The sequence below is a fragment of the Caulobacter radicis genome, from assembly GCF_003094615.1.
Classification (GTDB): domain Bacteria; phylum Pseudomonadota; class Alphaproteobacteria; order Caulobacterales; family Caulobacteraceae; genus Caulobacter; species Caulobacter radicis.
Window position 1 is genome coordinate 57,020 of the sequence record NZ_QDKO01000023.1, and the last position, 57,149, is coordinate 114,168.

The 57,149-nt window shown below is 71.3% G+C and carries 47 protein-coding genes (2 of these 47 running past the window's edge); 12 read left to right on the forward strand and 35 right to left on the reverse strand.

The window, feature by feature from the left end:
* The 4 genes from DDF62_RS14555 to DDF62_RS14570 all read left to right on the forward strand — a co-directional run.
* Positions 1–1,164: the 3' end of a TonB-dependent receptor plug domain-containing protein gene (locus DDF62_RS14555; protein ID WP_116489762.1), read on the forward strand. Its footprint begins 1,470 nt before the window's first position; only the last 1,164 of its 2,634 coding nucleotides appear in the window; its start codon lies beyond the left edge, outside the window; the stop codon is at positions 1,162–1,164.
* Between the two features lie 26 nt (positions 1,165–1,190).
* Positions 1,191–3,797, forward strand: a complete 2,607-nt coding sequence (locus DDF62_RS14560; RefSeq protein ID WP_116489763.1) for a M14 family zinc carboxypeptidase — start codon at positions 1,191–1,193, stop codon at positions 3,795–3,797.
* 254 nt (positions 3,798–4,051) lie between these two features.
* Positions 4,052–4,660: a TMEM175 family protein gene (locus tag DDF62_RS14565; protein ID WP_208866873.1), complete on the forward strand. Its 609-nt coding sequence runs from the start codon at positions 4,052–4,054 to the stop codon at positions 4,658–4,660.
* Between the two features lie 30 nt (positions 4,661–4,690).
* On the forward strand, positions 4,691–5,431 hold the full coding sequence (locus DDF62_RS14570) for an SDR family oxidoreductase (protein ID WP_116489764.1): 741 nt from the start codon (positions 4,691–4,693) through the stop codon (positions 5,429–5,431).
* A 66-nt stretch (positions 5,432–5,497) separates the two neighbouring features.
* On the opposite strand, the gene DDF62_RS14575 is transcribed toward DDF62_RS14570, so the two are convergent.
* Together DDF62_RS14575 and DDF62_RS14580 are read right to left on the reverse strand one after the other, a co-directional pair.
* Positions 5,498–5,917: a hypothetical protein gene (locus DDF62_RS14575; RefSeq protein WP_116489765.1), complete on the reverse strand. Its 420-nt coding sequence runs from the start codon at positions 5,915–5,917 to the stop codon at positions 5,498–5,500.
* A 148-nt stretch (positions 5,918–6,065) separates the two neighbouring features.
* Positions 6,066–6,533: a carboxymuconolactone decarboxylase family protein gene (locus DDF62_RS14580; RefSeq protein ID WP_116489766.1), complete on the reverse strand. Its 468-nt coding sequence runs from the start codon at positions 6,531–6,533 to the stop codon at positions 6,066–6,068.
* A gap of 386 nt (positions 6,534–6,919) precedes the next feature.
* On the opposite strand from DDF62_RS14580, the gene DDF62_RS14585 reads away from it, so the two are divergent.
* Positions 6,920–7,687 carry an SDR family oxidoreductase gene (locus DDF62_RS14585; RefSeq protein WP_116489767.1) on the forward strand — a complete coding sequence of 256 codons (768 nt, stop codon included), beginning with the start codon at positions 6,920–6,922 and terminating at the stop codon, positions 7,685–7,687.
* An 84-nt stretch (positions 7,688–7,771) separates the two neighbouring features.
* The gene (locus DDF62_RS14590) at positions 7,772–9,295 is read left to right on the forward strand and encodes an FAD-dependent oxidoreductase (RefSeq protein ID WP_116489768.1); all 1,524 of its coding nucleotides are present in this window, start codon (positions 7,772–7,774) and stop codon (positions 9,293–9,295) included.
* A gap of 64 nt (positions 9,296–9,359) precedes the next feature.
* Here DDF62_RS14590 and DDF62_RS14595 read toward each other — a convergent pair whose 3' ends face one another.
* The 7 genes from DDF62_RS14595 to DDF62_RS14625 all read right to left on the reverse strand — a co-directional run bounded on the left by DDF62_RS14595 (position 9,360) and on the right by DDF62_RS14625 (position 14,105).
* Positions 9,360–10,118, reverse strand: a complete 759-nt coding sequence (locus tag DDF62_RS14595; protein ID WP_116489769.1) for an SDR family oxidoreductase — start codon at positions 10,116–10,118, stop codon at positions 9,360–9,362.
* A 5-nt stretch (positions 10,119–10,123) separates the two neighbouring features.
* Positions 10,124–10,909: an SDR family oxidoreductase gene (locus DDF62_RS14600; RefSeq protein WP_116489770.1), complete on the reverse strand. Its 786-nt coding sequence runs from the start codon at positions 10,907–10,909 to the stop codon at positions 10,124–10,126.
* Positions 10,910–11,030: 121 nt separating this feature from the next.
* Positions 11,031–11,621 (reverse strand): glutathione S-transferase N-terminal domain-containing protein, encoded by a 591-nt coding sequence (locus DDF62_RS14605; RefSeq protein WP_116489771.1) that lies wholly within the window; start codon positions 11,619–11,621, stop codon positions 11,031–11,033.
* Positions 11,622–11,754: 133 nt separating this feature from the next.
* The gene (locus tag DDF62_RS14610; RefSeq protein ID WP_165828727.1) at positions 11,755–12,126 is read right to left on the reverse strand and encodes a response regulator transcription factor; all 372 of its coding nucleotides are present in this window, start codon (positions 12,124–12,126) and stop codon (positions 11,755–11,757) included.
* A gap of 83 nt (positions 12,127–12,209) precedes the next feature.
* Positions 12,210–12,965 carry a response regulator transcription factor gene (locus tag DDF62_RS14615; protein ID WP_244286823.1) on the reverse strand — a complete coding sequence of 252 codons (756 nt, stop codon included), beginning with the start codon at positions 12,963–12,965 and terminating at the stop codon, positions 12,210–12,212.
* Positions 12,958–13,575, reverse strand: coding sequence for an RrF2 family transcriptional regulator (locus DDF62_RS14620; RefSeq protein ID WP_244286824.1), 618 nt, complete (start codon positions 13,573–13,575; stop codon positions 12,958–12,960). The genes DDF62_RS14615 and DDF62_RS14620 overlap by 8 nt, the downstream gene beginning before the upstream one ends.
* Positions 13,576–13,697: 122 nt before the next feature.
* Positions 13,698–14,105 (reverse strand): DUF427 domain-containing protein, encoded by a 408-nt coding sequence (locus DDF62_RS14625; RefSeq protein WP_116489773.1) that lies wholly within the window; start codon positions 14,103–14,105, stop codon positions 13,698–13,700.
* A 439-nt stretch (positions 14,106–14,544) separates the two neighbouring features.
* Here DDF62_RS14625 and DDF62_RS14630 point away from each other — a divergent pair, with 439 nt between their 5' ends.
* Complete coding sequence (locus DDF62_RS14630; RefSeq protein WP_116489774.1) at positions 14,545–15,558, forward strand: alpha/beta hydrolase; 1,014 nt, start codon at positions 14,545–14,547, stop codon at positions 15,556–15,558.
* 262 nt (positions 15,559–15,820) lie between these two features.
* Positions 15,821–17,803, forward strand: coding sequence for an ATP-binding protein (locus DDF62_RS14635; RefSeq protein ID WP_116489775.1), 1,983 nt, complete (start codon positions 15,821–15,823; stop codon positions 17,801–17,803).
* On the opposite strand, the gene DDF62_RS14640 is transcribed toward DDF62_RS14635, so the two are convergent.
* On the reverse strand, positions 17,800–18,327 hold the full coding sequence (locus DDF62_RS14640; RefSeq protein ID WP_116489776.1) for a helix-turn-helix domain-containing protein: 528 nt from the start codon (positions 18,325–18,327) through the stop codon (positions 17,800–17,802). The two genes, DDF62_RS14635 and DDF62_RS14640, sit on opposite strands and share 4 nt — an antisense overlap.
* 180 nt (positions 18,328–18,507) lie before the next feature.
* Positions 18,508–19,410, reverse strand: a complete 903-nt coding sequence (locus tag DDF62_RS14645) for a LysR family transcriptional regulator (protein WP_208866874.1) — start codon at positions 19,408–19,410, stop codon at positions 18,508–18,510.
* A gap of 108 nt (positions 19,411–19,518) precedes the next feature.
* Between DDF62_RS14645 and DDF62_RS14650 the strand changes: the two genes are divergently transcribed.
* The 4 genes from DDF62_RS14650 (at position 19,519) to DDF62_RS14665 (ending at position 22,684) form a co-directional block, all read left to right on the forward strand.
* Positions 19,519–20,268: an SDR family NAD(P)-dependent oxidoreductase gene (locus tag DDF62_RS14650; RefSeq protein ID WP_116489778.1), complete on the forward strand. Its 750-nt coding sequence runs from the start codon at positions 19,519–19,521 to the stop codon at positions 20,266–20,268.
* A gap of 29 nt (positions 20,269–20,297) precedes the next feature.
* A complete protein-coding gene (locus DDF62_RS14655) occupies positions 20,298–20,762 on the forward strand; it encodes a hypothetical protein (RefSeq protein ID WP_116489779.1) in 465 nt (154 codons plus the stop codon).
* Positions 20,763–20,858: 96 nt separating this feature from the next.
* Positions 20,859–21,647 (forward strand): alpha/beta fold hydrolase, encoded by a 789-nt coding sequence (locus tag DDF62_RS14660; RefSeq protein ID WP_116489780.1) that lies wholly within the window; start codon positions 20,859–20,861, stop codon positions 21,645–21,647.
* Positions 21,648–21,793: 146 nt separating this feature from the next.
* Positions 21,794–22,684 carry a hypothetical protein gene (locus tag DDF62_RS14665; RefSeq protein ID WP_116489781.1) on the forward strand — a complete coding sequence of 297 codons (891 nt, stop codon included), beginning with the start codon at positions 21,794–21,796 and terminating at the stop codon, positions 22,682–22,684.
* Here the strand turns inward: DDF62_RS14665 and DDF62_RS14670 are convergent.
* From DDF62_RS14670 to DDF62_RS14785, 24 genes are all read right to left on the reverse strand, one after another.
* Positions 22,681–23,316 carry a response regulator gene (locus DDF62_RS14670; protein ID WP_116489782.1) on the reverse strand — a complete coding sequence of 212 codons (636 nt, stop codon included), beginning with the start codon at positions 23,314–23,316 and terminating at the stop codon, positions 22,681–22,683. The two genes, DDF62_RS14665 and DDF62_RS14670, sit on opposite strands and share 4 nt — an antisense overlap.
* Complete coding sequence (locus DDF62_RS14675; RefSeq protein ID WP_425267053.1) at positions 23,309–26,344, reverse strand: ligand-binding sensor domain-containing protein; 3,036 nt, start codon at positions 26,342–26,344, stop codon at positions 23,309–23,311. Before DDF62_RS14675 ends, DDF62_RS14670 begins: the two co-directional genes overlap by 8 nt.
* A 196-nt stretch (positions 26,345–26,540) precedes the next feature.
* The gene (locus DDF62_RS14680; protein ID WP_116489784.1) at positions 26,541–27,686 is read right to left on the reverse strand and encodes an eCIS core domain-containing protein; all 1,146 of its coding nucleotides are present in this window, start codon (positions 27,684–27,686) and stop codon (positions 26,541–26,543) included.
* Complete coding sequence (locus DDF62_RS14685) at positions 27,683–28,564, reverse strand: hypothetical protein (RefSeq protein WP_116489785.1); 882 nt, start codon at positions 28,562–28,564, stop codon at positions 27,683–27,685. Before DDF62_RS14685 ends, DDF62_RS14680 begins: the two co-directional genes overlap by 4 nt.
* On the reverse strand, positions 28,564–30,495 hold the full coding sequence (locus tag DDF62_RS14690; protein WP_133244928.1) for an ATP-binding protein: 1,932 nt from the start codon (positions 30,493–30,495) through the stop codon (positions 28,564–28,566). Before DDF62_RS14690 ends, DDF62_RS14685 begins: the two co-directional genes overlap by 1 nt.
* A complete protein-coding gene (locus DDF62_RS14695) occupies positions 30,492–32,039 on the reverse strand; it encodes a hypothetical protein (RefSeq protein WP_116489787.1) in 1,548 nt (515 codons plus the stop codon). Before DDF62_RS14695 ends, DDF62_RS14690 begins: the two co-directional genes overlap by 4 nt.
* A gap of 10 nt (positions 32,040–32,049) precedes the next feature.
* Positions 32,050–34,908: a hypothetical protein gene (locus DDF62_RS14700; RefSeq protein ID WP_133244929.1), complete on the reverse strand. Its 2,859-nt coding sequence runs from the start codon at positions 34,906–34,908 to the stop codon at positions 32,050–32,052.
* Positions 34,909–34,946: 38 nt separating this feature from the next.
* Positions 34,947–36,158, reverse strand: coding sequence for an Ig-like domain-containing domain (locus tag DDF62_RS25610; protein ID WP_165832253.1), 1,212 nt, complete (start codon positions 36,156–36,158; stop codon positions 34,947–34,949).
* Positions 36,155–38,521, reverse strand: coding sequence for a phage tail protein (locus DDF62_RS14710; RefSeq protein WP_116489789.1), 2,367 nt, complete (start codon positions 38,519–38,521; stop codon positions 36,155–36,157). The genes DDF62_RS25610 and DDF62_RS14710 overlap by 4 nt, the downstream gene beginning before the upstream one ends.
* A 2-nt stretch (positions 38,522–38,523) precedes the next feature.
* The gene (locus DDF62_RS14715) at positions 38,524–40,791 is read right to left on the reverse strand and encodes a putative baseplate assembly protein (RefSeq protein ID WP_116489790.1); all 2,268 of its coding nucleotides are present in this window, start codon (positions 40,789–40,791) and stop codon (positions 38,524–38,526) included.
* A gap of 1 nt (position 40,792) precedes the next feature.
* Entirely contained in the window at positions 40,793–41,191 is a 399-nt protein-coding gene (locus DDF62_RS14720; RefSeq protein WP_116489791.1) for a GPW/gp25 family protein, read from the reverse strand.
* The gene (locus tag DDF62_RS25615; protein WP_165832254.1) at positions 41,188–43,611 is read right to left on the reverse strand and encodes a hypothetical protein; all 2,424 of its coding nucleotides are present in this window, start codon (positions 43,609–43,611) and stop codon (positions 41,188–41,190) included. The genes DDF62_RS14720 and DDF62_RS25615 overlap by 4 nt, the downstream gene beginning before the upstream one ends.
* Positions 43,608–44,309, reverse strand: coding sequence for a phage baseplate assembly protein V (locus DDF62_RS14730; RefSeq protein WP_058346236.1), 702 nt, complete (start codon positions 44,307–44,309; stop codon positions 43,608–43,610). The genes DDF62_RS25615 and DDF62_RS14730 overlap by 4 nt, the downstream gene beginning before the upstream one ends.
* Positions 44,306–45,400, reverse strand: a complete 1,095-nt coding sequence (locus DDF62_RS14735) for a phage late control D family protein (RefSeq protein WP_116489792.1) — start codon at positions 45,398–45,400, stop codon at positions 44,306–44,308. Before DDF62_RS14735 ends, DDF62_RS14730 begins: the two co-directional genes overlap by 4 nt.
* Positions 45,397–45,582 (reverse strand): hypothetical protein, encoded by a 186-nt coding sequence (locus tag DDF62_RS25620; RefSeq protein WP_165832255.1) that lies wholly within the window; start codon positions 45,580–45,582, stop codon positions 45,397–45,399. Before DDF62_RS25620 ends, DDF62_RS14735 begins: the two co-directional genes overlap by 4 nt.
* A gap of 3 nt (positions 45,583–45,585) precedes the next feature.
* Positions 45,586–46,869: a CIS tube protein gene (locus DDF62_RS14745; protein ID WP_116489794.1), complete on the reverse strand. Its 1,284-nt coding sequence runs from the start codon at positions 46,867–46,869 to the stop codon at positions 45,586–45,588.
* The gene (locus tag DDF62_RS14750; RefSeq protein WP_058346232.1) at positions 46,866–47,348 is read right to left on the reverse strand and encodes a phage tail protein; all 483 of its coding nucleotides are present in this window, start codon (positions 47,346–47,348) and stop codon (positions 46,866–46,868) included. The genes DDF62_RS14745 and DDF62_RS14750 overlap by 4 nt, the downstream gene beginning before the upstream one ends.
* Positions 47,345–49,426, reverse strand: a complete 2,082-nt coding sequence (locus DDF62_RS14755; protein ID WP_116489795.1) for a phage tail sheath C-terminal domain-containing protein — start codon at positions 49,424–49,426, stop codon at positions 47,345–47,347. The genes DDF62_RS14750 and DDF62_RS14755 overlap by 4 nt, the downstream gene beginning before the upstream one ends.
* Positions 49,427–49,430: 4 nt before the next feature.
* Positions 49,431–49,886: a phage tail protein gene (locus DDF62_RS14760; RefSeq protein WP_116489796.1), complete on the reverse strand. Its 456-nt coding sequence runs from the start codon at positions 49,884–49,886 to the stop codon at positions 49,431–49,433.
* A gap of 31 nt (positions 49,887–49,917) precedes the next feature.
* Positions 49,918–51,786, reverse strand: coding sequence for a phage tail sheath subtilisin-like domain-containing protein (locus tag DDF62_RS14765; RefSeq protein WP_116489797.1), 1,869 nt, complete (start codon positions 51,784–51,786; stop codon positions 49,918–49,920).
* Between the two features lie 21 nt (positions 51,787–51,807).
* A complete protein-coding gene (locus DDF62_RS14770; RefSeq protein WP_116489798.1) occupies positions 51,808–52,650 on the reverse strand; it encodes a hypothetical protein in 843 nt (280 codons plus the stop codon).
* Positions 52,647–53,213, reverse strand: a complete 567-nt coding sequence (locus DDF62_RS14775) for a Pvc16 family protein (protein WP_116489799.1) — start codon at positions 53,211–53,213, stop codon at positions 52,647–52,649. Before DDF62_RS14775 ends, DDF62_RS14770 begins: the two co-directional genes overlap by 4 nt.
* 150 nt (positions 53,214–53,363) lie before the next feature.
* The gene (locus DDF62_RS14780) at positions 53,364–54,197 is read right to left on the reverse strand and encodes a hypothetical protein (protein WP_116489800.1); all 834 of its coding nucleotides are present in this window, start codon (positions 54,195–54,197) and stop codon (positions 53,364–53,366) included.
* Positions 54,194–57,149, reverse strand: partial view of an eCIS core domain-containing protein gene (locus tag DDF62_RS14785; RefSeq protein WP_208866875.1) — the 3' portion only. The gene runs 2,030 nt beyond the window's last position; 2,956 of the gene's 4,986 nt are visible here — the last part of the coding sequence; the start codon falls outside the window, past its right edge; its stop codon occupies positions 54,194–54,196. Before DDF62_RS14785 ends, DDF62_RS14780 begins: the two co-directional genes overlap by 4 nt.

Sequence of the window (57,149 nt, forward strand, 5' to 3'; positions counted from 1 at the left end):
ATCTCCGGCGAGCTGTTCCAACTGCCGGCTGGTCCGGTCGGCTACGCGGCGGGCGTCGAGTACCGCAACGAGTCCCTGGTCTCGCGCAATCCCTGGCAGATCGACGCGGGCCTGCAGGTCCGCCCGGCCATCGCCGCCGTCGACGGCGAGCGCGAGGTGGTCGCCGGCTATGTCGAGGCCAACGTCCCGATCCTGCCGACCCTGGAGCTGCAGGTCGCCGGCCGCGGCGACCACTACAGCGACTTCGGCAGCGCCTTCTCGCCCAAGGCCGGCGTGCGCTGGCGTCCGAGCGACAAGGTGACCCTGCGGGCCTCGGCCTCGCGCGGCTTCCGCGCCCCGTCGCTGTCGGAGAACTCGGCCTCGACCAACATCTCCTACGGCACGGTGGTCGACCCCTACGATCCGGACCTGCCCGGCTCGCGCCAGAGCCCGACCTTCTTCACGGTCGGCAACACCGACCTGGACCCCGAGCGCACGCGCTCGTTCAACGTCGGCGCGGTGTTCACGCCGCTGCGCGGCAGCCTGATCAGCATCGACTGGTACAAGATCAAGCTCAGCAACCTGGTGGGCACGGGCAACACCACCTCGATCGTCCAGGGCAACAACCCCGCCGACGTGATCCGGGATTCCCGCGGCAAGCTGGTGGCCGTCTACAACCGCTACCAGAACCTCACCGAGCTCACGACCTCGGGCCTGGACATCGAACTGGGCCAGAAGCTGAGCACCGAGACCTACGGCGACTTCACCGTCTCGACCGCCTACACCCACGTCTTCGACTATCGCCGGCCGGTCACCCCGGGCGGCGCCCTGGTCAACTACGCGGGCAACAACCGCGGCCCGGTGCTGCCGGCCGACAAGGCCACCACGCGCCTGGGCTGGAGGATCTCGGACCTCGACGCCAACCTGACCTGGTACCACACCAGCGGCTACGACCTGATCCCGACCGTCGCCGGCCAGAGCCGCGTCGACGCCTACGACCAGGTCGACCTCTATGTCGGATGGTCGGGCTTCAAGAAGGTGACGATCTACGCCAAGGTCGAGAACGTCTTCGACGAGGCGCCGCCGCACGACGCCAACTTCCCCGGCATCCGCGCGCCGTACGACTTCAGCCAGTACGACCTGCGCGGCCGCTACTTCCAAGTCGGCTTCGACTACCGCCTGTAAGCGTCCTCCGATCGAGTAGAAACATCATGTCCATCAAGTCCTGGATCCGGAGCGCCGCCCCCGCGGCGCTCCTCGCTGCCGCCGTGGCCGGCGCGACCCTCTCCGCGGCGCCGGCCGCCCTGGCCGCGCCGATCGGCTACTATTTCCCGCAGGCCGCCACGGCCGACCTCGATCCCGCGATCCCGACGCCGGAGGCTTTCCTCGGCTATTCGATCGGCTCGCAATACACCCGCCATGATCAGGTCGTGGCCTATCTGAAGGAACTCGACCGGCTCTCCGACCGGATCACGGTCGAGGAGATCGGCCGCACCTACGAAGGCCGCCCGCTGCTGGCGGTGATCGTCACCTCGCCGGCCAACCAGGGCCGCCTTGAGGAACTGCGCACGGCCCACGCCGCGCTGGCCGATCCGTCGGCGCCGCAGCCCGACTTGGCCAAGACCCCGGTGGTGGTCGGCCTCTACTACGGCGTCCACGGCAACGAGACCTCCAGCGGCGAGGCCGCGCTGCTGACGGCCTACTATCTCGTCGCCGGTCGCTCGGCCGAGGTGACCGACTGGCTCGACAAGGCCGTGATCCTGATCGATCCGGTCCAGAACCCCGACGGCCGCGACCGCGCCGCCAACTGGCACAATGCCTGGAAGAGCAACCCGCCGGTCTCCGATCCGCTCGACAAGGAGCACGTCGAGGCGTTCCCGATGGGGCGCACCAACCACTACTTCACCGACCTCAACCGCGACTGGCTGGCCATCACCCAGGCCGAGACGCGGGCCAAGCTGAAGGTCTTCCACCGCTGGCTGCCCAACGTGCAGATCGACTTCCACGAGATGGGGACGGGCAGCACCTATTATTTCGAGCCGTCGCCGGCCAGCATGGAAAGCCCGCTGCTGCCCAAGGCCTCGTACGAGTTCAACAAGGTGCTTGCCAGGTACCACGCCAAGTCGCTCGATGACCTGGGCTCGCTCTATTACACGGGCGAGAACTACGACAACTTCTCGGCCGTCTACGGCTCGACCTATCCCGACTTCCATGGCGGCGTCGGGGTGACGGTCGAGCAGGCCAGCTCGCGTGGCCTCGTGCAGGACGCCGCTGGCGGCAAGGTCGAGTTCCCGTTCACGATCCGCAACCAGGTGGCCACGGGCCTGGCCTCGGTGCGCGGCGCGGTGGCCGAGCGCGAGGGGCTGTTCAAGCTGCAGCGCGACACCTTCCGCACGGCGGTGGAGGAGGGGCGGCGCTACAAGTACGGCGCCTTCGTGTTCGGCGACCCGGCTGATCCGGGCCTGTCGCGCCAGACCCTCGACCTTTTGCTCCAGCACGGGATCGAGGTCCACGCCCTGGCCGCCCCGGTGACCGTCGACGGCCAGGCCTATGCGCCGGGCAGCGCCTGGATCGTGCCCTCGGCCCAGCCGCAGTTCCGGCTGGTCCACTCGATCTTCGAGCCGACGCCGCCGACCAAGGGCGGGGTCTACGGCAGCACCTCCTACGCCATTGCGCCAGCCTACAACCTGGCTGTCGGCCGCCTGTCGAAGGCGCCGGCGCTGGGCGCGGCGGTGACCGAGGTTCCGGCGGCGGTCGGCGGCGTGGTCGGCTCCGAGAGCGCCTATGCCTACGCCGTCGACTGGCGCGACCTCAACGCGCCCAAGGTGCTGTCGAGCCTGCTGCAGCGAGGCGTGAAGGTGCGCGCCGCGTTCGATCCGTTCACCGCCGGCGTGCAGGGAGGCCAGACGGCGTTCGGGCGCGGGACCCTGGTGGTGACCACGGCCGGCCAGTCGCTTGCGGCGGCCGAACTGCGGGCGGCGGTCGACAAGGCCTCGCGCGACGCCGGCGTCGTCGCCTACGCCCTGGCCTCGGGCCGCAGCCTGTCGGGCGTCGATCTGGGCAGCGAGAGCGTCCGCCCCCTGCGCACGCCGAGGATCGCGCTGGTCATGGGCGAGGGCGTCAACGCCACCGAGATCGGCTCGACCTGGTTCTCTCTGAGCGAGCGCCTGGGCTTCCCGGCCACCAAGCTCGATCCGGCCCAACTGCGCCGCGCGCCCCTGGGCGGCTACACCAGCATCGTCCTGGCCGGCGGTCGTTACGACGATTGGAGCGAGGACACGGTCGCGGCCCTGCGCCGCTGGGTGCAGTCCGGCGGTTCGCTGGTGACTTACGGCGCGGCCTCGAAATGGGCGGTCGCCAAGGGCCTGGCTGGCCCGCCGCCCAAGGCCGCCGAGCCCGAGGCGGCCAAGGCCGAGGAGCGGCAGGACTTCGCCCAGCGCCGCGACGCCCTGGCCGAGAAGCGCAGCGCCGGCAACGCCCTGTCGGCCGACGCCGACATCACCCATCCGCTGGCCTTCGGCCTGACCCGGCGGGCGCTGTTCGTGAACAAGGAGACCGACGTCACCCTGTCGCCGGTGGCCGACGCCTTCTCGAACGTGGTGCGGATCGACGCCCAGCCGGTGGTCAACGGTTACCTGCCCGAAGCCCTGCGCAAGCAGGCGGCGGGCTCGGTCTGGGCGCAGGTGGCGCGCTCGGGCGAGGGCAACGTGGTGCTGTTCGCCGACGACCCGGCCCACCGCAAGTATTGGCTGGGCACCGAGCGCCTGCTCCTCAACAGCCTGTTCTTCGCCAACCAACTGGCGCCGTCGGCCCGATGAGAGGGGGCGGCCGGGCGATAGCTGCGCGCTCGCCCGGCCGCCTCTGGCAGGCAAGAAGAGCTGACAGCCGGGCCGTGACGAGGACGAGGTAGGGGGCGAGCCTGGGACTTTGGGCCATGCGATCAACGACCAAAGTCTAGGCCGGGGACTACGGTTGGCCGGATGGGCTGCGCGAGCCGCGTCGCGCTATTGCCTACGGTAAGCGTCAGGCGCTCTTTTCGAGCCACGGGACGCGCTTTTCCGCGAGGCCCGGCATGGCGGCACAGATTTCGAAGACGCGCCTGGAAGCGTTCAGCGACGGCGTGATCGCGATCATCATCACCATCATGGTGCTGGAGCTGCAGCCGCCCAAGGGCGGCGACCTGGCGGCCTTGCTGCCGTTGCTGCCGACCTTTCTCGGCTACGCGCTGAGCTTCACCTATGTCGGCATCTACTGGAACAACCACCACCACCTGCTGCGGGCCGCGGGCGGCATCAGCGGTTCGGTGATGTGGGCCAACCTGCACCTGCTGTTCTGGCTGTCGATGATCCCCTTCGCCACGGCCTGGATGGAGCAGAGCCACTTCGCCCGCGTGCCGGTGGTGACCTACGGCGTGCTGCTTCTGATCACCGGCGCGGCCTTTCGTCTGCTGGCCTCGCGCCTGGCGCGGCACGAGGGGCGGGAGTCGGCCCTGGCCGCCGCATTGGGCGGGGACTGGAAGACGAACCTGTCGATCGCCGGCTACGCGGCCGGGGTGCTGGTCGCCATCGCCTCGCCCACGGCCTCGCTGGCCTTCTACGTGGCCGTCGCCGCGCTGTGGCTGCTGCCCGATCGACGCGTCGCCCACCTGGCCGACGGTCGCCACCACGCCGCCGAGAACTGAGCGGCGGCGCTTCCAGAAACGAGGATCGAGATGGATTTCGAAGGCGAACACCAGGGCAAGGTCGCCCTGGTGCTGGGTGGATCGCGCGGTATCGGCGCGGCCATCGTCGAGCGGCTGGCCATGGACGGAGCCAAGGTGGCCTTCACCTACTTCGCCTCGCCGGACCAGGCGCAGGCGCTTACCGTCAGGCTTGGCGGCCAGAGCTGCGAGGTCGTCGCCATCCAGGCCGACAGCGGCGACGCCGCCCGGGTCGAGGCGGCGATAGACGAGACGCTGGCGCGGTTCGGGCGGCTGGACATCCTGGTGGCCAGCACCGGCGTGCTGCACCGCGGCCCGATCGAGCAGATCTCGCTCGAGGAATTCGATCGGGTGATGGCGGTCAATGTTCGGGGGGCCTTCGCGGCCGTGCGTCACGCCGCGCCCTTGATGACCGATGGCGGGCGGATCGTCACCATCGGCAGCAACATCGTCGCCCGCGTCGGCTTCACGGGAGCGACGCTCTACACCATGGCCAAGGCGGCCGTGGCCGCCCTGGTCAAGGGCGCGGCGCTGGACCTGGCTTCGCGCGGGATCACGGTCAACAACATCCAGCCCGGGCCGACGACGACCGACATGACCTCCGCCCACGTGGAGATGATCCTGCCGCTGATCCCGCTCGGCCGCATGGGCCGGCCTACGGAGGTGGCGGGCCTGGTCTCGTACCTGGCGCGCGACGAGGCGGGCTTCATCACCGGCGCCAGCCTGACGATCGACGGCGGCGTCTCGGTCTAGCGACGACGAAAGGAACCGGCTGGAGCGATCGCTCCAGCCGGTCCGCAACCATTCCGAACGATCGGATCAGCGGCCCAGGATCAGGGCGGCCTTGTGCGTGTTGCGCGCGGCCCAGAGGGTTGCGACCCAGCCCAGGATCGCCGGCAGGGTGACCGCCGGGAAATCGCGCGGGATGACCGAGACGGAGCAGATCCCGACCGCCACCTCCCAGAAGTGGAACAGGGCGTGGCCCGAGAGCCAGATGGCCGGGGCGGCCCACAGGAACAGGCGCAGGTCGGGCCGTTTGGCGCCGCACAGGAAGCTTGCGCCGATCAGCATGAACACCAGGCCGATGTCGCGGATGAAGTGCTGGTTGTACGACCCGGTCGTGGTCACGCCGGGCACGGCGAAGTACCAGCCCTCGGGCGAGATCAGCATGAACAGGCCGTTGGCGATGGCCGCCACGCCGAGGACGACGGCGAGGCCGACGATGATGGATTTCGTCACGGTGGGTCCTCCGAGGAGCAGTGGAAAAGTCACGCCCCGGCCTGCTGGGGGAGCCGGGGCGTGACGGAAGGCGGCCCGGCGTCGCGGGGTAGCAGGGACTGGCCGCCTTCCGGCGTCGAACAAGCGGGGGGAGAGTTCGACGCGTCCTTTAGGCCGCGGAGGCGGCCGGCTGCGCGGCGTGGCCGGTGCGCGCGGCCACCTGCAGGCGGTTCCACGAGTTGATCTGGCCGATCAGCAGCGAGAGGGCGGCGATCTCGGCGTCGCTGAACTGGGCCTTGACCAGGGCGTAGTCGGAATCCGGGGCGCGGGTCGTGGCGATGAAGGTCAGGGACTCGGTCCAGGCCAGGGCGGCGCGCTCGCGGTCGGTGTAGAGCGGGGACTCGCGCCAGGCGTCGAGCATCTGGATGCGCAGGTCGGTCTCGCCATGCTGGCGGGCGTCCACCACGTGCATGTAGATGCAGAAGGCGCAGCCGTTGATCTGCGAGGCGCGCAGGCGGACGAGCTCGGCGAGGCTGTGCTCGAGGCTGGTCGCGTTGATGGCGGTCTCGACGGCCAGCATGGCCTTGGTCACTTCGGGGACCAGCTGGAACGGGGCGAAGCGGGGCGTGGTGGTCATCGTCGTTTCCTTTGTGACGGTGAAGACGACGCCACTGTGCTCGGCGGACCGGGATGTGAGCCATCGTGCGCGAAGGGCGAAGCCCTAGCGCCTTGGTCTAGGGCGGTCGTTCGCCGTCCGGCGGGCGCGGAAGGCGCCAAGCTGTCCGTGGGACGGGGCGAGGTCGCCCGACGGCTGGGCGCCGTACGCCTTTGGTCCAGGTTCGACCCGCCCAGCGTATCGATCGGGGTCGCATGGCCTCTCCCTCGGACCAGACGGGCCAGTCCTTGGTCCATGCGCTGGACCAGGCCGTACGCCGTCGCGGCCCGCGTCGCATACCCTCGTACCGATGGCGGGGGCGGGGGCTTCTCCTAGGCTGCGGCGGCTGTCTTTGGAGGAGAAGCAAGATGAAGATCGTCGTCATCGGCGGGACGGGCCTGATCGGCTCGAACGTCGTCGCCAAACTGACCCGCCTGGGCCACGAGGCCGTCGCGGCCGCGCCCAACACCGGCGTCAACACCGTCACGGGCGAGGGCCTCGCCGAAGCGCTGGACGGCGCCGAGATCGTCGTCGACGTGGCCAACTCGCCCGTGTTCGAGACGGGGCCGGCCCTGGAGTTCTTCCTGGCTTCCGGCGGCAACCTGCTGGCGGCCGCCGCCAAGGCGGGCGTCAAGCACCATGTCGCCCTGTCGGTGGTCGGGACCGAACGGCTGCAGGACAGCGGCTACTTCCGCGCCAAGATCGTGCAGGAGGCCCTGATCCGCGCCTCGTCGATCCCGTTCACCGTCCTGCGTTCGACCCAGTTCTTCCCGTTCGTGGCCGGAATCGTCCAGGCCGGAACCGTGGGCGACGAGGTTCATGTCTCGTCCGCGCTGGTGCAGCCCATCTCGGCCTTCGACGTCGCCGAGGTGCTGACCGACGTCGCCCTGGCCGCGCCGGTGAACGGCCTGCTGGAGGTGGCTGGACCGGAAGCCTTCGGCCTCGACAAGTTCGTGGCCCGCTATCTCCAGGCCAAGGGCGACGCCCGCAGGATCGTGAGCGATCGCAAGGCGCTCTATTTCGGCGTCGAGCTCGACGAGCGTTCGCTGGTTCCAGGAGGCGCCCCCATCCTGGGATCGGCCACCTTCGAGGACTGGCTGAAAACCAGCGTCCCGGCGCCCGCGCCGGCCGCCTGACCAACCCGCCTCGTCATGACGGCGCCGGACGCAGCCCTTCGCGTCCGGCGCCGTTTTAGTTTCAGCCGCCCGCAGGAGGCCGCCATGAGCCAGTCCGACATAGATGTTTCCCGTCCCGATCTTGCCCTGGGCCTGACGGTCGAAGAGATCCCCGAGGCGGGTGTGCTGGCCGGCCGGGTCGGCGAACAGCCGGTGATCCTGGCCCGGGTCGACGGCCAGATCGTCGCCCTCGACGGGGCCTGCACCCACTACAGCGGCCCCCTGCACGAGGGGCTGCGGGTGGGCCAGACCATCAACTGCCCGCTGCATCACGCCTGTTTCGATCTGCGCACCGGCGCGGCCCTGAAGGCGCCCGCCCTGGCGCCGCTCGACCGCTGGAAGGTTGAGATCGAGGGCGAGCGGATCTTCGTCCGCGAAAAGCTGCCCAAGGCCGCGCCGAACCTGGCGCCGGGGCGCGACGCGTCGGGCGATCCGGCGTCGATCGTCATCGTCGGCGGCGGCGCGGCGGGTTTCGCGGCCGCCCAGCGGCTTCGCGACCTGGGCTATGCCGGCGACCTGACCCTGGTCAGCGCCGACCGCGACGCGCCCTATGATCGGCCGAACGTCTCCAAGGACTACCTGTCGGGCGACGCCGATCCGTCCTGGATGCCGCTGAAGGGCGAGAGCTTCTATCGCAAGCGCGGGATCGCGCTGCGGCTCGACACGCGTGTCGAGGCCATCGACGCGGCCGAGCGCCGGGTGACGTTGCAGGACGGCGAAACGCTTGGCTACGACCGGCTGCTGCTGGCCACCGGCGCCGAGCCCAACCGTCCCCCCGGGCCGGACTTCGCGCGCGACAACGTCCATGTGCTGCGCAGCCTGGGCGACGCCGACCGCCTGATCGCCGCCCTCGGCTCGGCCCGCCGGGCGGTGGTGGTCGGCTCCAGCTTCATCGGGCTGGAGGCCGCCGCGGCGCTGCGGATCCGTGGGCTGGAGGTTCATGTCGTCGGTCCGGACGCCACGCCGCTGGAAGCCAAGCTGGGTCCCGAACTGGGCGCGATGATCAAGGCCGTGCACGACGAGCGCGGGGTGGTCTTCCACCTCGGCCGCAAGGTGCAGGGCTTCGACGGCGCGCGGCTGGCCCTCGACGACGGCTCGACGATCGACACCGACCTGGTGGTGCTGGGCATCGGGGTGCGGCCGCGCCTGGAGCTCGCGCAGGCGGCGGGCCTGGTCGTCGATCGCGGCGTGGTGGTCGACGAGGCCCTGCGCACCAGTGATCCGCATGTTTTCGCCGCCGGCGACATCGCCCGTTACCCCGGGGCCGGCGGCGAGCTGGTCCGCGTCGAACATTGGGTGGCGGCCGAGCGCCAGGGCCAGATAGCGGCGGCGACCATGCTGGGTCTGCCGCCAGAGCGCGAGCCGCCGTACTTCTGGAGCGCGCACTACGACCTGACCATCCGCTATGTCGGCCATGCCGAGCGCTGGGACAGGATCGAGGTGATCGGCTCGACGGCCGACCGCGACGCCGAGGTTCGCTACATCGACGCAGAGCGCCTGGTCGCCGTGGCGACGGTGAACCGCGACATGGCCGCGTTGCTGGCCGGGCAGGCTCTGGCCGGCGGCTGATCTTCGGGAAGGCCGAAAAGGACTCGCGCGCCCAGGGGATCCGGGGCGCGCGAGCCGTCCGTTCTCAGGCCGCGGCGGTGGAGGCGCGGCGCAGCCAGAGCTCGAACTCGGTGTGGCCGAAGCGCGGCGTGCCGCCCGACAGCAGGGTCTCGTCGCTGAGCGGCGTTCCGAAGTAGAGCGCCTGCGGATCGGCGACCACGGCGCGGACGTCGCGGCGCGAGGCCATGTAGCGCTGCACCAGGTCGTCCAGCCGGAACGGGTCTGGGCCCGCCACCTCGATGGTTCCGTTGACCGGCGAGCGCTCGACGAGGTCGGCCAGGGCGCCGGCGACGTCGTCGGCGGCGATGAACTGCACGCGCGCCGGGTTGAGGCGCACCGTCTCGCCATCCAGGCCGTCCGCGATGATCGCGCCCAGGAACTCGAAGAACTGCGTGGAGCGCAGGATCGAGAACGGCACGGCGCCGCCCTGGACCAGCTTCTCCTGCGCCAGCTTGGCGCGGAAATAGCCGCTGCCTTGCAGCCGCTCGCAGCCGACGATCGACAGCGCCAGGTGGTGGCGCACGCCCTCGGCGGCGGCCGCGGCCAGGATGTTGCGGCTGGAGGCCTCGAAGAAGGCCATGGCCGTCGCCTCGTCGAACGTCGGGGCGTTCAGCACGTCGACGACGATGTCGGCCCCGACCATGATCTCGTCCAGACCCTGGCCCGTGACGACGTCGACGCCCGAGGCGCGCGAGGCGATGCGGACATCGTGGTTGCGGCGGCGCAGGACGTCCACCAGCCGGGAGCCGACCACGCCGGTTCCCCCTGCGACTACGACCTTCATGACATTCACCCTTGCTTGCGGCGGTTCTGGTTGGCGGGGACGGGCGCCTGCAGGCTGGCGCGCAGCCAGTCGTGGAAGCGGGTCGGGGCCAGGCGGGGGAAGCCCTCCGGCAGCAGCGAGGCCTCGTCCAGGCGGGCGCCGAAATAGGGGACCTCGTCGTCGACCATGACGCGGCGGGGGTCCTCGTAGGCGGTCAGCACCTCGCTCGCCAGCTCGTGCAGGCGGAAGCGCTCGGGGCCGGCGACCTCGATCGTGCCGTTCAGGGGATCGCCCAGGACGATGTCGGCCAGGGTCTCGGCGACGTCCTCGGCGGCGATCGGTTGCACGCGGGCGGACGACAGGGCCACTTCGCGGGCGGAGCCGTCCTGGACGACGCCGCTGATGAACTCGAAGAACTGGGTAGAGCGCAGGATGCTGAAGGGCAGGCCCGAGGCCCTGAGCAGGTCTTCCTGGCGCTTCTTGGCCCGGAAGTAGCCGCTGGCCTGCAGGCGGTCGGTCCCGACGATCGACAGGGCGACGTGATGGCGCACACCGGCGGCCTTGCCGGCGGCCAGGATGTTGCGTCCGGCCGTCTCGAAGAAGGTCATGGCCGCCTCGCCGTCCAGCGAGGGCGACTGGGTGACGTCGACGACGACGCTCGCGCCGTCGAAGGCCGCGTCCAGGCCCTGGCCGGTCACCGCGTCGACGCCGAAGGACGGCGAGGCCTCGAGGACGCGATAGTCGTCCTGGCGCAGGTTGTAGACGAGCTTCTCCCCGATCCGCCCGCTGCCGCCAACCACTACGATCTTCATCTTCGTGCCTCCACTTGCGGCCCGAAGGCCTGGACGGAAAAGCTAGAAGGCGGGGCGGGATGGGGTCGATTGGGGGAAAGGGCGGGGGCGACCTATACGGCCGTACAGGTCGCCCCCGATCTCAGACCTGCAGGCCTTCGCTGGCCAGGGCGGCGGTGACGGCCGGGCGGGCCTTCATGCGCTCGAAATAGGCCGCCAGCGGCGCGGGCAGGACCACGCCGTTGGGCCTGGCCCAGGTCATGATCACGAACAGGTAGGGGTCGGCCACGGTCAGGTCGGGTCCCAGCAGGTAGCCGTCGCCGAGGCTGGCGGCCAGGTACTCCAGGCGCAGGCTGGCCAGGGCGCGTGCCTTGTCCTTGGCCTCCTCGGTGACGTCGGGGACGAAGAAGGCGTGGAAGCTCTTGTGCACCTCGGTCGAGATGTAGGCGAGGGCCTCCAGCAGGCGGAACCAGCCCAGCGGTCCTTCGGGACGCAGCTTCGGCGACTGCTCGGCGATCCACGACAGGATGGCGATGTTCTCGGTGATCATCTCGCCGCTGTCGAGCACCAGGGCCGGCACGTAGCCCTTGGGGTTGATGGCCGCGTAGTCGGCGCCGGTCTCGGTCGTGCGGGTGTGCAGGTCCACGCGCTCGAATTCGCAGCGGATGCCGGCCTCGGCCAGGGCGATGCGGTCGGCGAGGCTGCACGCGCCGATGGCGTAGTAGAGTTTCATGGAACGGGTCTTCCGCGGAGTTGTCTGAGGTGGGCGACGCTAGGACGCGGGCCCGGCCGGGGCGATTGGGCCAGGAGGCGGGGGCGACCTATCCCAAGGTATGGCGCGTTCAGGCCCTCGGCGGCTGGTCGCCCTAGCAGCGACCCAGGGCGGCGGCCAGATGCCGGAGCAGCACCTGGTCCCTGATCGGCTTGATCAGATAGGCCACCGCGCCCGAGGCCAGGCAGCGCGAGCGGGTCAGCGCGTCGGGATTGGCCGAGATGATGATGACCGGCAGGCCGGGATCCATGCAGCGCATGTGCTGCTGCAGCACCAGTCCGCTCTTGCCGGGCAGGTTGAGATCGGTGACGAGGCAGATGAAGCGGCCCGGCGCGTAGGCCGACAGGAAGCCGTCGGCGTCGGCGAAGGTGCGGCAGTCGTAGCCGGATACCTCGAGGAGCTCGGCCAGCGCCTGGCGCAGCGCTTCGTCGTCGTCGATGATCGCGAAAACAGGCGCGGTGGACAAACTGTGGCCCTTACTCGGCGAACGGCGATAGCGGCTCTTATCCATCGTCCCGATCCGGGGCCGGTCCTACCTATCCAAAAGGCTTATCCGGGAAGTTCGTCCCGCAGATGCTCGGGCAGGGACTGCCAGGCGCGGACGAGGTGGGTGACGAAGGGGGCGCGCATCTTCTTCATCACGCTGCTGCGATGAAGCTTCACGGTCACCTCGGTGATGCCGAGGTCGTAGGCGATCTGCTTGTTGAGCGCGCCCTGGACCACGGCCCTCATGACCTGCCGCTCGCGCGGGGTGAGGGTGACGAACAGGCCGGCGTTCTGGCGGGTCGTATGGGCGTCGCCGCGCTTGGCCAGGTCGGCGGCTATGGCCTTGTTGACCGCGTCCAGCAGGGTCTGGTCGCGGGCCGGCTTGGCCAGGAAGTCGACGGCGCCGGCCTTCATGGCCTGCACGGTCATCGGGATGTCGCCATGCCCGGTGAGGAAGATGATCGAGGTGAGGATGCCGTTGGCGGCCAGGTGGCTCTGGAAGTCGAGCCCGCTGAGGCCCGGCATGCGCACGTCCAGGATCATGCAGCCGGGACGGTGCAGCACGTCGGCGTCGAGCAGTTCGCGGGTCGAGCCGAAGCAGATCGACTCTATGCCCACCGACTCCAGGAGTTCGCAGATCGACAGCCGCACGGCGTCGTCGTCGTCGACCACGATCACCAGCGGCACGAGGTCGCCGCCGCGGGCTTCGGCGGCCGAAAGGCTGCGCGGTTCGCCCGCCACCGTCATGCGCGACGCCGGCGACCATGCGTTGGCGATGCGCGCGTCGCGGTCCGGCGCGTATGAGACGAGCTCAGTCATCGGAAGACCTCCTGCGCGTTCCGGCCCTGATGGCCGAGATCCGTGATTGTTCTCTGTCGCGCGCCCTTGCGCCGAGCCAGACGTCGATCTCTGGCGCGAACTCGGGCGGCGCGGGGATGTTGTCGACGACGTCGAGCAGGCTGGTGCGGGCCAGCTCGGCGCGCATGGCCTTCTCGGCCCGGAGCATGATGGCGTGGATGCCGCAGACGCGGCGCGTGGCCCAGCGCGGGGCCTCGTCCTCGAACAGCGCGCAGTTTCGGCGCACTTCGCGGCAGGTGATCAGCGACTTGCGGCCGTCGATGGCGTCGGCGACGTCGAGCATCGAGATGGTCTCGGGCGGCCGCGCCAGGCGATAACCGCCGTTGATGCCGCCGCTGGAGGCGACGATCCCGGCCTTCTCGAGCCTGGGCATGATCTTGGCGATCATGGCGGGCGACACGCCCTGGAGTTCGGCGAGGTCGCGGCTGCTGACCGGGGCGTCGCGGGCGACCAGCCAGGTCAGGCAATGCATGCCGTACTCGACCGCCGCGCCATAGAGCGCTCCGCCGCCCTGGGGCGGGGAGGGCATCTTTCCGGCGGGCTGTTCGGCGTGCGGGTGGGTGCTGTTCATCGTAACGCGACCTTGGTTGGTCCGCGTTATCACGCCGCTCTCCCAAGGCGTGCAACGGCTAACCGATGCACGCCCTCTTCAGGGGGGAGGGGCGCTCCCCCCGCCCGGGCGGCCAGGGCCCCCTAGTCGTCATATCCGGCTTCGAGCGCCGCCTCGGTCTCGGCGGCCGAGCGGCCGTCGACCTGGAATTCGACGTGCGCGGCGAGGAACGCGATGCGGCCCGACAGCGAGTCGAAGGCCGCCTTGGGCGCCTCGTAGCTCCAGGCCACGTTGTCGACGATGTGCTGGTCGCGATAGATCGTGAAGTAGCGCGCCTCGCCCTTGTGCGGGTTGTGGGTGACCTTGTCGGTCTGGCGCAGGAAGATCATGAACACGTCGCGGCGCGGGAAGTAGTAGACCGGCGGCCGCCCGGCTTCATGCACCGTGACGACGTCGTCGCTGTCGGCGATGTCGTGGCCTTCGAACAGGGCGCGCACGCGCCGCGCCTCGCGCGTCAGCGTGTAGATCTGGTCTGTTTCCCCGGTGGTCATGGCGGTGGCCTTTCCTTGCTTCTGGCGAGAAGGGTCGAGCCGGACAGGTAGGGTGCTCGCCTACCGCTTCGTTGGTCGCAGGATGAAATCGGAAAAAATCCTGCGTTCACCATCCCTGTCACGTCCGATTGACACGGCTCGCCGCCATTGGGGCGGGGATCGGCCGGCGGTTGTAGCTATCCGCTGGACGCACCGTTCGGGCCTCGCGGCCGGCGACCGACTAGGCATGTTCGGACAAGGCCTAGTCCGAACCATGCCAAGGGATAGGCGAGGCCGCTTCCAGGCGAGGCCCGCCGCCCCATGTGGCGGTTCCACGGGGCGTTGGCGAACGGGCCTCCAGCCTGCAAAGCCGAGCGCCGAGCGCCAAGCCCGGCGATCAAGGCGGGACTAGTCGATCTGGAACGCGAAACGCCTTCGCGGACCATCCAGAGGCAAAGCCATGTCCAAGACCACCACTGTCGCCGCCGCGGCCCTCGTCGCGACCGCGCTGTCGGGCGCCGCCGCCGCCCAGCCGATCCTCGATCCCGCCGCCCAGGCCTTCGTGGACTCCCTGGCCGGGGGCAAGCCGATCTACACCATGACCCCGACCGAGGCGCGGGGCGCGCTGTCGGGCGCCCAGGCGATCCCGGTCGCCAAGCTTCCGGCCCGCATCGAGGACAAGGTGTTCCCGGTGGGCCCGACCGGATCGGTCCGCGTTCGCATCGTTCGCCCCGAGGGCGTGAAGGGCAAGCTGCCGGTGGTGCTGCACATCCACGGCGGCGGCTGGGTTCTGGGCGGTATCGACACCCATGATCGCCTGACCCGCGAGATCGCCGTCGGCGCCAAGGCCGCGGTGCTGTTCGTCGACTACGACCGCTCGCCCGAGGCGCGCTATCCGGTGGCCGTCGAGCAGGCCTACGCCGCCCTCCAATACTTCATCGAGCACGCCGACCAGTTCGAGGTCGATCCGTCGCGCCTGGCCATCGTCGGCGACAGCGTCGGCGGCAACATGTCGGCCGCGCTCACGCTGATGGCCAAGGCCCGCAACGGCCCGAAGTTCGACCTGCAGGTGCTGCTCTATCCGGTCACCGACGCCAATTTCGAGACGGGGTCCTACACCACCTTCGCCGAGGGGCCGTGGCTGACCCGCAAGGCCATGCAGTGGTTCTGGGACGCCTATGCCCCTGACGCGGCCAGCCGCAAGCAGCCGACCGTCGCGCCGTTGCAGGCCAGCGTCGAAGAGCTGAAGGGTCTGCCCGAGGCGGTGGTGATCGTCGACGAGAACGACGTGCTGCGCGACGAAGGCGAGGCCTATGCCCGCAAGCTGCTGCAAGCCGGCGTGCGGGTGACCTCCACGCGCTACAACGGCACGATCCATGACTTCATGATGCTGAACGCCGTCGCCGAGACCCCGGCGACCCGGGCGGCGGTGCTGCAGGCCAACACGGCGCTCTACAAGGCGCTGCACAAGTAGTCGCGGAAGGCGGCGGACGGTCTGGAGATCGTCTGCCGCGAGGATCCCGAACCGGGTCGAGTCGTCTTCCGCGGGCGACCGCCGGCAAGGAACGACGCGGATTGGGGGCGCGCGGCGCCCCCGTCCGTGTGAGGGCGGCGGGTGGCCGGAGGGCTACCCTTTGCTTCATGAAGAGGTCCCACGCACGCTCCATCGTCCGATCCCGCCGGGCCTTGCTGTTGGTCACGCGCCTGGGCGAGCGCATTTTCGAGGGAGGGCGGCGATGAGCACGGTCTTCCGCAGCCTGGCGCGTAGCGAGCGGGGCGATCTCGTCGACCTCGCGTCCGAGGCGGTGGTGGTCTGCGACCCGTCGGGCGTGGTGCGGTACTGGAACCCCGCGGCCGAGGCCCTGTACGGCTGGCCGGCCATGGCGATGGTGGGGCTGGGCCTCTCTGACCTGGCGGCCGATCCGCTGCTGCACGACGAGGAATGGGCGCTGCTGCTGCTGGAAGGCGCCTGGGAGGGGGCGGTCCGGCGGCGCGGCGCGATCGGACCGGCCGTGGTCGCCAGCGGCCGCCGGACGGTGCGTCGCAATCCGGACGGCTCCCCGCGCGACGTCGTCGAATACAGCCAGCCCTTGGCCGTGCAGGCCGAGGAGACGCCGCTCGAGGCCCGCGCGGGCCACCGGCGAGCCTCGGCCGCCTGCTGGGAGCTGGACATTTCCGCGGCCGCGGCGGCGCAGACCGGCGCCGCCCTGCTCGAGGCGTGCAGGATCATCGACGCCAACACCCGGGCCGTTCGCCTGTTCGGCGCGACGATCGGCCGAGAGCACATGGCGGGGCGGGCCCTGGTCGACTTCTGGCCGGCCGAGAGCCGCGAGAGCCTGGCCGAGCTGCTGGGCGCGGCCCTGCGGCAGCCCTCGGTGTCGCCCCTGGCCCGCGCGCTTGGTCCGCACGGCCTGCTGGCCGGCGCCACGGCCACCGCCTGGCGTTCGGCCGAGCCCGCGCGTCCGGACGTGCTGTTCCTGATGGTCAACGCGGCGGTCTGCGATGATCGCACCGCCTGGGAGCTGCAGGCCAGCGAGGACCGTTACCGCAAGCTGATCCACTTCTCGCCGACGCCGCTCTGGCATGTCGACGCCCGGCGCTCGGGCGACGAGCTGCATCGCCTGCGCGCCGAAGGGATCGACGACATCATGGCCTATCTCGACGCCAACCCGGCGCTGGTCGAGCTGGCCAAGGACATCGTCGTGGTCACCGACGTCAACCAGGCCGCCGTGTCGCTGTTCGGGGCCCGAAACCCTGCCGAGCTCCTGCAATCGGTCCGCTACCTGTTCTCGGCCACGCCGGAAATGGCCAAGCGGGTGATGAAGGCCCACTTCGAAGGGGCGCGGAACTATGTCGAGCAGGCCAAGATGGCCACCTTCGACGGCCGCATACTCGACGTGGTGTTCAACGTCACCTATCCGACGCCGCCCGAATACATGGACACCACCTTCATCACCATCGAGGACATCACCGAGCGCCTGCGTACCGAGGCCGAGCTGCGGCGGCTGCAATCGAATTTCGCCCACGCCGCGCGGGTCTCGACCCTGGGAGAGCTGGCGACCTCGATCGCCCATGAGGTCAACCAGCCGCTGTCGGCCATCCTGACCAACGCCGAGACCAGCCTGCGCTGGCTGGGCCAGCCACGTCCCAATCTGGGCAAGGTGCGCACGCTGACCGAACGCATCGCCGTCAGCGCCAGCCGGGCCAGCGAGATCATCCAGCGCATCCGCGGCATGGCGATGAAGCGCGAGCCCCAACCGGGCTTGCTGGATCTGTCCAAGATCATCGACGAGGCGCTGACGATCGTCCGCCACGACGTGGAGACCAAGGCGATCGCGCTGATCCTGACGGTCGAGCCGGGGCTGCCGGCGGTGGATGGCGACCGGGTCCAGCTGCAACAGGTGCTGGTCAACCTCCTGGTCAACAGCATCCAGGCCATCGAGAACGCCGGCGTCAACCTGCGCGAGATCCGCCTGGGCGCGGTCCGGGCGGGACGCGGGGTGGTGATCTGGGTTCACGACAGCGGGCCGGGGATCGCCGAGCAGCACCTGGCCAGCATCTTCGACGGCTTCTTCACCACCAAGGAAACCGGCATCGGCATGGGGCTGGCCATCTGCCAGTCGATCATCGCCGAGCACGGCGGCGAGATCTCGGCGGCCAATCATGAGGACGGCGGGGCGATCTTCCGGATCACCCTGCCGTTCGGGCGGAGCGTCTAGGCGGTCTTCTCCGTCACTTGCCGCAGCTGGCTGTGCGCTCGCCGCCAGGCGTTGGGCGGGGCGCCGTACTCGCGGTGGAACAGGCGGGTCAGGTGGGGCTGGTCGGTCAGGCCGCAGGCCAGGGCGACCTGGCTGATCGGCGCCTCGGTATTGACCAGCAGCATGCGCGCCCGCTCCAGGCGCAGGCTCATGACATACCGCGAGAAGCACTGCTTGAAGCTCTTCTTGAAGGCCCGGGAGAAGTGGCTGCGGCTGACCCGTACCATCGCGGCCAGGTCGTCGAGGCGCAGCTGCGTCTCGAGGTTCTGGCTGATGTGGGTCTCGATGCGCTTGCTCTGCCAGGGCGCGAAGCCGCCGCTATGGACCAGCGGCGTGGGCGCGCCGCCCACCAGCTGGATGGCCCGCGCGAGCTTGGCGCGGATCTCGGACTGGTCCGGGGCCAGTTCGTCGAGCGCGGCGACCAGCAGGCCGGCGACCAAGCGATACGAACCGCTGCTGGTGGTGAGGTTGATCGCTGGCTCCATGGCGCAATTTCCGTCTCTGCATCCGTCTCGCCGAACCCGTGGATCCCGTTGGTGGGGCGCATGGGGCGGCAGCGTCGGACGGAAGGGTACGGACGGCGAGGGCGACGATCGATCCGGGCGTTGGGCAGGGCCGACCTATACCGGCGGGTAGGATCGGGCGGCGAGCGGCGTGCCCGCGGCTCAGGAAGGGTTGCGCGCCATGGCCGCCAGCTGTTCGGCGACGAAGTCGGAGAACAGTCGCGCGCGCAGGGGCTGGAAGCGGCCGAAGGCGTGCAGCATCCGCAAGGGCACCACCGGCAGGGGAGCGTTGGGCATGACGACCTCCAGCCGGCCCGCGCGGATATCTTCGTCGACGGTCCAGCGCAGCAGCTGGGCGACGCCGACGCCGTTCAACGCCGCCGCCCGCAAGGCGAAGCCGGAATCGCAGTCCAGAACGCCCTCCGGAGACAGCGTCGCGCCGTCGGCGAAGCGGATGGGGAAGGGGCGTCCGCCCAGGCGGTATCCGACGTGACGGGCGGCCGCCAGTTCGGCCAGGGTTTCGGGGCGGCCGTGGCGGTCGAGATGCTCAGGCGAGGCCACCAGGGCCAGCGGCGCGGCGCCCAGCGAGCGGACGACGAGATCGCTCTCCTCGACCTGGCCGGCGCGCAGGGCCAGGTCATAGCCCTCGCGGATCAGGTCGACATGGCGGTCGCTCATGTCGAGTTCGAGCTTCACGCCCGGGTGCCTTGGCATGAACACCCGGGTCAACGGGTCCAGTAAAAGGCGGCCAAGGTCGGTGGGCATCGACACCCGCAGGCGCCCGGTCGCCGCGGCGGCGGTCTGCACGACGTCCTGCGCCTCGCCCAGGGCCCGCAGCAGCGGCATGACCCGCTCGAAATAGGCCGCGCCCTCGGGGGTGAGGGTCAGGGTGCGGGTCGAGCGCGCGAACAGCTGCACGCCCAGCCGGGCCTCCAGTCGCGCGACGCTCTTGGACACCGACGAGGGCGTCGCTCCGGCCTTGCGGGCGGCGGCGCTGAACGAGCCGGTCTCCACCGCGTCGATGAAGGCCGACAGTCCGGCGGCGTTTTCGAGAGGATTGTTCATTTTGTCCATGATGGCACAAAAGATGTTCTGTTCTGCGTTCTTATAAGAATTTCGCTCACGTCTATCTAGGTGTCCGAACGCAAGCAGATGCGATCGGAGCAAAGCGAAATGGACTCCCTCAAGAACAAGGTCGCCGTGATCACCGGCGGCGCCAGCGGCATCGGCCTGGCTTCGGCCAAGCTGTTCGTCGAGCAGGGCGCGAACGTGATCGTCACCGGCCGACGGCCCGACGCGGTGAAGGCGGCCGTCGCCGATATCGGCCCGCGGGCCTTCGGGGTCGTCGGCGACGTCGCCGATCCTGGTCACCACGAGGCGGTGGCCGACGTGGTGCGCGAGCGCTTCGGCGGCCTCGACGTCTACATGGCCAATGCAGGGATCAACACGATCACGCCGTCGCCGCTGGTCTCGGAAGACGAGTACGACGCCCAGTTCGCGGTCAATACCCGCGGCGTCTTCTTCGGCGTTCAGAAGGTCGAGCCGCTGCTGCGCGACGGCGGGGCGATCATCCTCACCGGCTCCATCGCCGCCGGCAAGGCGCTGGACGGGCATGCCGCCTATGCCGGCTCGAAGGCGGCCCTGGGCGCCTTCGCGCGGGTCTGGGCCATCGAGCTGCGCGAGCGCCGTATCCGCGTGAACCTGCTCAGCCCGGGCCCGACCGACACCGCCATTCTCGAAAAGCTGGGCGTGCCGTCCGAGCAGCGACCGGCCTTCGAGGCCGGCATGGCCGCCCGCATTCCGCTCGGCCGCATGGCCCGTCCCGACGAGACGGCCAAGGCGGCGCTGTTCCTGGCTTCCGACGCCAGCAGCTTCATCACCGGCATCGACCTGAAGGTCGACGGCGGCATGACCCTGCTGTGAGCGATCCCACCCCATCAGGAAAGAACACCATGACCAAGGAAATCTACGACCCCGCCATCATCGACTTCGTGTTGCGGGTGATCCGCCTGGGCAGCGCCTACGACATGGAGGGCATGGAGGCGCTCTACACCGCCGACCAGTCGCTGCTGTTCCTCGACGACGAGGGACGCGTGGTGCGCAGCAGCCGCGCCGACATGCTCGCCGAGTTCCGGGGGCGGCGCGACGACGGCGAAGCTTCGCTGTCGACCGAGCACCGCTTCCTGCACGTCGAGCAGCAGGGCGACCACGCCACGGTGCTGCTCTATCGCCGCATGAGCCCGGCCACGCGCCCGGCGCTCTACGAACTGCGGCTGCGCAAGGAGGCGGGAAACTGGATGGTGGCCGGCGAGACCGTGCTGCCCTGGCCCGACCTGGCTCATGCCGGGGATTTCCTGCCGCCCCGAGCGCTTGCGCGGGCGCCGCAGGCCGCGGGGGCCGGCGACCCTAGACCTTAGCACGAGGGGAGCAGGCCCATCCGCGAGATAGGCCTGCTCCCGGCCGCCGGCTCATCCTTTTGCGCGAGGGCCCTTCCGCCCGTCACGGAGATATCGATGCGCAAGTCCATCCGAGCCCTGTCGCTCGCCGCCGCCATGGCGCTGTCCGGCGCGGCCTCCGCCCATGCGGCCGACGCCGCCGGGGGCAAACCCACCATCGTCCTGGTCCATGGAGCCTTCGCCGACGCCTCGGGCTGGAACGGCGTCGTCGGCAAGCTGTCGCGCGACGGCTACACCGTGATCGCGGCGGCCAACCCTCTGCGGGGCCTGAGTTCGGACGCGGCGTCGCTGTCGGCGCTGGTCGACTCCATCCCGGGGCCCGTCGTTCTGGTCGGCCATTCCTATGGCGGCGAGGTCATCACCGAGGCGGCCGCCGGCAAGGCGCACGTCTCGGCGCTGGTCTATGTCGCGGCCTTCCTGCCGGAGGTCGGGGAGTCGGCGTTGACCCTGTCGGCCAAGTTTCCGGGCGGCACCCTGGGCGAGACCCTGACGTCGGTGCGCCTGCCGGACGGCGGCGAGGACTTCTACATCCAGCCGGCCAAGTTCCACGCCCAGTTCGCCGCCGACGTGCCGCCGGCGACCGCGGCGCTGATGGCCGCGACCCAGCGGCCGGTGACCAAGGCCGCCCTGGCCGAACCGGCCACGGTCGCCACCTGGAAGCAGTTGCCGTCCTACGTCGTCTACGGCACGGCCGACCGCAACATCCCGGCCCAGACCGAGCGCTTCATGGCCGAACGCGCCAAGGCCCGGAAGACCGTGGCCGTCGAGGGCGGATCGCACGCCCTGATGGTCTCGCATCCCGACAAGGTCGCCGCCCTGATCGAGGAAGCCGCTTCGGCGCGATGAGCCAGGCCCCGTCCGTCGCCGGGTCGGCGGCGGACGGGGTCTTGTACGATGGCGCCGGCCGGATGAGCGCGCCCGGATCAATCCCCAAGGGCGCGCTTGCGGCAGAATGGCCGGCCACGGGGCGCCGTATGACGCCGGAGGTATCCATGAGCAGCCCAGGTCCGATCCGGATCCTCTTGCAGACGACGATCCCGACCACCGAGGACGACTGGTCGATCGCGAGGTTCAGCGCCCTGCGCGACCTGCTGTCCGGCGCGGTCGATGGCGAGGGGCGGGCGCTATACGCCGTCGAGGCGCGCGACCGCGAGGCGACGGGAGGGCCCGATCCCGTGCTCTCGCGCATGCAGGACAGCGATTTCGACCAGCTGTGGCTGTTCGCCGTGGATGTCGGCGACGGTCTGACCGAGGTGGACTGCGTCGCCGTCTCGCGGTTTCGCGAAAGCGGCGGCGGACTGATGATCGCCCGCGACCACATGGATCTCGGCTCGTCCGTCTGCACCCTGGGGGGCGTCGGCGCGGCGCACTGCTTTCACAGCAGGAACCTCGAGCCCGACGCCGCGCGTCATGTTCGCGACGACGAGGAGACCCAGGCCATCTCCTGGCCCAACTATCGCTCGGGCGCGAACGGCGACTATCAGGAGATCGTGGCGATCGCGCCGGTGCATCCCATCCTGCGCGATCCGACCTCACCGACGGGCGTGCTGCGCTACCTGCCGGCCCATCCGCACGAAGGCGCCGTCATCGCGCCGCAGGACGGCGACGCCCGGGTGATCGCCGCCGGCGCAAGCCGTACGACCGGCCGGGCCTTCAATCTCGCCGTCGCCTTCGAGCGCGGTCCCGCGGCGGGGGCCGCGCTCGCCCAGAGCACTTTCCATCACTTCGCCGACTACAACTGGGACCTGGCGGCGGGCTGCCCGTCGTTCGTGTCGGAGACGCCCGGCGAGGGCATGGCCCACGAACCCCGGGCCCTGGCCGACACCCATCGCTATATGCTGAACCTGGCGGCCTGGCTCGGAAGGCGAGGGCTGTCGGCCTAGAGTTCGATGATGCCCCTGCGGGCGGCGACGGTCACCGCATGGGTGCGGTCGGACACGTTGAGCTTGGTGAAGATGGTCTTGAGGTAGCCCTTCACCGTCTCCTCCGAGATCCCCAGTTCCCGCGCGATCTGCTTGTTGGCCTTGCCGATGGCGACCAGTTGCAGGACGGCGACCTCGCGCTCGCTGAGGCCGTCGTCGAGCACGTGGATGGCGATCTCGTCGGCGATGTTGCGATGCAGGTAGCGCCGGCCCTGCTTCACGGCGTGGATGGCGTCGAGCATCTCGGTTCGCAAGCTGCTCTTGAGCAGGTAGCCCAGGGCGCCGGCCCGCAGGGCGCGAACCGCCTGCACGTCGCCGTCATAGGTGGTCAGCACCACGATGCGGGCGTCCGGGTGCTCGTCACGGATGGCCTTTATCGCCTCGACGCCGCCCATGCCCGGCATCTGCAGGTCCATCAGGGTCACGTCCGGCTGCAGGTCGCGGAACTGGACGATGGCCTCCACCCCGTCCCGGGCCTCGCCGACGAGCACCATGTCGGTCCTGTCTTCCAGGATCGCGGCGACGCCTTCGCGCAGGATGGGGTGGTCATCGACCACGAGGATGCGGATGGGACGCGAACTCGACTCAGCCAACCTGGCTTCTCCTGAAACGACGAAGGATATCGGACAGCCACGTCCATGACGGGGCCTCGGCCACGTAGGCCAGGCGAGCCGGCAGTCGCAGGCTGATCTCGGCGCCGCCTGACGGCCGGTTGTCGATCGACAACACGCCGCCGATCCGCTGGGTTCGCTCGCGCATGCCCATCAGGCCGAAGTGACCGGGCTTGTGGCCCCTGGCGATGACGTCCGGGGGAAAGCCCACGCCGTCGTCATGGATCCGGACGCTCAGTTGATGGCGGGTGAAGCCGATCATGATCTCGACCGATTTGGCGCGGGCGTGACGGGCGGTGTTGAACAGCGCCTCGCCGGCGATCCGGCCGATCTCGCCGGCGACCAGCGGGTGCGCCGCGCGAGGGACGCCCTCCGTCGACACCTTCACGAGAACTGACGGGTCGAAGCATGCGGCGTTCGCCCGCTCTTCCAGGATCGCCGCGAGGTCGCCGGTGTTCTCGGCCGAGCGCAGGTCGCGAACCCGGTTGCGGCCGTCGATGATCACGTCGTCGGCGCGCTTCAGCGCGGATTCCATCAGGTCCCGTGCGTGGTCGCCCGGCGGCATCTTGTTGGCGATCGACTGGAAGCGCAGCACCAGGCCCTGCACGCTCTGGAGCAGCGTGTCGTGCAGTTCGCGCGCGATCCGTTCGCGCTCGCCCAGCCGGGCCTCGTGGCCGACATGGATGCGCTGCGCCACCTGGGCCATGCGCAGGCGATAGAGCAGCCACAGCAGCGCCGCGCCGAGGATCAGGCAGGCGGCGAGGAACCAGCGCGATTGAAGGAAGGTGGGCGGGATCTCGAAGGTGATCGCGGCGCCCGTGCGGTTCCAGACGCCCTCGCTGCTGGCGGCGATGACATGGAAGCGGTACTTGCCGGGCTTGAGGTTGGTGTAGAACGCTTGGCGTCGCGCGCCGGGGTCGACCCACTCCCGGTCGAAGCCTTCGAGCTTGTAGCGGACGCTGGCCTGCCTCGGATCTGCGAAGCTGAGCACCGCATAGTCTATCTCGATGCTCGACGTGCCTTCCTTCAGGCTCAGCGCGGTCGGGTCGCGATGGAGCCGTCCGCCGGCCGTCACCGACTTGATCGTCACGCCGGGAGGCAGCCCGTCCCGCGCGATGCGCCTGGGGTCCATCCACAGGACGCCGGTCTCCGTCGCCACCCACAGCCGTCCGTCGCCGCCTTGGACGAGCGAGCGCTGGCTGTGCGAGTGCGGCCGGCTGGTCAGGCCGTCGCCAAAGCCCAGCGACAGGCTCGCCGGGGCAAGGACATGGCTGGCGAAGGCCTGTTCCAGGTCCGAGCCCGAGAGCCGGACCAGGGCCCGGGGATAGGCCAGCCAGGTGTCGCCATCGGGCGTCTGCACGAGGCCGCTGATCCGGCCGCGCAGGGCGCCGCGATCGGGATTGACCGTCTCCGTCCGATCTCCGCGGAAGCGAGCCAGCCCGAAAGCGCCCGCGGCCAGGATGTCGCCTCGCGAGGTCGGGTACAGCGTCACGGCCGTGGCGTCGCGTCCGAGCTCGAGCGGCTGGAACCGCGGATGCGGCTGCTCCAGCCACGCCAGCCTGCGCAGGTCCCACTGCACGACGAGACGCCCCTGGCTGTCCCTGACCATGGTCGTCGGGCGAAAGCCGTCGCCCTGCGTGGGGGGGAACATTGTCCGCCATTGTCCCTGGCGGTAGCGCAGCAGTCCTCCGGCGGCGGCCGAAATCCAGAAGTCGCCTTCGGCGTCGAAGGCGCAGTCATAGATAATGCTGTCGGTGTCGGGACGAACCAGGGTTCTCGTCGCTTGCCCGGACTTCCAGACGACGATGCGGTCGGCGAAGGCGATCCAGACGGCGCCGTCCGGCGCCTCGCACAGGCTCTGAGGCTCGCGGATCCCGGCCAGAACGCGCTTTGGGGCGCCGCCCGGGGCGGTTCGGTAGATCGCGTCGGCCTGGCCGATGAAGACGGCGCCGTCCGAGGTCGCCAGCAGCTTGTCGCCGAAGGCCGCCGGATTGGTGAGCGCGGGTTCCGACCTCAGCGTCGCCGGTCGCAGCTTGTCGAGGCCCTTTTCCGAGCCGACCCAGATGTTGCCTTCCCTGTCCTCGAAGACCTGGCTGGTCAGGTCGGAGGACAGTCCATCCCGTCCACGGAGCGACTCGATGAGAAGCGTTCCGTCGTGGGGAGCGGCGGCCGCCCTCTGCAGGCCGCGATAGCGGGTGGCGATCCACAGATTGCCCGCTCGGTCGAAGTAGGGCGCGCCGCGGATCTGGGAGTCGTCGGTGGGGTAGGGGGACTGTACCGGCGGGGGTCCACGTCCGCCCGGGCCGGTGATGGGATAGCTGCCGCGTCGTTCCGAGAGCCAGACCCGGCCCTGCGGGTCCTGGGACAGCATGCCGTTGGCGCGCGGCGTTCGGCGCACGATCTCGAACCGTTCGGCGCCGGGCGCCAGGCGGGCGACGGAGTTGCTGAGTGAAACCCAGACGCCGCCGTCGGCCGCCACCAGTAAGCTGAGGGCGTCGTCGCGCGGCAGGCCGTCGGCGGCGGCGAACGACCGCCAGCGCCCGTCGCGCAGCCGCAGCAGCTCGGCGTCGAACACGGCGGTCAGCGCCCAGATTGTCCCGTCCTTTCCCTCGGCCATGGAGACCACGCGGTCGGGGGCGACGGGCGCCGGCAGGACCTTGAGCGCGCCGTCGCGATAGACGGCGAAGCGGCGGGATCGGGTGAAGCTGGTCCAGATGGCCCCGTCACGGGTCGCCAGCAGCGCGCTGGGCTGGTCGTGCTGCTCGTCGCCGTTCTCGGCGCCGATCCGCTCGAAGACGATGCCGTCGAAACGAAAGAGGCCCGCGCCCGTAGCCAGCCACAGATAGCCGTCGCGGCCCTGCGCCATGGCCACGATCGGCGCGGGCGCCTCGCCTTCCTCGGTCCATCTCTGGTGGGTGTAGTGGGTGATGCGGCGCGCCGGTTCGGCCGCGACCAGGGTCGTCGTCTGCAGCAGTATCGCCGCGAAAAGGACGGCCTTGATCAATCGCACAGGTGAGTTCCGCCGCTTCCCAGACTCCGAGTCTGGAGCTGACCGCATTTGCCGCCCTAAAGGACGCGGGTGGCAAGACCCGGTTGGGGGGAGCGAAGAGGCACTTGGTTGGCGCAAGTTGCGGCGCGCCGCCTCGTTCCCCTGGCGGACGGGCGCACCGCGATCGCCTGGCGTCCGGGCTCCAAGCGCTAGCGCGCTATTTCTGCCGCCGAGGCGGCGCGCCGAGGGCCAGGCCGATGGCTTCGGGCAGGAACGACAGTTTCAGCAGGTCGACCGTGACGAAGAACCCGGCCCCGCCGAGCGGCGCGGGCTGGGCGGGCTGGGGGAAGGCCGCGTAGGGCGCCATCGGACCGCCAGCCGGGCCCTCCAGGCGGGGCATGTCGGTGGTCAGGCCATAGCCGCCGGCGATGGAGATCCCAGGCGCGATCCCGAAATTGGCCATGGCGAAGGGCATGGAGACCTGCCCGTCCGGCGAGACCGACAGGGTGAAGTTCAGGCCCAGGGTCATGCTGGGCTCGCCTTCGGCGTTGCGGCTGAAGATGCCCAGGAGGTCATCGGCGCGGAAGCCCAGGCGCAGCTGGAACGGGTCGGTGGGCGACTTGGGCAGGTCGTACTGCAGGCCGGTGACCGGCGAGTGCGGGATCAGGCCCAGGACCTTGCCGAAGTCCACGCCCGACAGGCTTTCGCGCCCCTCGGGCTTGGACAGGGTGTAGATCAGCGGCGTGCCCAGGGCGACCGCGCCGACGCTGATGGCCGCCACGCGTTCGGCGCCGCTGGCCCGGTTCCAGATCGGCAGGGCCAGCGACTTGGCCATGCCCAGGGCGTAGCCCGTGGCGGCTTCGTTCTTGCCGAATTCCTCGGCCACCTTCTTCAACCCGTCGCCGACGGCCGTCTTCTCCTCCTCGGCCTTGGCTTCCTTCAGCGGCGGGGAGGGCGCCTCCAGCTGGATCGCCGGGCCGCTGCGCGACTGCTGGATCGTGTGCGCCAGCTCATGGCCCAGAAGCCGGCGGAATTCCTGGTCGCCGGGACGCCAGCGGCCGGGCGCCAGGGCGATGTCGCGGCCGGCGGCCAAGCCATGAGCGCCGTAGTCGGCGGCCACCGGCGAGTCCGGGTGGACGCGCACGCTCGACAGGTCCGCGCCCAGCCGGCGCTCGAAATAGGCTCGTTCGGATCGCGGCAGGGGCTGGCCCAGGCCAAGGCCCAGTTCGGCGGGCGCGCGATCCGGGGTGACCTTGCCCTGGACTGACGCGCCCCGCGCCACCTGATCGGCGGCCTCCTCCTGCCCACGGTCCCGGGTGGCGGGGAGACGGGGCGCGAACCGGCCGCGCGGGCGGGGGCTCATGGACCGACGGCCGCGCCGACGGCGGCGGCGGCGTCACTGTCGCGCGTCTGCAGCTTGGCCGCGCCCTTGGCCAGGGCCACGTTCAGCGCCAGCTGCTTCTCGATCACCTTCTCCTCGGCCACGCCCACATCGGCCAGGGCCGAGAGCCAGGTGTTGGCGGCCGAGGTCCATTTGCCCTGCAACACCGTGCCGTCCGGATCGGCGGCCAGGTCGGCGGCCAGGGCCGTGCGTTCGGCGACATAGCCGGCATAGGCGACGACGGCGGCGTGGTGGCTGGCCGCGCCCGTGGCGTTGGCGAGCTTTCCGGCCTGGCCGTAGTGTTCGACGGCGGCGCCCAGCTTCAAGGTGGTGTCGGCCGCGCTGCCCTGGATCTTGGCCAGCAGGGTCAGGGCCGCCGCGCGGGCGTCGGCCAGGGCCTTCTGCTTGGTGACCAGGGCGGCCTGGGCGTTGTTCAGCTGGGTCCGTTCGTTGTTGCCCAGCGCCGCGATGGCGGCGTCCAGGGTCGTGACCGCGGCCACGCCCTTGCTGTCGAGATTGGCTTCGGTGACGCTGTTGGCGGTCGCCACGGCGGTCTTCAGCGTGGCGGCCTGCGCGTCGGCCAGGGGAGGGTGGTCGCCGTCCGTACGCGCGGCCACGACAGCGGCAAGGGCGCCGTTCCGCGCGGTCAGGGCGCTGGTCACCGTGGCGCCGTCGGCGGCGATCAGGGCCTGTTCGGCGGTGATGCGCGCGGCGAGGGACTGGACGGCCGCCGCGGCAGATCGTGTCGCGGCCGCGACCGCCGAGGCCTGCCCGCCCTGCGCCACCGCGGCGGCCAGCGAGGTCTGCAAGGCGGCCTGCTCGTTCGAGATCTGGGCCAGAACGGTGTTGATGTCGGTCATCAATGTGCTCCTGTGGACCAGGACGGCGCGGGCCGCCCTTTCTTGGCGAACTCATTGCGGATGGCGGCGGACAGCAGCTCGGCCGTGATCTGGCCGGAGCCGTCGGCCGCGGCGTAGGCGGCGGCCAGGGCGGCGTTGCGGATCTCCCCCCCGGTCAGGTCGAATCGCTCGGCGACGAGGTCGAGATCGACGCCTTCGTCCACGCGACCGGTCGGCAGGTGGGCCGCCCATAGCCGCCGCCGCTGGCCTGGGCCGGGACGGGGCATGGACAGCATCAGGTCGAAGCGCCGCAGGAAGGCTGAATCGACCCCCTGGGCCGCGTTGGTCGCCAGGACGGCCAGGCCCTCGAAGGCCTCCAGCCGTTGCAGCAGGTAGTTGACCTCGATGTTGGCGTAGCGGTCGTGGGCGTCCTCGACCGCCGTGCGCTTGCCGAACAGGGCGTCGGCCTCGTCGAAGAACAGCATGGCCGCGAAGCCCTCGGCCGAGGCGAACAGCTCGGCCAGGTTCTTCTCGGTCTCGCCGATGTATTTGGAGACCACCAGCGACAGGTCGACCCGGACCATCGGCAGGCCCAGCCGCGTGGCCATGGCCTCGGCGGCCAAGGTCTTGCCGACACCGGAATCGCCCGAGAGCAGCGCGATCAGGCCGCGCGGCGCATAGGACATGCCCCAGCGGAACCGCACGGGGACGCGCAGTCGATAGCGCTGGATCAGCTCCTCCAGGCGCGCGCCGGTGGTCTCGTCCACCACCAGCCGCGACCAGCTTGTGGCGCTGGCCGTCACCGTGGCCATCCGGACGGGACGCGGGGGCGCGTGGGCCAGGCGGGCTTCGGCGACGCCCGCCATGCCGCCGGCCCGCGCCGCCAGGGCCGCGATGTCGGCGCGGGTCATCCAGGTCTGGTTGGCCAGGATGTCGGCCTCTTCGGCCGTCAGGTCCGGCAGGGCCGCCCGCCAGGCCTGCGCCTGCTCCAGCGGATCGGGCGGGGGCAGGACGACGCGGGTCGGCGGCGGATCGGCGGCCGAGGTGCGCACGTGCAGGCGTGGCGAGGCCAGCAGCACGATGGGCGCCGGCGGCAGGTCGACCGGGCCCGCCAGCTCGCTCGTGGAAGACATCGCCAGGGCGCCGGCCCCGTCGGTCGCCAAGGCCACCAGGGCCAGGTCGCGCCAGGGCGGTTCGCCGGCGACGACGGGGGCGTCGAACACGGTCAGGGCCTGCTTGCGGCGCTGGGCGGCGGCCGCCAGCACGCCCTTGCCGCGCTCCGGATCGCCGGCCAGGTGCAGCAGGGGGCCATCGGGGGCGCTCAGCGCCAGCGCGGTCGCGTCCACGGTGGCCGTGAGGCTGTCCGGAAGCGGGGAGGGGGCGACGGGACGCGCCGTCCAGCCGCCGGGCAGTTGGGCGGGGGTGGTCCCGTCCAGCAGGGCCAGGAGGGTCGAACCGGGATCGAGCAGGCGTTCGGTCACGGGCTGCAATGGATCGGCCAGGGTCAGCAGGCCGTGCCGCCAGAGCGGACCGCGCCACAGCGCCGCCCGGGCCGGCGCGGGGATGGGGTCATCGCCCAGCAGCAGTCGCAGCGCCAGGCCGCCCGGAAGCCTGGGCTGACCGGCGATGTCGACGATCGTCTGTCGCCCCCGGTCGTCCAGGCAGGGCAGCAGCGCCAGGCCCAGAAGGTCCAGGTCGAAGGCCGACAGCCCGCAGCCGCGCGCGATCCGGCCCAGCGGATGAGACGACTGGCTCAGGTCCGCGAACAGCGCGTCGCCGGCCGCGGCTGCCGTCGCGGCCAGGTTGGCGGCGTCGACCGGGCCGGCGGGACCCGACGTCAGGGATCGCGCGAAAGCCTCGAGCGCCGGATCGGAGCGACGCAGCAGGATGCGGGCCGCCGCGATCACGGCGAGCCGCAGGACGGGATCCTCGTGCGCTCCAGGCCCGGTCACGGCGACTCCACTCCATCATAGTGGAACCGGACAGTCCGGCCGATCCAGGGCAGCCAGCCGGGGTCGATGTCCCAACCCGCGCGACGCAGCGCGATGTCGGCGGTGGCCAGCGGCCAGGCGATGTCGGCGCTCCAGGATGTCCAGGACAGCCGTCCAGGCCGGAGCGCTAGGCGCGCCAGAGCGCCTTCGGGCGTGTCGCCGAACGGGTCGACATCGCCGTAGAGGCGTCTTGTCGCCCCCGGGGCCCAGGCGACGCCTTCGGGGGCGCGGGCCATGAGCCGATCCAGGCGGGCGTGGGCCTGCGGGTCGGGGCTCAGTTCGTCGAGCGGACCGTCCGGGGGCTGGGCGCCGGCGAAGATCGTCAGAACGGGCCGATCGCGTTCGAGCGTCACGCGCCGTGCGGCGGGCGACAGCGGCGCGGTGATCCGGTGCAGGGCGGCCAGACCCAGCGACAGCAGGGCCTGGCGCAGGGCGTCGCCATGCAGATCGTCCAGCAGGCCCGACACGCCCAGGGGACGCAACAGCAGCAGCAGGCCGCCGGCTGTCACCGGAACGCCGGCCGCCGTTTGGGGCGGGGCGCGCTCGGCGGTCGCGGACGGTTCCAAGGTGGGTAAAGCCGCGAGGCGGGGCTCGGCGCTCGTCTCCGATGACGTCCGGAGCGGGGGCGCAAGCCCGGACGTCGCGGGAGGGGGCGGCTCGGCGGCGGACAGGATCCGGTCAGCGTCGCCGCGGGCGAGGATCGGCGTCCAGGCCGCGCCATACGTCATCCAGGCCGCCAGCCGATAGAGGTTCCTCTGGTCGATCGCGATGCCGTGGATCGCCGCCGCCACTGGACCCGGCAGGTCCGGCGGGTCGGGGCTTTCCTGGGCGAGGGGAGCCTGGGGCGCGGCGGTGGGCGATCCTGCCTTCAGGGTGTCGCGGACGGCGCCGCGCAGGCGCGCCAGGAGTTGGGCGGCCAGCCGTCCTTCCTGGCTGGGGCTCAGCAGGCGCGGCAGGTCCGGCGCTGCGACCAGCAGGTCCAGCAGGAGGGCGGCCGCGCGCGCGGGGGCGCGATCGATCCATTCCGACAGGATGGCGGCGGCGTTGGTCGGACCCAGGGCGTCATGCCACCAGGGCTCCGGCTCGCCGGTCGCCGCGGCGCGCAGCCAAGCGATCTGCGCGGTCCAGGGATCGGTGAAGACGGCGATCTCGTCCGACCCGGACGCGCCGCCTGCCCCCGCCGTTCCCAATTCCAGGCTCGGGGTCGTCGCCTCAGCATCACGCAGGGCGCGCATCACCGCCTCGACGATCGCTTCGGCCCAGCCACGCGCCAGGTCGTCGACGTCGATGTCGGCGCCGATGCGCAGGCGCAGCTTCACCTTCGGCAAGCCGATCACCACGGTCTCGTCGACGCCCGCGGCGGTCAGGGCGCGGGACAGGGCGACGTCGAGCGCGTTCGACAACCTGCGCGCGGCCTTGTCCACCAGCGGGGCGACGGCCAGGGCCGTCTCGGCGTCCGGATTGACGACCCGGCTGGACAGCTTGCGGATGGTGAGCGCGGCCATCGCCCGGCCGTCAGCCGCGTTTGACGAAGAAGCGCGTCGCCGACGCGGCCTTCGACGCGCCCAGCATCGTCGCCACGGTGGACGCGTGGTCGAGATAGGCCTTTGCCGCCGCATTGTCGCCGACCTCGGTCCGCACCGCCTTCACGGCCTTGGTCAGGTCGCCCTTGGCGCCGGTCAGGGCCGTCTTCAGCTTGTCCGAGACGCCGGCGGGCGCGGCGACGGCCAGGCCTTGGCTGACCTCGACCGACCGCTTGGCCTGGGCGGCGTAGGCGGTGCGGAAGCGGGCGTAGTTCTGGGCTCCGCCCAGCAGGGCCGTGGCCTCCTCGGGCGAGCGGGAAAGGACCTCGCCGACAGTCAGCTCGCTCTTCACGCTTGGCGCCAGCTGCTGGACCGTCTTCTCGCCGGTGGCGTCGCGGAGCTTGGCGTAGAGCTGGGCGGCGTCGGCGTTGGCGAAGACCGGCGTGCCTTCGGCCAGGACGGCGTCCTCGGTCGTCTGGGCCGGGGCCACGGCCAGGGCCTCGGCCGTCTTGGCGCCCTGACCGATCTGCTGGACCAACGCCTCGGTCTGGTCGGCCGAGCGCGTGGCGGCGAACATCTGCACCACCTGGAAGCCCGGATAGACCGCCGCGTAGGAATCGGCGACGCGATCCACGGCGGCTTGCCGGCGCTGGGCGGGGTCGCGGATGGTGGAGGTCAGGGCCTTGTCCTGGGCGTCGACCTGGGCCTGGAAGGTCTCGGCGCGTCCGGCCACCGCCAGGTCGGGCACGCTCAGCGGCAGGGCGCGGGACATGATCGCCTGGATGTCCGGATGTTCCAGTATGGCGTCGGCCATCACCTGTTTTTCCTGCGGCTGGGCCTTGTAGGCCATGCGCATGCTGTAGGTGGTCATGTATTGGGCCGGCGCCGCGACCGCGGCCGGGGCGCCGCCGACGCCAGTCGTCGGGTCGAGCTCCTTCTCGGGAGGCGCATAGGCCTGCAGCGCCATGTCGATCATGAACTGGAACATCTCCAGCAGCATGAACAGGACGTCCAGCAGCACCAGGCGCTGCTTGACGTAGACCACGAAGTGACGAGGCAGCATCTCGCGCCCGGTCCGACCTTGACGGATGCCGGCCAGCTCCATCGCCGCAAGCAGGGGCGAGGCGGCCGCGCCCCAGTCGGCCGCCTGGTCCTGGGCGTCCTCGGCGACGATCCCCAGGATGGGATGCTTGCGCACCAGGCCCTGCAAGGGGACCATCAGCTTGACGATCTCGATGCGGCGATTGACCAGGTCGTCCAGCCCGATGGTGAAGAAGGCGGTGATCAGGTCGATCAGGCCGTTGCCGCTCTTCTTGCCGCCGACGTCGCCGTTGAGCATCTCGACCAGCTGGCGGATGATCGGGTGCAGCGTCGGCGGGCGGTCCAACTGGACGGGATCCTTGTCGAAGACGTTGGACAGGTCCTCCAGGATGTCGTCGTCGTGCAAGGCCACGACGCCGTAGGTCGTCACGTTGGTCCCACGGAAATAGGTCTTGGCCTGGGTCAGGGCCGAGGCGATGTAGCCCGACACCATTCCAGCCTTGGTCCCGCCGGCCGCCAGCACCTTGTCCAGCGCCGAATTGCCTGTGTTGGGGTCCTGGCTCGCCACCTGGCGCGCGGCGTAGTCGGGATCGATGGGCAGGAAGCCGATCGGCGGGATGTGCCTGAACCCGCGCCTCAGCAGGTCGTAGTCCAGCACATGGCCGTCGCGGTTCTGCGGCAGGACGGCCAGGCTGTCGGCCAGCATGCACTGGAACTGGTGGATGCGCGCCCAGGCCGCGGCGCGCGGGGGCGCGCCGAAGGTGTTGCGATGGGCGGTCTCGGCGGGCGTGGAGACGATGCCGCGCCGGGGGATCCAGGGGTCGATCCACAGCGCCGTGCCGTCCTCGCCCAGATAGACCATGGCCAGGGCGACGGCGGCGGTGTCGCGTCGGCCGGGGCCGGTCCCCTGGCAGAAGCCGTCGTCGGTGGCGAAGGGCGGGTCCCACCGATGGATCAGCGAGTGTTCGAAGACATCGAAGAAGTAGGACGACAGGACGCCGCGCAGGTCCCAGGGCGACCGAACCGTGTCGTCCTCGGGCACGTCGACGGGGAACCGCACCAGGCTGAGGCCGAAGCCCCCTTGCCAGGCGTCGCTCTGGCAGGTCGAGGGCGGGCCGTCGCCGCACACCGTGCCATAGACCTTGGCGTCGCCGCTGGGCTGTTCGGCCGCCTCGATGATCAGCAGGTAGGGACCAGGCCGCAGGGCCTGCGACCCGCCGGTCGGGCCGCCCGCATCGGGCGCCAGGCAGACGCACGGCGCGAACTGCGCCCCCGCGCCCACCACCCGGCGCGGCTTGGCCTTCTGCAGGGCGATCAACTGGTCGAGCTTGAAGGTGAACTTGGTTGGGACCAGCAGGGGCCGGCCGATCATGTCGAAGGCCAGGCCGGCGTGCAGGGTGATCGGCGTTTCGGTGCTCACCCCGCCCTGCCGGGGTCCTTCGGCATGGTAGTCGGTGGCGTTGATCCCTTCGGCCGTCAGGCCCAGCCCCCAGGCCACGCCGGGCATCAGGGCATGTGCGTCCAGCCGGGCGCGGTAGTCGAAATAGGCGTCCTGCCGGCGCAGCGCCTCGGCGGTCATGAAGCGGCCGTTGAACCAGTTGGTCCGCAACAGGCTGTTCCAGCCGTTGACGTCGCCGCCCGGCGCGGCGGGGAAGCCCGTATAGTCGGTTCCGCCATAGCCCCACTTCCCAACGAAGGCGGCGAAACTGGCCTCCTCGGTGGTGGAGAGTTCGGCGTCCGAATTGGACAGGCGCTTGGCGATGGCGCGCAACAGGGCCTGTTCGCTCGCGAGGTTCTGGCTTCCAAGCATGGCGTCGGCTCCCTGCGGGCCCTGGTGGGGATGGCTCTTCATGGCGTGAAGACGCCGATGACGACCGCGTCGCGGCCGCGTCCGGGAGGGGGCGCGGGCTCGTCGGTCAGGCCGGCCAGCGGCCGGTTGTGCGTGTCCAGGATGGGGCGCGCCCCGCCGCCGGACAGCACCAGCTGATAGGTGGCGCCGCCGGACCAGTCCTCGTTCACCTTGAAGGTGATCACCGGTCCGGCCACGGTCGGGACGGCCGTCGCCGGGGCGGTCCAGGCGCCGCCGTTCAGCTTGAACAGATGAACGGAATCGGCGGTCACGGTTCCGGCCTGGACGTCGCCCGTCAGGGTGGCCGTGACGATCGTCTTGCCGGCGTCGCCGCCGGTTCCCGCCGCGACCGCCACCGTCTCCAGGGCGAAGGCCGAAGCCGCGGCCGGGCCGATCAGCCGCAGGCCGGTGGCCAGGCTGGCCACGGTCTGGACGTCGGGCAGCAGGGCGCGGACGGACGTGTCGACGGCGTCGATGTCGGTGGTCTCGGCGGGCGAGCCGACGGGCTTGAGGTCGACGATCGCCAGCAACACCTTGGCGTCCTGCGGATACGACCAGAGCTGCTCGGGATGCGGCGGCGCGTCGGTCAGCAGGGCCTGCAGCCGCGCCCGCAGCCCGACCGGCTCCTTCAGGGCCGGCCAGTCGCGCGACAGGGCGTGCGGATCGGACGGCGGCGCAGCCTCCAGGCACAGGCGATAGCTGTCCAGCACTCGGCTGTAGACCAGGGAATTGTCGGCGTCAGAGCAGGGCTGGGCGATGGCCGGCGTCTGGGCCGATAGGCAGGCGCGGTAGCTGAGCACGGCGTAGCAGCGGCGCGCGTCGCCGTCCGGGTCGTCCGGCGGCGGCGACAGGTCCGACCAGAAGCTCTCGTTGTTGGCCAGGCCCGTGACGTCCAGGCAGATGGGCTCGGGCACGAAGATCTCGCGCCCGAGGGGATCGATCGCCAGGCCTGGCGTGCAGATCAGTTCCACCGCCGGCGGATCGGCGATGGTCTTGGCGATCACGTCCAAGCCGCAGACCACCCCCGAGCCGTGCAGCAGGGCGTTGCGCAGACGGGCGCGCAGCAGGTGGTAGCGCTGCTCGCTGACGAAGTCGTCGGCGCCCAGCAACTGGCCGTAGCTGTAGCGTGGCCGGGCGAAGGGATCGCCAGGCAGCGCGGGGTCGGTTCCCTCCAGCGGCGCGAAGGTCGCCGCGTCGACCGTGTCGGTCATGGCTTCCCGGTCCTCTCCTGGTTAAGTCGGTCGCCGGTCCGGAAGCGCGTTTCCGGCTCGGCCCGTCCCAGCGTGTTGTCGGCGCCCAGCACCGCGGTTCCCAGCAGCGCCGGCTCGAAACAGGGCGTCTCGCCTAGCCGCGACAGGCCCACCAGGCTGCCGCCGACCCGGAAGCCGGCGTCCATCCAGCACAGGGCATGAAGGGTATGGGCGGGCTTGTTGGCCTCGATCGCGTCCTGGATCACCGCTTCCAGCACGGGGGTCCGCGCGCGGGACAACACCACGGTGAAGCGGTGGGCGAAGCGCCGCACGAAGCGGGCCAGCGGGTCGGTTTCCAGCGGATAGGGCGGATCGTCCGGCGGACAGGGCTGTCCGCCCGCGGCGCGGATCATCGCCCGCCGCAGCATCAGGGCCGCGTAGTCGGCTTCCAGTTCGGCGTCGGCCGGGTCCTCGCTGGCGCCGCCCGCGTCGGCGTCGCCCAGTTGCAGGCCCGAGCCGAGGATCGGCGAAAGCTGGCCCACGAAGGCGGCGCTCTGCCGGCGCATGCGGAAGCCCTCGACGATGATCGCGGGCGCGCCGGACAGGATGGAGATCAGCCGGGTCAGGCCCGGGACGGTGCCGCGCCGCTCGTATAGCCAGCAGGCCTCGGACAGCAGCTGGCGGCGGACGGCCTCGTCCAGGCGCTGGTCGAAGGTGATCGCCGCGTAGCTGGCCAGCCAGGCCAGGGCCTCGGGCGGGGCCAGCCGGGGATCGGCCAGCTGGCGCAGGATGCTGATCCGGCCGTCGATCTCGGTGATCCAGCCCTCGAAAAGGGCCAGGGCGCGGTCGGAAGCGTCGGCCGCCACCGGATCGGCGCGCCAATAGGCGGGCAGCACCTCCAGCAGGGATGGGCGCGGGAAACTGGCCCGCAAGGCCAGCACGGCGGGGCTGCGCCGCTCGGCGCCGGTCAGCCGGACGCGAAGCCACAGATAGCGGCCGGGCGGCGCCTTGATCAGGCCCTCCAGGGTGACCTGGGGCCAGGGCGCGACGGCGTCGGACCGGACCTGCGCGTAGGGCTCCTCCGAGGGGCGCGTGATCCGTTCCGGCGGATCGGGGATGTCGGCCTGGGCGCTGCGAACGTCCAGCACGCCCAGCGGCGTCCAGCCGGCTTCGTCCGCGGTCAGCGACCCCAGGGGCGGCCAGGGGGCGTCGATGTCGACCGGCGTGGCCGGCGCGCTGACGTCGGCCGGCGGTCGGGGCGGCCGGCGCACCGGGAACGGCGGCAGGCTGTCGGCGGTCTTGGTCTCCAGCGTGACGGTCGCGCCCGGCGGAATGCAGGCGTCGACGAACACCCGATGCCAGGGACAGGCGAAGATCTCGCTGTCCAGGGCGTAGGTCTCGACGAAGCCCTCGGTCTCGACCGGCGCCTCGCGGGCATAGAGAGCGCGGGCGCCGTCGGCGGTGCTGGCGAAGACCTGGTCGCCTTGCCGCCACAGGGCCCGCCCGTCCACGCCTCGCACGCCGAAGCTGGAGATCATGGTTGGGCCGTCGACGGGCGACAGGCCGTAGCTGACGAAGCGTGTTTCGGTCGGCGATCCGGGCGCGCCCCTCGGCTCGCCGACCATGATGGTGTTCGGACCGATCACCAGCAGGAAGACCGGCGCGGTCAGGGCCGGCAGCCCATGGACGGTCAGGCCGTCGGGCGTCACGATCGCCAGCTTCGGGCCCGGCAGCAGGACGACCAGCAGGTCGAACTCGGGATCGGCCGCCACCGCGACGGCGGGGGCGGGCAGTGGCGCGGCGCCCCATACCCCGCCGAACGGCTGGACCAGCAGGCGATCACCGTCGGTCACGGCCGCGCACCAGTCGCTGCAGACCACCTGGTCCGGCGCGGAGGCGCCCGGCGGGGTCTGGGTGTCCAGCAGGGTCAGGTCGGGGGACAGCACGCGCAGCCGGGGCGGGGCGCGATCCAGCAGCCAGACCCGCCCGGCGGCGTCGCGGGCGATGTCGACGGGCGCGGCCGGATCGGCCGGCGGCGTGGCCGGCTGGAAATCGAACGGTCCGGGCGTGGGCCGGCGCACGCGGGCGCGGGGGAGGGGCAGGGCGCGCCAGGTTCCGCTCGCGCCGCCCTTCAGTGCCAGCAGGCCCAGCGCCGGATCGGCCAGCAGCACCGCCGCCTCGGCGCAGAGGTCGGGCGGGCAGGGCGCGACGGCGGCGCCGCCGCGCGACGCCAGCCAGGGCGCGGGATCGGCCGCCTCGACCGGCCGCGTCGCCTTCGGCGCCAGCATGACCCGGGCGGGCTCGGGGGCGATGCGTGTGCGATCGAAATCGCAGCGCCGCCACATCGCCGGTCCGGTCAGGTGCGCGAAGGCGGGCTGGCGCATGGCTAGCACTCCTCCTGTTCGACCGGCACGGCCACGCCGCCGACGGGCGGATCGGGATCGGGGTCCAGCGAGGGCACGGTCGGGCCGATGGCGACGCCGACCTTGCGGATGACGGGCAACTGCCATTTCTGGAGCGGCACGCTCTGGGTCACCACGTCCCGCACGCCGTCGGGACCGATGGCCACGCCCTGGACGACCACCTCGTTGACGATGGCCACGCCCTGCACCCGCAGGGCCGCGGCTTCGGCGTCGCGGTCACGCACCGCCCGTCCGAACGGCCAGCCCTCGCCGTCGGGACCATAGGGCGGCAGGGGGGCGAAGTGCTGCCTCAGGGCCAGCTCGACCCAGCGCCGCAGGGTCTCCTCGCCGACGCCGGCCTGGGCGTCCACGGCGATGGCGATGTCGACGTCGACATATTCGGGCGCGGTGACATAGAGCTCGGTGGTCACCAGCCGGCGCGGCTCCAGCCAGGCGCACACCTTGCGCAGCACCTCCCGGTCGGGCGTGGGCGTGTCGGGCGTCACCAGGTCCTGGGCCGGCAGCACGATCAGGGTGACCACGCCGGGAATGCCGTCGGCCCGTTCGAAGGGCTTGTGGCGCGCCAGCACCTGGGCGCGGCCGATCATCGCCCCCGGCGTTTCCAGCGCGATGTCGGCGAAGTCGTCGGCGCACACGGCCCGGTCGCGGGCCCGCAGGACCTTGGGGATGCGGGCCTGGGCCTGGGCCTCGGTCTCGGCGTCCTGACCGCCCGCCGCGGGCAAGGGGTTGGTCGCCCGCAGCGGGGCCCCCCGCACGCGCGAGACGCCTCCGGCCCCGACATTGCCCTTGGCGCCGCCTCCGTGGCGATAGGCCAGCACCCGGATCGCCTGGCCGGGCAGGGGCATGCGGCCATGCACGCCGTCGCCGAACGTCACCGTCCCGTCGGTCGGGTCCAGGGCGTAGAACGGGTCGTCCGGCCCGGCCAGGGCCAGGTCGTCCACCCGCGTCCAGGCCGCCCAACCCGCCTCGGTGCGCACCTGGATGACCTCGCTGTCCTGGATCACCGGCGTCTTGGACAGGCTGACGGTCTGGCCGGCGCGGCCCTGGCCGGCGCCCAGCATTTCCGGAGGCGCGGTCACCGCCTGTTCGGCCATGACCATGTTGGCGTCGACCAGCCGCACCTGGATGGGCGGATCGGCGTCGTCGATCCGCCGCACCCGGATCCAGGCCAGGACCCGCGCCGCCAGGTCGGGATCGTCCAGTCTGGGCGGCAGGCCGCCCACGCCCAGCAGGTCCTCGTCGGGAATGTCGAAGCTGCCGGCCCGCCAGTCGCCGAACGGCAGGGACCCGTCGCCGCCGGCCTCCGGAATCCGCAGACGCAGCGTTCCGGCTCGGCCCAGCCCGTCGGTGTCGTCCGCCTCGACCGCGAGGCGGCGATAGGCGATCTTGTCGACACGCCTAGCCGCGCCCGAGAAGCCGCCGGTCGAGATGTCGTAGCGTACGGGCCAGCGCGCCGGCGAACTGCCGGCATCCGGGCAGCGCAGCGCGTCGGCGGGACCGCACAGGGCGTCGTCGGTGCGCACGCCCAGGCTGATCACCCGGCCGGCGATCTTGCGCCGCACCAGGTCGAGCGTCGCGGCGGGATCGCCGGTGTCCAGCGCCTTCAGCACCGCGGCCGGCGCCAGCAAGGCCAACCACAGGGCGCCGTCCACCGTGGACGAAGGCGCGGTCGAGGTCGACGGCGGCAAGGCTCCGCCCTTGGGCGCGGGCAGCGGCGTGGTCTTGTAGGCGGTCAGGGCCGGGGCCGCGCCCAGATGATCCTTCAGCAGCTGTTCGACCGAGGCCTGGCCCTCGGGCGGGGCGGCGCCCTCGTAGGGGCGCTTGACGTAGCCGGCCAGTTCGACCGGCAGGACGGTGATCTCGTCGGTGGCCTGGAACAGCACGTCCCCGGCGGCGAATTGCAGGCGCGGGGCGGTGGGCGAGAAGTCGGGCGTCACCGGATCGACCGCGCCCTTCTGCAGGTCGACCCGCACCTGGACCCGCGCGACGCTGGCCGGGCGGGGCGGGATGTTCAGCAACTGCAGGAACGCCAGCTTCGACGCCTCGGGCGCACGGTTCAGCCGATACAGCAGGTTGTCGCCCAGGAAGGCGAACAGTTCGAGCAGGGCGATGCCGGGGTCGGTGGGATTGTAGTCGGTCCATTCCGGCGAGTGGACGGGGATGCGCCGGATCAGCTCGGCCCGCAGGTCGGCATAGCCGCGATCGTCCAGGCGAGGAGGGGTCAGGGCCATCTCAAGCCGCTCCTGCGTCGAGATAGAAGGGATAGACCAGGCTGCGGGGGCCGGGATCGGGCGGGACCCGGTAACGGACGTCGATGCGCAGCAGCGTCGGCTCGCGCGGATCGGCCGCGACCCTGACGTCCTCGAGGCGGATCCGGCCCTCGTCGCGCGACAGGGCGTCGGCGACGGCCTTCTGGATCTGGGCCCGGGTCTCCAGGCTGTTGGGCTGGAAGAGGAAGCGCCGCAGGCCCGCGCCGAAGACGGGGCGGCCGATCCGCTCGCCCGGCTCGGTCAGCAGCACCGCGCGCACGGCCTGGTCGACCGCGTCGACGCCGGCCACCCAGCCCCAGCCCTGGCCGGTGACGGGGGGAAAGCGCAGGCCCACGCCCAATCTGTTGGATCGCGCGCTCATGACTTCTTCGGGACCGGTATGGGGATGCAGAACTTCAGCAGCAGCATCCAGGTGAAGCCCGGCAAGGCGATCAGTATGCTGAAGATGATGCTGAACAGGATGAAGGCGCAGATCGTGATCACCGGGATCGCGAAGCTGCAGATCCAGCCCACGCCCCAGGCGCGCGAGGTGTCCTTGGGATCGTCGCCGACGTTGTAGCCGGAGTTCGGCGGGGTGTTGAACCCGGCGAACGGCTTGGCGCGGGCCTTGGCGATGCGGGGGATGTCGCGCACCAGCTTGGCCAGGTCCGGCAGCTGGATCGTCACCGGCTTGGCGCCCAGGATGTCGGTGGGCTCGGCGATGGTGAAGGGCTCGGACCGGCCGGTCCAGACCAGTTTGGCTTTCTCGCAGGGCGTGTGGCCCGCCACCCGCGCCCAGCACCACACGGCGAAGACGTTGTCGTGGTCGTAGCGCAGCCGGTGCGCCCTGGCGCGGCCCCGGGACTCGGCCACGGCGACGGGCACGCTGTCGGTGTAGCTGGCGGCCACCGTCTGGCGCATCGCATCGAAGGTCGCGGCCTGGGGCGTCGGGCCGGGAAAGACCAGCAGGCCGCGGGCGGGCTGCTCGAACAGGTCCAGGCCGAAGGTTCGCAGCCGGTGGATCGGATCGTTTGGCAAGCCGAACGCGCCGGTGATCGCGGGCGCGATCTCGTCGACGATCAACTTGGCCAGCCGGGTCTCATAGGCGCTGCCGCCGGCGGCCCCGGCCTCGTCCAGCGGGCTGAACAGCGCTTCCAGCGCCAGGGCCGCGCGGTGCACGGCGTCGGCGTTGGCCGGTTGGGAGCGGTTCAGCGGCGACCAGGTGGGCACGGCCTCGGCGGGGCTGGTCACCGTGTCCAGCCCGTAGATCGCCTCGATCTCGACCGAAAGGGCGCCGGTCGTCGCGGCGGGCGTCTGGTAGGTGACGCCCTTGAACGTCAATGGCGTCACGGCCGCGAGAGCGGCGGTGTCGGCCTCGCCGAACATCTGGGCGTGCAGATTGGCCAGCAGGGCCAGGCGGAAGGCGCGCACCCGCAACAGGGCCACCGCCATGACGCCGCGCGCGATCACGGCCAGCTCGGCGTCGGTGCTGGGCGCGCCGGTCGGGATCAGCACCCCGTCGATCGCCCGGCGCAGGCGATCGCGGATCAGCACCCGCCAGTCGGACAGGCGCGCGCTGAAGCTGAGGGCGACGGTGGGGTTGCCGCTGGCCCATTGGGCCGAATGCTCGGCTTTGGACCAGAAGGTGGTCGGGTCGCCGGTCGGGCCGATCACGCCCGCCGACGGCGCCAGGGCCGCGAAGCCGTCGGCGATCACCTTGCGCACCACGTCTCGCAGGGTCGCGTCCAGGGTCGAGCTGGGGATCATGCCGAACGACAGGATGGAATTGCGCGCGGCGGCGACCTGCGCGTCGGTCGGCGCGCTGCGCGTTACGGTCAGGGCCAGCAGGTTGGACAGCGCCGCGCGGATGGCGGCGCGTTGGCCAGGCGCGTCGGACCAGGCCGCGGTCAGCCGAGCGTCGGTTTCGGCGGCCATGGCCGCGGCGATGTCGGCGGCCAGGGCCGGAGGGGCCTCGTCCTGGACCTGCTCGGCGGCCGAGAGCACCGGCAGGAGGCCATAGAGCGTGCTGTGGGCCGCCGCGCCGGCCACCGTGGCGGGCAGCAGCGACAACCGCGCGCTGTCCAGCGCCGTGGGCAGGGGCGTCTCGGCCTTCAGCTCCAGTCGCGCCTTCAAGGTCGCGTCCTGTCCGCCCCAAGCGGAGGCGGGGATGGCTTCGGGATCGGCCGGCAGGCCGCCCGCCAGCTCGAACCAGACGCCACGCTTGCCGTCGACACTGATCCAGTCTTCCCAGCGCTCGCCGGCGGGATCGCGCACCAGCCGGCGCACCACCGCGCCCGAGCCCAGGATCCGGGACCTGGCGACCCGGGGCCAGCCCTGGCGCTCGCACAGCAGGTCGAAGGCCACCAGGGTGAAGCGCAGGTGCAACGGCAGGTACAGCTTGCGCAGCCATGCCGGGTCGCCATGCGGTATCCCGTCGGCGTCGAGCACGCCCGCCGCCTCGGTCTCCGGCTCGACGGCCAGGGGTGGGGCGCGCCGCACCGAGGTCGGATGGAGCCGGGTCCCGACCGCGTCCAGCATCGAGGCCGGCGGTTCGGCCCAGTCGCGCCAGGCCAGCAGGCGGGGCAGGCGCTCGGGCGCGGCGGTCCCGGCCAGGAAGTCTTCCATGAAGTCCGCCCCGTCGAACGACAACAGGGGCGGGCTAGCGGCGAGCGCCGGATCGCTGGTCGGCGGCGCGGCAGGATCGCGCAGGAAGAAGGGCGGCGCGGTGACCAGGATCTCGCGCGAATCCCTGCGCGTCGCCGGCACGGTCAGCCGGCGGGCCGGGGCCAGGGCGGCGCTCACCACACGTTCCCGGCGCCGGGGGTGTAGGAGGACGAGACCACGCTGTTGGTGATCACGGTGTCGGCCTTCACCACGCCCGAGAATTTCGACATCGCCGCGTCCACGGTGACCATGGAGGCGGTCACCTTGACCATCGCGGCCTGCACCTCGCAGTTGGCGTTGGCGGTGATCTTCACATTGCCGGCCGCGTCGATGACCACGCTGGCGCCGTTGGAGTGGCTGACGGTGATCTTGCCGCCGCTGGCGTCGTCCAGGGTCAGCTCGTGGCCGCCCTGGGTCTTGACCTGGACCTTGGTCGCGCCGTCGGTGTCGTCGAAGGTCAGCTTGTGCCCCGACCGCGAGGTGAAGCTGCGCACGTCGTTGTTGGCGTTCATCGTCTCCGGCGGCGAGTCCTCGCCGTTCCAGAGCGATCCGATCACCACCGGCCGGCGGGGATCGCCCGCCTCGAAGGCCACCAGCACCTCGTCGCCGGGCTCGGGGATGAACCAGGTTCCGCGCGAGGCGCCGGCCAGGGCCGTGGACAGCCGCGCCCAGGCCTGGGCGGACGGGCCGTCGTCGTCGCCGACGAAGGGCAGCTCGATCTTCACCCGGCCCTGTTGATCGGGGTCCTGGACATCGCGGACCAGGGCCGGATAGACGCCGGCCAGTCGAGGGCGGGCGAACGGCAGGACGACGCCCTTGGGGTCGCGCGCGATCATGATGGATCTCCCAGCTCGGCGCGGCAGGCTTCGAAGTGGGTGCGGTAGCCGTAGCTCATGTCGAAGGCGTGCCGGACCGAGGTCAGCTGGTAGACGCCCGAGAAGAAGGCGCCGAGGTCGACCAGTTCCACCCGGCTTCCGACCTTGAGGTTGGGATCGCCGTTGGCCACGCCCCGGCCCCGTACGAAGTTGCGGGCCCGGCGCTGCATGGCGCCCTTGGCCAGGGCGCGGGCCTCGTCCGGCGTGGCCGGCGCTTCCAGGTGCAGGTCCTCGACGACCTCGGGCCAGATGTCGGCCAGGATCTCCGGTCCGGTGCGACCGCCCGATCCGGCAGCGGCGCGGGCGTCGTCGCTGTCCGACTGTTCGTGGATCGCCTGCTTGGCGGACACGTCCCAGCCGTGCACCCGGACCTTGGTCCGCTGGTGGGCCAGGTCGGCCAGCACGGTGAAGCGCAGCAGCTCGTTGTAGTTGGACATGCGGATCGGCGGATCGGCCGCGGCGCTGCGCGCCTCCACCGTCAGGGCCCGGTCGTCGAGGACCAGCAGGCCGTCGCTGACCGCCGCGCGCTCGCGCAGCAGCTCCAGGTCGCTCTGATTGACCTGCAGGTGCTGCACGTAGCTTGGTCCGTCGACCTGGGCGGTGGGGGTCAAGCCGGCGTCGGACGCCGCCTGCCGCAGCATGTCGGCGTCGCTGGCGTTCTCGAACACTCGGGTGCGTCGCCGCATGCGCAACGGCGCCAGGGCGTCCTCGGCGTGGAGCACCAGCTCGGGTTCGCGCGCCTCGGGGAACTCGCCGCCCAGGGCGGTGATCACGCCCTTGAACACCGTGACGGCCGCGCCGGCGGGCTGGAAGGCGATCTCGATGGCCTTGCCCAGGTCCAGCACCTGGCGGTCGAAATACAGGAAGTCGACGGGCTTGCCCTCGGACGGGCGGTCCAGGTTCAGGAAGACGGCTTCCAGGCTCGACAGGCCCGTGTCGTCGGCATGGGTCTCCAGGCGGAAGCAGCCGCGGCCGAGCGCGGCGATCTCCCGACCGTCCACCTTGAAGATGGGCTGGCCCGAGGACAGGAATTGCCCGCCGTCGGCGCTCATCGGTCCACCGCCAGGCGCAGATAGCGCTCCAGTTCCTCGACCAGCAGTTCACGGACGATGGCCCGTAGTTCCTCGACCCGCACCTCCTGGGCGGGCGCGGGCCCCGCCTCGGCGCCGGCGCCCCGATCCTTCGACGGATCGACCACGAGCTCGCTGGAGATTTCGCCGATGGTGACGCCCATGGCTCAATGCCCCCGACACTGGCGGCAGCCGCAGCCGCCGGATCGATGCTTGGGCGCGGCGCGGGCCATGGGCGTCGTCGCCCGTCCGGGCAGGTCTTCCCAGCTGGGCCGGCGGCGGCCGTCCTGGATGGACTGGGGCGTCATCCGGGCGCTGGAATAGACGGTTCCGTCGACCGGCATGGGCGCGCGGGGCAGGGCGGGAGGCGGTGAGCCGCGCACCGGCAGGGCGGTCGGCAGGGGACCGCCGGCGCCGCCCGGTTGGGCCGGACCGCCAGGCTGGCCGCCGGCCGCGCCGCTGGCGCGCAGGGTGTTGACCGTCTTGGCCAGGCCGGCCGCCGAGGTGCCCGGCTTGGGTCCGTCCGGGGCCCAGGGCGAGCTGGGCTGGGTCGCGCCGGCCGGGGCGCGGACCGGCGGGGCCAGGCGGCCCAGCCCGGCCTGGCCGACGTCCGATACGCCGCTGGTCGCCGACAGCGCGGCGCTGCCGAACACGTCCAGCGCCGCGGAGGCGTCGAGGCTGAACCCGGCGTCCAGCGACACACCGAAGTCGACGGATACGCCTAGCTGAGCCGAGAGCGAGAAGCTGGCGTCCAGCGACAGGTCGAAGCTGGCGCTGGCCGAGAAACCCAGCGAGAGCTCGCCCGAACCGAGGTCGAACAGGCTGTCGGCGCCGGCCGCGGTCGCCGCCTCGCGGGCGTTGGCCGGGGACGGGTCGGCCGTCGCCCGCGACAGGTCGTCGGCGTCGACCACATAGTTGAAGTTCTGCTCGGTGAGGGTGAGCTGGACCTTGCTGCGCAGAGGCACGCCGGAGGGGGCGAAGAAGTCGAACGTCTCCTGGTGCGAGGTGATCACCCCGTCGAACAGGATGTTGCCCCACTGGAACTGCACGCGGCAGGGCGACTTGTCGGTCTTGCCGCCACCGCCGCCGCTGCTGCTTTTGCCGCTCCCGCCGCCGGGCTGGGGGACGGCCGCCAGTAGGTCGGCGATGGGCTTGGTGCGGCGGCGCACGTCCAGGGCGGTGTCGTCGTTCAGGTCGCCGTCCTCGACCACGTCGTTGTCCTTGGGACGGGTGGTGTCGAAGATCGCCTCGAAGGCCAGGGTCGCCGAGGAGGCGCCGACGCTCTGCACCTGCTGGCGCCCACGGCGGCCGCGATCCTGTTGCTGGCCGGTGGTAACCTTCAGGGTCAGGGTCTCGGGATTGAAGTCGAACTTGATGGCCTTGTCGGTCTGCAGCGTCGTGCCGGCCGTGTTGTACGGCGTCAGCTTGGCGCGTTTGAGGGCGGCGCTCATGCGGCCCCCCGCGAGAGGCCTTCGTGGACGATGTGCAGTTCCTCGATCGGCGCGTCCTTGGGATCCACGGCGTTGAGGTCCGCCGATTTGACCTTGGTCACGATGCCGTTGACGAACGACCAGCTGGCCTGGTCGCCGGACGCCTCGCCGTCGGCGGGACGCATGTGGATCGCGCCGCTGACATAGGGCAGGGGATAGCCGCCGTCGGTGCAGCGCCCGATCCATTCCCAGAAGGCCGCGTCCAGCGAGACGCCACGCTTCAGGACCAGCGGCGTCGCCGTGGTCTTGCCGACCAGCTGCCGTGGCCCGGCGTGATAGCCGCCCTCGCGGAAGGTCACCGGCTCCAGGGTCAGCTCAAGGCCGGTCACCTCGCTGAACGCCCCCTGGGCGCCTTGGGCCAGGCCGGTGTCGCCGCCATACTGCGAGGCGTAGATGTCGACCAGGAAGTTGAAGCGGGTCAGCAGGGCGTCTTCGCTCATCCGAACGCCCCCACGCTGGGGTTTTCGCCGCCGTCGCGGATCAGGCGGAAGACCAGGAACTCCGCCGGGACGGCGGGGGCCACGCCCACCAGCATGATCGCCCGGCCCTGGTCCAGGTCGCGCTGGCTCATCGTCGTGTCGTCGCAGCGCGCGAAATAGGATCGAGCGGCCGTGTCGCCGGCCAGGGCGCCGGCGTCGAACAGGCCGCGCAACCGCGTCGTCGCCGTATGGGTCATGGCGCGCCAGAGGGCCGGGTTGTTCGGCTCGAAGGTCGCCCAGGCCAGGTCCAGCGCCAGTTGCGCCTTCAGCCAGTCGATCACCCGGCGGACATTGATGTGGGTCCAGTCCGGATCCAGTGCGGTGGTGCGCGAGCCCATCAGCTGCACGCCCTTTTCCGTCTTGCGGATGACGTCGATGCGTTCGGCGTGCAGGAAGCCGGCCTCGGGCAGTCCGGGATCCTCGGCCAGGCCGAAGACGCCCGCCAGGGTCTGGGCGCCGGGCGAGGCCCAGACGCCGACCTGCCCCTCGACGCGGGCGATCAGCCCCGCCGCCGCCGCCGAGGGGGGAGCCACGATCGCCGCGCCCAGGGGATCGCCCACCGGCGCGGCGCGCAGCCAGGGGGCGAACAGGGCCGCGCGACCGGACGCCAGGGCGCGTCGCCAGCCGATGATGTCGCCGGCGGCCAGGCCGGGCGGCAGGTCCAGCAGGGCGATGCGGCCGCCCGTCGCCTCGCAATGCCGGGTCAGCCGGTCCTGGGCGGTGCGCAGGTCGTCCAGGCTCGCGCCCAGTTGCGGATAGGGCAGGACGGCCGAGGCGTTCGGTTCGGGCGCATGGACGCAGGCGCCGAAGCAGGGCGCGTCGTCGGCGAGCGCGGGTTCCGGCGCGTCGTCCGGCGGGGTCGGATGCAGCAGGTCGGGCATGGCGACCAGGGCGATCGGATCGGTGGGCTGGGTTTCGTCCCAGACCGCCAGGACATCCAGGCCGCCCGGGCGATCGGCGAAGGTCAGCAGGCCGGTCGCGGCGTCGCCCGGCTCGCCCGGCGTGGCGTCGAAGAAGTGGTCGCGGGTGGTCGTGGCGCGGGCGTCGTCGCCGCTGTCGGGCGCGACCAGGTCCAGGGCGTGGAACGTCAGGCCGTCCGGCGCGGTCAGCAGGGCGGCGCTGGGCGTCAGGACGGCGTCGCGCAGCAGCAGGCTGGGCCGGATGAATTCCGAACCGGCCGGATCGTCCTGGTCGCCCCAGGCGGCGTCGGGCTCCTCGCCGCCCGACAGACGGGGCGCCAGCAGGGCCTCGCTGGCGGCGCGGCGGCCGATCAGGCGCGGCAGGAAGTCGGGATGATCGGGATGCAGGGCGGCGTCGTCCCAGCGCTCGACCAGGGTTCCGCCCAGGTCGACGTCCAGGCGGACCAGCAGCTCCTCGGCCCCCGCCAGCAGGGCCGGGTCGGAGAAGGCCGGGGCGAGGGCGGCGTCCAGCGTCACGGCGGTGACGCCGCGCCGCGGCGTCGCGGCGGCGGCGATGCGGACCACCAGGCCGGCGGGCGGCGATCCGCCGACCAGGCGCAGGGTGACGCCGGGGCGGGCGCGGTGGGCCGGGGCGATCAGGCCGCCCTCGGGCCAGGCGGGATCGCCGACCGGGGCCAGCCGCAGGGGCAGGGCGCGTCGCTTCACCGTCGTGCGCAGGCTCAGGCGGTTGGCCCAGGCGCCGGGGTTGCGGGCGGCGATCGCGCCGTCGGCGGTCAGGCCCGGCAGCGCCAGGCGGGCGGTGCGCGCCTTGGCGGCGTCCAGGCACCGCACGACGACGCACTGGCGTCCGCCGTTGGCGAAGAACGCGCCCACCGCCTGCGGCAACAGCATGCCGCCGGCCGCCGCGCCGAATTGGGTCCGGAAGGCCGGCATCGACGTGACCAGCGTCGGGGTGTTGACCGGGCCGCGCTCGGCCAGGCCGACGAAGGCCGCCGTGCTCAGCCGCACCCGTCGCGGCCGCTGGGGACGCGCCAACTGCTCGTACAGGCCCGGCGGCGAACCGGTCCTGTAGGGCGCGCCCGTGAACGCGCCGCCGTCGTTTCGGAGGGCGGTGTCCATGGCGTCACGCGTAGGCGATGTCTTCGCAGACCACGACCAGCTCTTCCATGGCCACGTCCGTGGCGCCCTTGGCCGCCAGGGTGGGACCGGTCCACTTCTGGGGGCGGGCGTTGGTCAGCTGCCAGGTCGCCACCGTCGCGCTGCGATCCTCGCTCAGCAGCTCGATGACGATGCTGGCCTTGGCGGCGATGGTCCCGTCCTTGGCGGCCTTGAGCCACTGGAACAGGTCCAGCGAGCCGACCAGGCCGCGCTTGAAGGTCACGTCGCCCGCCTTGTTCATCAGCGGGATCTTGCGGACGTGGTTCACCGGATCGCTGCCCACGCGATAGTCGGCGTGGGTGATCTCGGCGTTCATGCCCGAGACGTCGGAGAAGGCGGCCTTGATCTCCGCCCCGGTGCCGGGGGTGATGGTCACGCGGAAATTGAACGGACCGTAAGGGTCGTCACGCTGAACAGCCATGGCGCGTCTCTTTCAGTCGAGGAATGGGCGGTCAGATGATGGAGGCCTCGGCCGTCCACTGACCGATGCGGAAGATGACGAACTCGGCGGGCTTGGTCGGGGCGACCCCGATCAGGCAGATCAGCCGCCCGGCATCGAGGTCGCCCTGGCTCATGGTGGTGCGGTCGCAGCGCACGAAATAGGCCTGCTCGGGCTTGGTCCCCATCAGCGCGCCGCTGCGCCAGGCGTCGTAGAGGAAGCTCTCGATGGTCAGCCGGATCTTGAGCCACAGCTGCTCGTTGTTCGGCTCGAACACGGCCCACTGGGTGCCTCGGTCGATCGAGTGCTCCAGATAGATGAACAGCCGCCGGACGTTGACATAGATCCATTCCAGGTCGCTGCTCATGGTGCGCGCGCCCCAGATCAGGTTGCCGCGTCCCTCGAAGAACCGCAGGCAGTTGATCCCTTCGGGGTTCAGCACGTCCTGCTCGCCCTTGTTGACGCTGCGGCTGAACCGCAGGGCGCCGAACACGGTCTCGTTGGCGGGGGCCTTGTGGACGCCGCGCTCGATGTCGGTGCGGGCGTAGGCCCCGATCACCGCCCCCTCGGGCGACAGCTGGATGGTGTCGCGCGGGCCGCTGGTCGCGGGGACCACCAGCCAGGGATAGTAGAGCGCCGCGTAGCTGGAATCGTGCATGCCGCGCACCTCGCGGATCGAGGAGGCGTCGGCCCCCTGGTCCCCGGCCAGAACGGCGAAGCGGTATTTCAGGCTGGTGCAGTGGGCGATCAGGGCGTCGCGCACCGCCTGGCGATCGTCGGCGTCGGCCAGGGCGGCCGAACCGGGCGCGGCGACGATGGCGATGTCGTCCCGGTCGGCCAGGGCCGCCAGGCCCCTGGCGTCGTGCCCGCTGCCGCCGCCGGAGAAGACGGTGGCCGTGGCGGCGATCCCGTCGCCGCCGCCGGTCAGGGCGAAGGGCGAGCCGTCGACCAGGGCGCGCAGCAGGCCGGCGGCGAACTCGGCGCGGTCGGTGGCGGTGTCCGACAGCAGCGGGATGTCGAACCAGATGCGGTTGGATCGGTCGGACGGCGCCTCGACGGGAACCGACCAATCCTCGGTGCGCAGGACCGTGCCGACGAACTGGGCGCTGTCGGGATGGGCCGACAGGTTCTGCAGGACATCGGTCCGCGAGCCGGTGGTGCCGTCGCCGTTCGGTTCGACCGACAGCGAGAGCGAAACCTTCTGGGCGAAGGTCACGGTCGCAAGGTCGACCACGCCGGTCTGGGCGGTGAGCACGGGCCGGTTGTTGCTGTCGAACGACACCGCGGCCAGCTGGGCCGGGTCGGTGGTCAGCAGATCGCCGGGCGAGCCGGCGGGGGCGGTGCTGCCGCGCACGATGCGGTTCTTGGCCGCCGCGCCGGTGGAGACCTCCAGGACGTCGCCCGGCTGGACGCCGGTGACCGTGGCGGTTCCGCCCTGCACGACGCGCAGGTTGCCGCTACGCAAGGCCTGGGCGCGCACGCGCAGGTTTCCGGCCAGGCCGGGATAGCGGGCGCGCAGCACGACGTTCCCGGCCGAGGTGACCAGGGGCGCCGAGGCGGCCGTGATGTCGTCTAGGGTTCCGCCGCCGGGAGGGTTGGCGATGCGGCTGATATAGATGCGGGCGCCGCCGTTCATGAAGAACAGGCGCACGGCGTGAGCCAGGTGGTTGATCGTCGGCGTACCGCCCAGCAGCAGGTCGGCGTCGTCGCCGAAATAGCGCTGGTAGTCCTCGAAACTGGTCACCAGGGTCGGGGCGCCGGCGGTCGGGCCGAACCGACTTTGGCCGACGAAGCCGGCGGTCGAGGTGGCCACGCCCTCGATGGACTTGGCGCGATAGCTGGTCTCTTCGACATAGACGCCAGGCGATAGATACTCGGGCATGCACGCGTCTCCTCTAGGGGGCTAGGGCAGGAGCTCGATGTCCCAGCGGGTGCGTTGGCCGGCCTGAACGGGCAGGTCGGGGTGGGGACCGGCCAGCACTGCGCCGGCCGAGTTCCGAAGTCGGTGATCGCGCGCCAGGAACGGGCTGGCGGGATCGGTGAGATCGAGGTCGTCGAGGTCGGCGGGCAGGGCGCCGACGAAGCTGGGTCCCGCCATCGCCGCCGCCAGGGCCGCCTTGGGCGCGTGCAGGGCAAGGGCGCGGGGGAAGACGAACTTGGGCGGCTCGGCCAGGGAGCCGGGCTTCTCGGCGGGCAGCACCAGCACATAGGCGCCGTCGCGCGCCGAATAGGACACCACCTCGCCGCCGCCGGCCGTGGCGCAGGATATCCGCGCCAGGGGCACGGGCTTGCCGGTCGTCTCCCGCACCACGCCCCACACCGCGGTCAGGCCCGGGGGGAGCGCCGTCGAGGGCGCGCGGCGCAGGACCAGGTCGATCAGGGTCGGGCGCGGCGTGGAAGGCGGCGGCGCGCCGCGCTCCAGGGCCGCGCGGATGGCGGCGCGGTCGGGAACCTGCACGACGGTCGCCCACGGCATGAAGCGCCGCGCCGGGTCGGAAATCTCGATGCGCCGGGGGCCCGGCGGCAGGCGCAGGAAGCCGTAGAGCCCGGTCTCGGCGTGGAAGATCGGCGTCTCCGGGGCGCCTATGGCGGCCACCCTCAGGTCCTCGATGACGGGCGGACGGCCCGCGACGCCCTCGCCCACATAGAGCAGCGGACGCACGCCCAGCACCCCGACGGCGACCACCCTGTCGGGCGCGCGCTGGGCGGCCCAGACCAGCGGATGCTGCTCGAGCAGATCGTTCATGACACCCCGCCCGCCAAGACCAGGGTGCGGGTGTCGGTCATCGGCGCGTCGGTCGTCTCGGTCGGCGGCAGCCGCACCGTCCGCGCCAGATAGGGCACCGACAACTGGTAGGAGGCGTCGATGCCATCCCACAGCCGCCACATGTCGTCGACCGACACCGAGTCGATCGACAGCTTCAGGGCGTCATGCGGTTCCCATGCATAGTCGGGCGACAACAGCGGACCGGAGACCACCGCGTTGCGGTCCAGGATGTCCATGCAGTCGCCGAGCATCACCTGTTCGCCGGCGGCGGAGGACTTGCCCCACACGGCCAGCAGGTAACGCAGTTCCAGGCCCAGCGCCGTGCGGGCCGGGGCGGTGGGCGCGATACGCGGCAGGGTCACGTGGCGGCGCGTCTGGTCGACGTCGATACGGTAGAGGATCAGCGCGATGGTGTTCTGCAGATCCTTGGCGATCTCGCGCGGCGCCATCAAGTTGACGCTGTAGTCGCCGATCCGGCCGCTCTCGGTCAGCCGAGCCGTCAGCAGATCGACAAGGGTCTGGCCGCAGCCCGCGATCGACATTCTACCGTCCCTCGCACCTTGGTCCGAGCGCTCCCGCGCCGGAGGGCGGGCTGGTGTCTGTTTTTTGGAAAGCTACCCGGTGACCGTAGACATGCTCACCATAGGTTTCAATTGATAAATTGCACTACTAAGTTGACCAATGCGGCGCGGTCAGAAAACCGGCAGGAAACGGCCGTCGCAGGCCGGGCATCGGACCGCCGCACGCTCCGGCGCGGCGACGTCCGCGTTGGCCAGGGCGAAGTGGAGCAGGTCGAGGAAGAAGAAGGCCCCGACGGACATGCCGTCGACGACGTCTGGCGTCGTCTCCAGCGCGACGGCCAGGCGCAAGATGGCCAAGAACGCGGGGCTTCGACGCCGGTGCTCGCGTCCTTCCGGCGGATGATCGCTCTCCGGCGCCCATAGACGCCATCCCTCTTCTTCGCGGACCCGCGCATCAGGGGTCTGCAGGGACCGCAAGGCGCGCAGGCCTGGTGCGTCCGGGTGGAAGACGTCGAAGCCCCGGGCGCGCGGCCAGCCTTCCGGCCGGCCTCCCGAGGGCAGGGGCGAGGCCAGGAGCGGTGGTTTGAGCAGTACGCCCTGGTCGGTGAAGGTCCAGGGCGGCAGCCGAAGGGCCAGCCAATAGAAGGTCAGGTCCAGCTCGGCGCGGCCGTGGTCGCAATGGGGGCAGAGCGCCAGGACCCGCCCCTCCAGAGCCAGGTGGTCGTAGACCGTGTTGCGCACGTGCAGCAGGGCGCCCAGCCGTTCGGGATCCTCGACGATGGCCGCCAGTTCCGCCGCCGACGGCGGATGGCCCGCGAGCGTGTCGATCAGGGCGTCCAGCTCCAGCATCAGCACCCGCCCGGCCTCCCGGGGCGTGTGCTCTTCCGGCGGCAGGGCCAGGCGGACGATCTCGGAGACGGTGGGCGTGCGCAGCCGGACGGCCGCGCGCCGGCCCGATCCCATGTCGAGGTCGAAGGCGTAAAGAGCTTCAAGGGCCGGCGTCATCGAGCGGGAACCGTGTCTTCGCGGGTGGGTGCGGGCGTAGTCGCCGCCGCCGCCGGCTGGGCGGCCTGAAGCTCGGCGAGAGTGACCGCGTGAAGCTGGTTGCGGAACAGTGTGCATCCGCCCGCGCCCAGGTGCTTGATCGCCGCGGCGTTCAACGGGACGGCCTGCACCGCTCGCCTGTGCCCCCCGCCCGTCATGACCTCGCGCTCCGATCCGGGCTGGATGCCGACGAGCACATTGTCGGACGCCGACACCGAGCCCTGGGGGATGCTGATGATCAGCAGGTCGATCTCGGAGATCGAGCCTTCGAAGCGATAGACGCCGCCGACGGGAGCCTGCGGATCGGCGCTGGTGTGCACGCCTTCGATCTTCTGGAGCTGGTTGGTGATGGTCGTCATCTGGCCGGCCTGGTCTTCCAGGTCGCCGCTCGCCAGGGCCGCCTGCTCGTTGGCGGTCAGGGGATGAGCGCTGTCGGGTTCGCCCAGCAGGCCGGCGAGCCGGTGGATGTCGCGCTCGCGGCCGGCGGCGTTCAAGGTGTCCAGCTCGGGCAGGAACACCAGGCCCAACTGCTGGCTGCGGCGGCTGATCGCCGCCTGCACGCGCAGCGGCAGGGGCGAGGCGCCGCCTACGGGCGCCTCCTCCGACTGCGGCGTGCGGGGCAGGCGAGCGATCATGCCCTGCAGTCCTGTCTCCATGGCGCGCAGGCGCTCCAGATAGGCGGCGTAGTCGCCATGGTCGCGCACGAAGACGCGGTAGGAATCGATCGCGCCGGTGTCGCGATAGAGGGCGACCGGATCGGGGTGGGTCGGCGCGTCGGCCAGGGCCTGGGTGTAGGCCGCCAGCGCCGCTTCGATGACCGCCGGGGTCATGGCGCCGTCGTCCATGGGCAGGGTGGCGTCCGCGCCGCCGGCCTGGCCCACGCGCATCATGCGGCTTTCCAGCAGGGTGAGGCGGGACTCGGCGTCCCGGAGCTTGGCCTCGTAGGCCTCGCGGCCCGGCGCGCCCGGCGACAGCATGGGCGTGCTGCGCAGGCCGTACTGTTGCGGATAGAGGCGGTAGCGGGCGTTGCGCATCACCTGCTCGACCTCGGTCTCCTTCTGGCGCACCGACTCCCAGTCGACATGGCTGGCCGACAGCAGGTCGGAGAGCTCGGTCAGCTCGGTGTCCAGCCGGCTCCATTGCGGCAGGCCGTTGATCTGGTCGGCCGTCATCTGGTCCATCGACAGGCCGGTGTCGATGCGGGCGAAGGCGGCCAGGGCGGTCTGGGCGGACTCCGTGTTGCGATCGTCGCCGCGATGGGCTTCCACGCGCATCTCCAGGAATTGCCGGCGCAGCGTGTCCAGTTCATGGAGGCCGGCATAGTCGCCCGCGGCCCGCGTATAGGCCGCGTCGAAGGCTGTGAGCAGTTCGCCCTCCTTGGCGACCACGCGCGCGCGATAGCCGGCGATGTCGGTGGTGGCGCTGGAGCGCACGGCTTCGGGATCGGCGGCGCCCATCGACCGCAGCTCGGCCGGCTCTCGGCGGGCCAACTCCATGGCGCCGATCAGGGCGGTATAGTCGGTGATCAGCGGCCGCAGGTGCTGGGTGGCGGCGGTCACCTCCGAGGGGAGGAACTCGGTGACGCGCTCGATGGCGTCGAACACGCCGGCCCGCTCGAAAAGCGACATGATCGGCCCGGTCAGGAACATGATGCCGAAACCGGCGCCGACGACATAGGGATTGCCCGACCGCATCATGACCTGGCTGAGCGCCATCAGGCCCAGGGTGACGCTCTCCTCGATCGCGCTGTGGGCCACCGCCTGGGCGCGTTGGGAGTCGGTGTCGTAGTCGCCCAGCGCCGTCTGGGTGACGTTCAGCACCGACATCACCACGAACACGCCCGGGCTGACCGGCTGGGCCTGCATCATCCGCACGCCGATGGCCACGTTGCCGGCGCTGTGCACCGAGCCGACCAGGGTCTGGGCGGTGGTGGCGCGGCCCGTGGCCTGGGCCTCCAGCAGGGTGGCCTCGCCCCGGATCGTCTGGAACACCATCAGCGCGCCCAAGGGGCGTCCCGCCGCCTCGGCGGCGCCCCTGACGCGATCGGCCGCGGTGGGGCCCCCGCCCGGAACGACCACGACGCGGTTCTCGACCAGCCGGCCGGTGCCGGGTTCTCGCGAGAAGACGACCTCGCCTTCTCCGGTGTTCATCAGCGACCGCAGCTCGCGGTCGGTGTGCAGCAGTTCCTCTTCCAGCACGGGGCGGCTGGCTTCGGGCGCGGTGGCGCGCTGGGCCTCGAGCAGGCTGCGATAGACGCCGAGCTCGGCGGCCAGGTCGGCGCGCAGCGCGGGCGGGGCGTCGGCCGCCTGCATCCGCACGCGCAGGGCGTCGGCGCGCTGGACCGATTCCAGCATGCTCCGCGCCGGGGCGTCGATCGTCGAGCCGGCCTGCTGACGCAGGACCACCAGGGCGGTGTCGCTGATCACCGGCGTCGCGCTGGGTCGGGACGGCGTGAACTCACTCAGCAGCGGCGTCTGCAGGGCCGTGCGCAGCCTGGCCTCGGCGGTGGCCATGGCCTCGGGCAGCGGCTGGGCCGGATCGGGCGCGACGGAGGGCCGGGCGCTGTCGTGGGCGCCTCGCCAGAGGGTGTCGCTGGCGACGCGGATGTAGGCGTCGCGAGCGGTGGTGATGGCGTTTCGGGCCGTCTTGACCTGTTCGATGGCCACCCTGCGCGCCGCGTCCCGCGCTTTCTTGCCGGGTCCGGGGGCGGACCGGCGCTTGGCGACCTCAAACTGCTCGCGCAGGTTCCTGAGGGCTTCTTCGGCGTGCATGAGCAGTGGGTCGGTCGGGCGCAGGCCTTCGGCGGGCAGGCCAGACACGCCACTGACCTTCTGGCCGCCGGCGGTCGTGGCCTCGATCAGGCGGATATCCCGTTGCGAGGCGGCCAGGAACACCTCGAAGCCCAGGCTGCGC

What these genes read in the sequence shown, in the direction of transcription:
- DDF62_RS14595 (WP_116489769.1), bottom strand. Translation starts at nt 10,118, where the DNA reads ATGAAGGTCGTAGTCGCAGGGGGAACCGGCGTGGTCGGCTCCCGGCTG.
- DDF62_RS14630 (WP_116489774.1), top strand. Translation starts at nt 14,545, where the DNA reads ATGTCCAAGACCACCACTGTCGCCGCCGCGGCCCTCGTCGCGACCGCG.
- DDF62_RS14755 (WP_116489795.1), bottom strand. Translation starts at nt 49,426, where the DNA reads ATGGACACCGCCCTCCGAAACGACGGCGGCGCGTTCACGGGCGCGCCC.
- DDF62_RS14625 (WP_116489773.1), bottom strand. Translation starts at nt 14,105, where the DNA reads ATGACCACCGGGGAAACAGACCAGATCTACACGCTGACGCGCGAGGCG.
- DDF62_RS14580 (WP_116489766.1), bottom strand. Translation starts at nt 6,533, where the DNA reads ATGACCACCACGCCCCGCTTCGCCCCGTTCCAGCTGGTCCCCGAAGTG.
- DDF62_RS25610 (WP_165832253.1), bottom strand. Translation starts at nt 36,158, where the DNA reads ATGACCGACACGGTCGACGCGGCGACCTTCGCGCCGCTGGAGGGAACC.
- DDF62_RS14745 (WP_116489794.1), bottom strand. Translation starts at nt 46,869, where the DNA reads ATGAGCGCCGCCCTCAAACGCGCCAAGCTGACGCCGTACAACACGGCC.
- DDF62_RS14680 (WP_116489784.1), bottom strand. Translation starts at nt 27,686, where the DNA reads ATGAGCCCCCGCCCGCGCGGCCGGTTCGCGCCCCGTCTCCCCGCCACC.
- DDF62_RS14650 (WP_116489778.1), top strand. Translation starts at nt 19,519, where the DNA reads ATGGACTCCCTCAAGAACAAGGTCGCCGTGATCACCGGCGGCGCCAGC.
- DDF62_RS14700 (WP_133244929.1), bottom strand. Translation starts at nt 34,908, where the DNA reads ATGCTTGGAAGCCAGAACCTCGCGAGCGAACAGGCCCTGTTGCGCGCC.
- DDF62_RS14660 (WP_116489780.1), top strand. Translation starts at nt 20,859, where the DNA reads ATGCGCAAGTCCATCCGAGCCCTGTCGCTCGCCGCCGCCATGGCGCTG.
- DDF62_RS14665 (WP_116489781.1), top strand. Translation starts at nt 21,794, where the DNA reads ATGAGCAGCCCAGGTCCGATCCGGATCCTCTTGCAGACGACGATCCCG.
- DDF62_RS14765 (WP_116489797.1), bottom strand. Translation starts at nt 51,786, where the DNA reads ATGCCCGAGTATCTATCGCCTGGCGTCTATGTCGAAGAGACCAGCTAT.
- DDF62_RS14565 (WP_208866873.1), top strand. Translation starts at nt 4,052, where the DNA reads ATGGCGGCACAGATTTCGAAGACGCGCCTGGAAGCGTTCAGCGACGGC.
- DDF62_RS14695 (WP_116489787.1), bottom strand. Translation starts at nt 32,039, where the DNA reads ATGGCCGCGCTCACCATCCGCAAGCTGTCCAGCCGGGTCGTCAATCCG.
- DDF62_RS14635 (WP_116489775.1), top strand. Translation starts at nt 15,821, where the DNA reads ATGAGCACGGTCTTCCGCAGCCTGGCGCGTAGCGAGCGGGGCGATCTC.
- DDF62_RS14775 (WP_116489799.1), bottom strand. Translation starts at nt 53,213, where the DNA reads ATGTCGATCGCGGGCTGCGGCCAGACCCTTGTCGATCTGCTGACGGCT.
- DDF62_RS14730 (WP_058346236.1), bottom strand. Translation starts at nt 44,309, where the DNA reads ATGATCGCGCGCGACCCCAAGGGCGTCGTCCTGCCGTTCGCCCGCCCT.
- DDF62_RS14585 (WP_116489767.1), top strand. Translation starts at nt 6,920, where the DNA reads ATGAAGATCGTCGTCATCGGCGGGACGGGCCTGATCGGCTCGAACGTC.
- DDF62_RS14645 (WP_208866874.1), bottom strand. Translation starts at nt 19,410, where the DNA reads ATGAACAATCCTCTCGAAAACGCCGCCGGACTGTCGGCCTTCATCGAC.
- DDF62_RS14720 (WP_116489791.1), bottom strand. Translation starts at nt 41,191, where the DNA reads ATGAGCGCGCGATCCAACAGATTGGGCGTGGGCCTGCGCTTTCCCCCC.
- DDF62_RS25620 (WP_165832255.1), bottom strand. Translation starts at nt 45,582, where the DNA reads ATGGGCGTCACCATCGGCGAAATCTCCAGCGAGCTCGTGGTCGATCCG.
- DDF62_RS14620 (WP_244286824.1), bottom strand. Translation starts at nt 13,575, where the DNA reads ATGAACAGCACCCACCCGCACGCCGAACAGCCCGCCGGAAAGATGCCC.
- DDF62_RS14770 (WP_116489798.1), bottom strand. Translation starts at nt 52,650, where the DNA reads ATGAACGATCTGCTCGAGCAGCATCCGCTGGTCTGGGCCGCCCAGCGC.
- DDF62_RS14760 (WP_116489796.1), bottom strand. Translation starts at nt 49,886, where the DNA reads ATGGCTGTTCAGCGTGACGACCCTTACGGTCCGTTCAATTTCCGCGTG.
- DDF62_RS14590 (WP_116489768.1), top strand. Translation starts at nt 7,772, where the DNA reads ATGAGCCAGTCCGACATAGATGTTTCCCGTCCCGATCTTGCCCTGGGC.
- DDF62_RS14735 (WP_116489792.1), bottom strand. Translation starts at nt 45,400, where the DNA reads ATGAGCGCCGACGGCGGGCAATTCCTGTCCTCGGGCCAGCCCATCTTC.
- DDF62_RS14685 (WP_116489785.1), bottom strand. Translation starts at nt 28,564, where the DNA reads ATGACCGACATCAACACCGTTCTGGCCCAGATCTCGAACGAGCAGGCC.
- DDF62_RS14655 (WP_116489779.1), top strand. Translation starts at nt 20,298, where the DNA reads ATGACCAAGGAAATCTACGACCCCGCCATCATCGACTTCGTGTTGCGG.
- DDF62_RS14750 (WP_058346232.1), bottom strand. Translation starts at nt 47,348, where the DNA reads ATGAGCGAAGACGCCCTGCTGACCCGCTTCAACTTCCTGGTCGACATC.
- DDF62_RS14600 (WP_116489770.1), bottom strand. Translation starts at nt 10,909, where the DNA reads ATGAAGATCGTAGTGGTTGGCGGCAGCGGGCGGATCGGGGAGAAGCTC.
- DDF62_RS14640 (WP_116489776.1), bottom strand. Translation starts at nt 18,327, where the DNA reads ATGGAGCCAGCGATCAACCTCACCACCAGCAGCGGTTCGTATCGCTTG.
- DDF62_RS14615 (WP_244286823.1), bottom strand. Translation starts at nt 12,965, where the DNA reads ATGACTGAGCTCGTCTCATACGCGCCGGACCGCGACGCGCGCATCGCC.
- DDF62_RS14780 (WP_116489800.1), bottom strand. Translation starts at nt 54,197, where the DNA reads ATGACGCCGGCCCTTGAAGCTCTTTACGCCTTCGACCTCGACATGGGA.
- DDF62_RS14715 (WP_116489790.1), bottom strand. Translation starts at nt 40,791, where the DNA reads ATGGCCCTGACCCCTCCTCGCCTGGACGATCGCGGCTATGCCGACCTG.
- DDF62_RS14560 (WP_116489763.1), top strand. Translation starts at nt 1,191, where the DNA reads ATGTCCATCAAGTCCTGGATCCGGAGCGCCGCCCCCGCGGCGCTCCTC.
- DDF62_RS14570 (WP_116489764.1), top strand. Translation starts at nt 4,691, where the DNA reads ATGGATTTCGAAGGCGAACACCAGGGCAAGGTCGCCCTGGTGCTGGGT.
- DDF62_RS14710 (WP_116489789.1), bottom strand. Translation starts at nt 38,521, where the DNA reads ATGCGCCAGCCCGCCTTCGCGCACCTGACCGGACCGGCGATGTGGCGG.
- DDF62_RS14605 (WP_116489771.1), bottom strand. Translation starts at nt 11,621, where the DNA reads ATGAAACTCTACTACGCCATCGGCGCGTGCAGCCTCGCCGACCGCATC.